32 protein-coding genes (1 of these 32 cut by a window edge) are annotated in these 57,671 nt (G+C 35.8%); 26 read left to right on the forward strand and 6 right to left on the reverse strand.

Annotated elements, in window-relative coordinates:
• Window positions 1-673 precede the first annotated feature (673 nt).
• The 4 genes from TYM08_RS01960 to TYM08_RS01975 all read left to right on the forward strand — a co-directional run bounded on the left by TYM08_RS01960 (window position 674) and on the right by TYM08_RS01975 (window position 10,573).
• Window positions 674-3,853 carry a DUF1588 domain-containing protein gene (locus TYM08_RS01960; RefSeq protein WP_422381296.1) on the forward strand — a complete coding sequence of 1,060 codons (3,180 nt, stop codon included), beginning with the start codon at window positions 674-676 and terminating at the stop codon, window positions 3,851-3,853.
• Between the two features lie 11 nt (window positions 3,854-3,864).
• The gene (locus tag TYM08_RS01965) at window positions 3,865-5,202 is read left to right on the forward strand and encodes a DUF1552 domain-containing protein (protein WP_422381297.1); all 1,338 of its coding nucleotides are present in this window, start codon (window positions 3,865-3,867) and stop codon (window positions 5,200-5,202) included.
• A 795-nt stretch (window positions 5,203-5,997) separates the two neighbouring features.
• Window positions 5,998-8,601: a malectin domain-containing carbohydrate-binding protein gene (locus tag TYM08_RS01970; RefSeq protein ID WP_422381298.1), complete on the forward strand. Its 2,604-nt coding sequence runs from the start codon at window positions 5,998-6,000 to the stop codon at window positions 8,599-8,601.
• 151 nt (window positions 8,602-8,752) lie between these two features.
• Window positions 8,753-10,573, forward strand: coding sequence for a cation:proton antiporter (locus TYM08_RS01975; RefSeq protein WP_422381299.1), 1,821 nt, complete (start codon window positions 8,753-8,755; stop codon window positions 10,571-10,573).
• A 25-nt stretch (window positions 10,574-10,598) separates the two neighbouring features.
• On the opposite strand, the gene TYM08_RS01980 is transcribed toward TYM08_RS01975, so the two are convergent.
• Complete coding sequence (locus tag TYM08_RS01980) at window positions 10,599-11,222, reverse strand: glutathione S-transferase family protein (RefSeq protein WP_422381300.1); 624 nt, start codon at window positions 11,220-11,222, stop codon at window positions 10,599-10,601.
• A gap of 138 nt (window positions 11,223-11,360) precedes the next feature.
• Between TYM08_RS01980 and TYM08_RS01985 the strand changes: the two genes are divergently transcribed.
• The 8 genes from TYM08_RS01985 (at window position 11,361) to TYM08_RS02020 (ending at window position 35,636) form a co-directional block, all read left to right on the forward strand.
• The gene (locus tag TYM08_RS01985) at window positions 11,361-13,664 is read left to right on the forward strand and encodes a CAP domain-containing protein (protein ID WP_422381301.1); all 2,304 of its coding nucleotides are present in this window, start codon (window positions 11,361-11,363) and stop codon (window positions 13,662-13,664) included.
• Window positions 13,665-14,203: 539 nt separating this feature from the next.
• Window positions 14,204-16,813, forward strand: coding sequence for a PKD domain-containing protein (locus tag TYM08_RS01990; protein WP_422381302.1), 2,610 nt, complete (start codon window positions 14,204-14,206; stop codon window positions 16,811-16,813).
• 448 nt (window positions 16,814-17,261) lie between these two features.
• Entirely contained in the window at window positions 17,262-17,891 is a 630-nt protein-coding gene (locus tag TYM08_RS01995; protein ID WP_422381303.1) for a carbohydrate-binding protein, read from the forward strand.
• A 295-nt stretch (window positions 17,892-18,186) separates the two neighbouring features.
• A complete protein-coding gene (locus tag TYM08_RS02000) occupies window positions 18,187-29,637 on the forward strand; it encodes a choice-of-anchor A family protein (RefSeq protein WP_422381304.1) in 11,451 nt (3,816 codons plus the stop codon).
• A 3-nt stretch (window positions 29,638-29,640) separates the two neighbouring features.
• The gene (locus TYM08_RS02005) at window positions 29,641-29,910 is read left to right on the forward strand and encodes a hypothetical protein (protein ID WP_422381305.1); all 270 of its coding nucleotides are present in this window, start codon (window positions 29,641-29,643) and stop codon (window positions 29,908-29,910) included.
• A gap of 948 nt (window positions 29,911-30,858) precedes the next feature.
• On the forward strand, window positions 30,859-32,199 hold the full coding sequence (gene ltrA, locus TYM08_RS02010) for a group II intron reverse transcriptase/maturase (RefSeq protein ID WP_422379593.1): 1,341 nt from the start codon (window positions 30,859-30,861) through the stop codon (window positions 32,197-32,199).
• 496 nt (window positions 32,200-32,695) lie between these two features.
• Window positions 32,696-35,110, forward strand: coding sequence for a PKD domain-containing protein (locus TYM08_RS02015; protein WP_422381306.1), 2,415 nt, complete (start codon window positions 32,696-32,698; stop codon window positions 35,108-35,110).
• Between the two features lie 10 nt (window positions 35,111-35,120).
• Window positions 35,121-35,636 carry a DUF1566 domain-containing protein gene (locus tag TYM08_RS02020; protein ID WP_422381307.1) on the forward strand — a complete coding sequence of 172 codons (516 nt, stop codon included), beginning with the start codon at window positions 35,121-35,123 and terminating at the stop codon, window positions 35,634-35,636.
• Window positions 35,637-36,233: 597 nt separating this feature from the next.
• Here the strand turns inward: TYM08_RS02020 and TYM08_RS02025 are convergent.
• Window positions 36,234-36,536: a hypothetical protein gene (locus TYM08_RS02025; RefSeq protein ID WP_422381308.1), complete on the reverse strand. Its 303-nt coding sequence runs from the start codon at window positions 36,534-36,536 to the stop codon at window positions 36,234-36,236.
• A 266-nt stretch (window positions 36,537-36,802) separates the two neighbouring features.
• On the opposite strand from TYM08_RS02025, the gene TYM08_RS02030 reads away from it, so the two are divergent.
• From TYM08_RS02030 to TYM08_RS02050, 5 genes are all read left to right on the forward strand, one after another.
• Entirely contained in the window at window positions 36,803-37,423 is a 621-nt protein-coding gene (locus tag TYM08_RS02030) for a hypothetical protein (protein WP_422381309.1), read from the forward strand.
• A 20-nt stretch (window positions 37,424-37,443) separates the two neighbouring features.
• On the forward strand, window positions 37,444-37,851 hold the full coding sequence (locus TYM08_RS02035; RefSeq protein ID WP_422381310.1) for a hypothetical protein: 408 nt from the start codon (window positions 37,444-37,446) through the stop codon (window positions 37,849-37,851).
• Window positions 37,852-37,918: 67 nt separating this feature from the next.
• Window positions 37,919-38,947, forward strand: coding sequence for an NAD(P)-dependent alcohol dehydrogenase (locus tag TYM08_RS02040; protein WP_422381311.1), 1,029 nt, complete (start codon window positions 37,919-37,921; stop codon window positions 38,945-38,947).
• Window positions 38,948-39,517: a Crp/Fnr family transcriptional regulator gene (locus tag TYM08_RS02045; RefSeq protein WP_422381312.1), complete on the forward strand. Its 570-nt coding sequence runs from the start codon at window positions 38,948-38,950 to the stop codon at window positions 39,515-39,517. It abuts the gene before it with no gap.
• Between the two features lie 139 nt (window positions 39,518-39,656).
• Window positions 39,657-40,250, forward strand: coding sequence for a hypothetical protein (locus TYM08_RS02050; protein ID WP_422381313.1), 594 nt, complete (start codon window positions 39,657-39,659; stop codon window positions 40,248-40,250).
• A gap of 117 nt (window positions 40,251-40,367) precedes the next feature.
• On the opposite strand, the gene TYM08_RS02055 is transcribed toward TYM08_RS02050, so the two are convergent.
• Window positions 40,368-43,298, reverse strand: coding sequence for a polysaccharide lyase family 7 protein (locus TYM08_RS02055; RefSeq protein ID WP_422381314.1), 2,931 nt, complete (start codon window positions 43,296-43,298; stop codon window positions 40,368-40,370).
• Window positions 43,299-43,722: 424 nt separating this feature from the next.
• A complete protein-coding gene (locus TYM08_RS02060) occupies window positions 43,723-44,691 on the reverse strand; it encodes an IS30 family transposase (RefSeq protein WP_422381315.1) in 969 nt (322 codons plus the stop codon).
• Window positions 44,692-45,298: 607 nt separating this feature from the next.
• On the opposite strand from TYM08_RS02060, the gene TYM08_RS02065 reads away from it, so the two are divergent.
• The 9 genes from TYM08_RS02065 to TYM08_RS02105 all read left to right on the forward strand — a co-directional run bounded on the left by TYM08_RS02065 (window position 45,299) and on the right by TYM08_RS02105 (window position 56,621).
• Window positions 45,299-46,276 (forward strand): GlxA family transcriptional regulator, encoded by a 978-nt coding sequence (locus TYM08_RS02065; RefSeq protein ID WP_422381316.1) that lies wholly within the window; start codon window positions 45,299-45,301, stop codon window positions 46,274-46,276.
• Window positions 46,277-46,436: 160 nt separating this feature from the next.
• On the forward strand, window positions 46,437-47,303 hold the full coding sequence (locus TYM08_RS02070) for an MYG1 family protein (RefSeq protein ID WP_422381317.1): 867 nt from the start codon (window positions 46,437-46,439) through the stop codon (window positions 47,301-47,303).
• A gap of 274 nt (window positions 47,304-47,577) precedes the next feature.
• Complete coding sequence (locus TYM08_RS02075; RefSeq protein ID WP_422381318.1) at window positions 47,578-48,198, forward strand: methylthioribulose 1-phosphate dehydratase; 621 nt, start codon at window positions 47,578-47,580, stop codon at window positions 48,196-48,198.
• Window positions 48,195-48,896, forward strand: a complete 702-nt coding sequence (gene mtnC / locus TYM08_RS02080; protein ID WP_422381319.1) for an acireductone synthase — start codon at window positions 48,195-48,197, stop codon at window positions 48,894-48,896. The genes TYM08_RS02075 and mtnC overlap by 4 nt, the downstream gene beginning before the upstream one ends.
• Before the next feature lie 79 nt (window positions 48,897-48,975).
• Window positions 48,976-50,043 carry a DNA polymerase IV gene (gene dinB, locus TYM08_RS02085; protein ID WP_422381320.1) on the forward strand — a complete coding sequence of 356 codons (1,068 nt, stop codon included), beginning with the start codon at window positions 48,976-48,978 and terminating at the stop codon, window positions 50,041-50,043.
• Window positions 50,044-50,381: 338 nt separating this feature from the next.
• Entirely contained in the window at window positions 50,382-52,040 is a 1,659-nt protein-coding gene (ettA, locus tag TYM08_RS02090; protein ID WP_422381321.1) for an energy-dependent translational throttle protein EttA, read from the forward strand.
• Between the two features lie 165 nt (window positions 52,041-52,205).
• Window positions 52,206-52,844, forward strand: coding sequence for a hypothetical protein (locus tag TYM08_RS02095; protein ID WP_422381322.1), 639 nt, complete (start codon window positions 52,206-52,208; stop codon window positions 52,842-52,844).
• 10 nt (window positions 52,845-52,854) lie between these two features.
• Window positions 52,855-53,571 carry a hypothetical protein gene (locus TYM08_RS02100; protein WP_422381323.1) on the forward strand — a complete coding sequence of 239 codons (717 nt, stop codon included), beginning with the start codon at window positions 52,855-52,857 and terminating at the stop codon, window positions 53,569-53,571.
• A gap of 296 nt (window positions 53,572-53,867) precedes the next feature.
• Window positions 53,868-56,621, forward strand: a complete 2,754-nt coding sequence (locus TYM08_RS02105) for a M16 family metallopeptidase (protein WP_422381324.1) — start codon at window positions 53,868-53,870, stop codon at window positions 56,619-56,621.
• 57 nt (window positions 56,622-56,678) lie between these two features.
• Here the strand turns inward: TYM08_RS02105 and TYM08_RS02110 are convergent, their stop codons facing one another.
• A complete protein-coding gene (locus TYM08_RS02110) occupies window positions 56,679-56,852 on the reverse strand; it encodes a hypothetical protein (protein WP_422381325.1) in 174 nt (57 codons plus the stop codon).
• Between the two features lie 599 nt (window positions 56,853-57,451).
• Window positions 57,452-57,671 carry the 3' end of an NADPH-dependent FMN reductase gene (locus TYM08_RS02115; protein ID WP_422381326.1) on the reverse strand. The gene runs 338 nt beyond the window's last position, so the window shows 220 of its 558 coding nt (coding positions 339-558); its start codon lies off the right edge, out of view; its stop codon occupies window positions 57,452-57,454.

Below are 57,671 nucleotides of genomic sequence, written 5' to 3' on the forward strand. Positions count from 1 at the left end.
AAGTGCTGAATAATAGGAATGTCAATTTATTTTATTATGTTGTATTTAACTTGAATATTAAATTTAAACACTCGGATTCATCTGTTGAACTTATTCAGAATAAAATTGCATATTTTGCGGAATTTAACTGTTGGATGTCCTTTCTAAATTTTGCACCTTAGTGAAATCCTTTGGACGGGGTAGTTCACTGGTTTAATGCCAGCACGTTAAATATTAATGCAATCATAATGCAACACTTGCCATATTTTGTGGATACGAAAAGATAACATTTTATTATCTAATAATGTAAGCGCTACCATTTTAATCTAGATCTACTGATGTTAGGTATTTAATGGTAAGTAAGTGCTTACTTGTTAGGTTTGTAGAAAATGCCAACTTACGCAGGTTTTTGTTTTTAATTATTATTTTGTAATTAGTGATATAGGTGACACTTCTATTGTTGAAACTGTTCAAATTTGGGTATTTGCTCACATGGTGAAATTTAGCGCAGGCTTTTTAAGTCTCATGGTGGGTATAGTCATTTCGCAGGTTGGTATTGAATTTTTACAGTTGTATTGGTGTTATTTTGAATTTGAAAACATAAGTGGAACATTCAAAAACATCAGTATTCGAAGCGAAAATATGATCATCAATCTTTTAATTAAGCATTAAACTTTTAAATTAGGGTGAGAATATGAAACGAATTGCGTTAGGTGTAATGATCGCAACTTTAGTTGGTTGTGGCAGTGATCCAGAATTAAATTCTGAAAATAATCAAAATTCGATAGGCGCCAGTCCACAAATTAGGGACATGGATAATGATGGAATATCTGATGATCAAGATGCTGATATAGATGGTGACGGATACGCTAATGCTCAGGATATGTTTCCTTTAAATTATTTAGAGTCTGCCGATTTGGATTTAGATGGAATTGGCGATAATTCAGACTCAGATATTGATGGCGATGGGTTTGAAAATAACGAAGATGCTTTTCCATTAGACAAAATGGAATGGACTGATTTAGATGGCGACAAAATCGGCGACAACTCAGATTCGGATATTGATGGTGATAATGTTGTAAATGAAAACGATGCATTTCCAGAAAATAAAAATGAATGGTCGGATATTGATTTAGATGGCATTGGAGATAACAGTGATATCGATAAAGATGGTGACGGTGTTAATAATCAAGAAGATGCTTATCCGAATGATCCCACTCAATTTGAAATAAACAAAGAGCAGGACACTGATAATGATGGTATTAAAGATATTAATGATTCCGATATTGATAATGATGGATTTTTAAATGAACAAGATGCTTTTATTTTTGATCCTACAGAGTGGTCAGATTTAGATGGCGATGATGTTGGTGATAATTCAGATAACGACATTGATGGCGATTTTGTTTTAAATGATAACGATGTGTTCCCATTAGATTTTAATGAAAGCAAAGATACCGATATGGATGGTATCGGGAACAACACAGACAGCGATGATGATAACGATGGTTTTTCAGATGATGAAGAAAAAGCCAAAGGCACAGATCCATTAAATGCGTTAGATTTTCCTGATGATAATCAACCTGTTGATAGTTGTGAGATGGCCGTTGGTGTTGGGCAATTAATTTATGAGTCCGGTTCTGGTTTTGGAAGTTGCCAAGGTTGTCACGGTACTATAAATGAAGATGGTACCTCAACAGGTAATTTTGAATTAGCATTAAAGGACAGTCATTTTTTTGGAACAAAAGGTCATACTGGCGTATTAAACGAATATATATTCGATAATATGGCAAAAAATATTGAGAACTGTGACGAAGAATGTTCGGATAATTTAGCAGCGTTTATGTCAGTACAAATTAATCAGCCTTGGTGTCCTATTATTAAAGGTGAAGGTGAAATAGATCCAAATTCATTACCAGAGCCTGATTATATTTTATTACCAGCTCGAATAGAATCGGAAAATTTTTATAAAAGTTTTGATACCACACAAGAAAACCAAGGGGGGTGCGGGCAAGAGCAGCCTGTCGATTTACAAATTTCTGCAGATGAAATTGGTTTGTGTGATATTGGTTGGACCGCTCCTGGTGAATGGTTAACGTATCATATTAATGTTGAACAAGAAGGTATTTATCAATTGTTTGCTAGCATTGCATCAGCAGGCTCGCAACGAACAATGCAAGTGATTGTGTTAGGTGATGAATCTTTTGAGTTTGAAATTGCCACAGGTCCTGCAAACGGTTGGAAAGAATTTTCAGAAGTGGATTTAGGTTTGCAGAAATTACCAGCAGGTCAATATCAAGTAGATGTGAAAATGATAACAGGCGGATTAAATTTTAATTATTTACGATTTGATTTAGTTGAAATTATTGATATCGATAAAGAGATTACCGATGTGGTATTTGAAAAAGTTGGCAAGTTTGAAGTACCAGAAACGTCATGTAATTTATTGGCGGTTTCAGTTGAAACCCAAGTGACACCCAAGCAATTGAAAAATATTATTAATGATGTGTCTGCACCTTTAGAAATTAATAATATTGATGATTTAATAAACGCAATTCCAAACAATACGAAAAATTCAGTTTTGGATCAGTTGTCATTGGATACGTATTTTAATCTGTTTGATGTGGTTGCTAATCAAACTGCTAATAACTTTGATCAATTACATTTAGATTGCAATGAAAGCTCTGTTCAAAAAAGAGATTGTGCAAATGCCTGGTTGGAAAAGAATGCAAAGCAAGCTTGGGGTCGGACCTTACAAGATGGCGAACGAGAATTAATGCTCGCTGAATTGTTTGATGTTGAAACTAATTTTTATAAAGGCATGAAACAAATCGTATTGGCTACATATTTATCTGCAAATACATTGTATCAATGGCAAGAAGTGACATTAGTGGGTACCAGTGAATTATTAAATGGTCGCACAAAAGCGAAGAAATTAGCTTGGCTGCTTTGGAATAGTGTGCCAGATATTGAATTAATTGATGCTGCAGAATCTGGACAGTTAGCCACTGAATCAGGATTAAAGTTACAAGTTCAAAGAATGTTAAATGACGAAAAAGCCAAACGAGGGTTTGGTGCATTTCATCAACAATGGTTGCATTTAATTGGTGATCCAAGTGAGCAATCTGAAGCAGGAAAAATTGAATTAGATTTAATAGCTGGATTGCTTTTAGAAAACCAAGGTTCGTTTTCAGATATATTTACAACCAATCAAGGTTTTGTCAATGATGTTTTGGCGGATGTATATGGAGTGAGTAAAGTACATGCAAGTAATGTTTACGAGCAAGTTACATTGAATGATCGCCGAGGAGTTTTAACTCGTGCAGCGTTATTAGCCGGAACGTCCTTTGGGTCGTCATCGCCTACCAGACGTGGTGAAGCCATTTCAGCATCGATTTTGTGTGTCGCGATTCCCGAACCACCTGTTGAGGTTCAAGATATGTTTGCAGTTTTACCCGAATTAAATGGCCGTTCATTTAGAACCATGATGGAAGAAACCACAGCTGCGCCATCATGCCAAGGTTGTCATGCCAATATGGATCCATTTGGATTTGCATTAGAAAACTACGACGGGATTGGGCATTTTAGATTGGAGCAAGAAAATGGCGCAATGATCAATTCATCAGTGAACACCAGTCCATTAGGTGTGCCATTTAATGATGCGAGCGATTTAAGTAACGCCATAGCCCAATCGCAAGATGCAATGGCTTGTTATGCAGATCACTGGTTCGAATATGCATTTTTAAGACACTCACAATTAGATGGTTGTGTTAGTCAAGATTTAAAGCAACGTTTTATAAACAGCAATGGTGATTTAATTCAGTTAATTTACGACATCATTGAGAATCCAGCATTCCACTACAGAAAATTCTAAGAGGCGCCGCTATGAATATCAAAAAATTATTAACACGTAGACAAATTCTAGCTTCTGTTGGTGGCATGGCCGCAGTAACTGGGTTAATTCCATTTATTCCAAGATTGGAAGCAGCCGAAGGCGATGCTTCTATAAAACGTTATACATATTGGCATGAATACACCATGCCAGAAAACAGTATTGTGAATGCAAACTATCAAGCAAATACAGGTGCATTAAATTTTAAAAATGATTATGCACCTTTAAATGAAATGTCTGACAAATTAATTTTTCTAAGAAAAATGTCACGAAAACAATCAACCATTATTGTGCAAGGACCTCATCCATTTGGCGTCCAAGGCATTACAGGTTGGCAGGGCAGTGTAAAAGAAAAATACAATCCTAATGCAACGTCACTAGATCAGTTTTTAGCAGAAAAATTATCAGGACAAACCCCTTACAGTGATTTGCGAGCAGGGTTTCGTAACTCTGGTGGACAGGGTGACATTGATATTTCTTCATCGGTTGTTAAGGGAAAACCCATCCCTAGATTTCAATCGCCTTTGGCAATGTATAATTCGGTATTTAAACACTTTAATCCTGGGCTGTCAGAAAGCGACATGCCAGCATCTGAATTATTACGTCAGCGTAAAAGTGTATTGGATTTTATGAAAGCAGACATCGCTAAAATTGAAGCAAAGGTGTCTCATTTTGATAAGCAAAGAATCGATGCGCATTTAACGGCTATACGTAAAACCGAACAAACGCTAGAGGCACAATTGGGTGGTACGAGTAATCGAACATGTGACCTTGTTATGTCACCAGGAGAGTTAGCAGAAAAAGAAAATTTAATTTACCCCGTATATTCGCAGTTAATCACTCAAGCACTTTCGTGTGATATGACACGAGTAGCGGGCATGTGTTTTGGTGGCACAACCAGTAATTTAAAATATTCATTTTTAAATTCATATAGCGGTAAAGGTAATTGGCACAGTGCAACTCATGGTAAAGATAATGGCATCGATTATGTGCACGATGTTTTAAAATTTAGAGCTCAATCGGTTGCTAGCTTTTTAAAAATGTTAGATCAAGTTGAGGAGCCTGACGGTAATACGCTTTTAGATAATACGATTTTTGCATGGTTGACCGATGTGGCAAGAGCGCATAATACAACCGATGACATTCACTGTATTTTAGCGGGAGGAAAAGGTCGGTTTAAAAATCATGGGCAAATGGTGAATGTAGGAAATAAAGACACCTACAATCAATTACAAACATCAATTGCACATTTTATGGGGCAAGAAATTACAGTACATGGCGATCCTAATTATGGTGGAACTGGAGTGTTAAGTAATGGATTGTTTGTTTAAGATTTAATTAAAAAGGACGAATATGGGAGTATTCGTCATTTTAAATTTAAACTAATATTTAATCTTGCGAGCTAATTGTTCAGATAATTTTTTCCTGATAAATATTCGAACCAATCATTTGATCGTTGCTTGTATTAAATAGCTAAAAGTGGATTTTTTTAATTTGCGCATAATTGAGCATTCTCTATCTATTTAAACCAATACGGCTCATACTCATTGAGTTATTAATTATTATCTTAATAACAAACACCGTCCTTCGGTTGGAGCGTGTCGACTCTAGGTTTTATGACTTTATATAGGTAACAAATATCATGAGTAAAGGCCAAGACAGTAAAAAAAGCGATAAGAAAAAACCGCTTTTAACAGCAAAAGAAAAAAAAGCAGTAAAAGCAACCAAAAAAAATGATAAGAATATTTTTGGAAGCTAGTGCATGTTCAGGTCATCGTGTTTTACGATGACCTTTTATATTTTTATTTTAATCCTGCCTGAATCCCGCCTTAAACTTTTAATTATTTCTAAAAATGACACACATCAAAGTGATGCGACTTTATAAATAGGACTTTATAAAAAGTTCATTCAATTTCTTTGGATTGTTTGCCCCTGTTCTTCTGTCTCTGTTCTTCCCACAATTCTTGCATTTGCATAATATTAATTACCTCACTATGTGTTAATTCTGGCTTTTAATGCTGACTGCCTCACGATTGCACAATGTATCGTACTCACTTTACATACATTTTGTAAGCGCTTACATATAATCCGCATATTCTTAACATTGATATAAAGTTGGAGCGATTATGTGCGTAATTTTGGAAAAACAGTTAAAAATGACAGTGGCGCTCGCAAAGAGTATTGCATTAATGCTGCTTATAAGTAGCTGTCAGCCTGCGTCTGAACAGGTTTCGAGTGAAGATTTTGCATCAGATAACACGCATACTGAATCAAACACGCTTTCCCAAACTGATACGTCTGAAAACACCGGTGTTGGCACTGATACACAATCGATGACTGATACATCAACGCTTACCGCTATTGATACAGACACACAAACCCAAACCAATAACGCACCGACGGCAAGTCCTAACATTATTAAAGGCATTATTTGGGCGGCAGCCTCAGATATCGAAAACAATGATTTGAAATATTCTTGGGTAGTGAATGGGTTGGAAATAGGAAGTGCGCAATTTTTAGATGTTTCCAGTGTGACTAATATATTTGGTGAACAAACGGTGGTGTTAACTGTTACTGATTCTGGTGGATTGTCAGTGGTAGAGTCAATTGACGTAATGTTTGCAAGTGATAAAACCCAAACTCAAACCCAAACTCAAACTCAAACCCAAACCCAAACCCAAACCCAAACTCAAACTCAAACCCAAACCAATACATCTACATCTACATCAAATGAAACAGACACTCACACTGAAATAAATATTGACCAAGACAATGACGGTGTAGAGGATTTAGTTGATCAATGTCCAAATACTTCTGGTGCAGTGGTTAGTAATGGTTGTTCGCAAGCACAGTTAGACGCATTAACTCCACCATCTGCTGATGATGATATGGATGGCGTGACAAACACAAATGATTGGTGTGACTTTACTGAAATGGATGCGCCAGTTGATGCAAATGGTTGTTCAGATATTCAGTTAGGTGAATCGTTTTACTTTAATCTTGATTGTGCAAACTGTCATGGTGATACAGGATTGGGTGGCGAAGCAAAACAAATTCAAAGCTGTGGAAAAGTTGATTGCACTAATTTATCGGCATTAACCCTATACAACAAAAATGAAATGCCTCGCAGAGCGCCAGGAGATTGTATAAATGATAATCGTTGTGATGAATTAGTTTCAAAATACATGATCGATAAAATAGTGACATTCACCAATGACGATGACAAAGATGGTGTGACTAATAATGATGATCAATGTGATAACACGCGCTCATTTAACCGAGATAAAGTCGAAGCGAATGGTTGTATGGATATTCCAATGAGCAGTGAAAATACGTCAATGTATATTAATGCGGGTGGTAATAGTTTTGTAAGCAATATAAATGAAAGTTTTATTGCCGATGATTATTTTAACAACGGATCAATTTATACAAGTGCATTAGCCATTGATAACACTGTTGATGATGTATTATTTCAAACAGAGCGTTTTGGAAATTTTGATTACGAAATTCCAATGAAAAATGGCAATTATGAAATTGCATTATATTTTGCAGAAGTGTATTTCACCGAAGCAGGAAAACGTGTGTTTGATTTATCTATTGAGGGGGATAAAAAATTAACCAACTTTGATATTTTTAAAGAAGCTAATGCTATTAATAAAGCGGTATACAAAAAATTCGACATCACAATAAGTGACGACTTTTTAAGTATCACTGTTGATGCCATTACCAATAATCCAAAAATAAACGCAATCAAAATTTATGAAAAAGACAATGTCCCGACACCACCTGTATTGCCTCAAAGTGGTAGACCTTTATCATCTGTAGGCATTGGGCCTTATGGTGGGTGTGTGATTCAACCTAATGGCAAGGTGGTCTGTTGGGGTGGTAATTACATGAATCAAAAATTCACAGAAAACGGTACACAAAAAAATTGTTTTGATAATCCAACACAATGGGGAATAGGCGAGTGTGTAGGTCGTGCTGTAGCGCCCACAAATTTAGGCGAAGTGACGGCTATTGCAGGTACGCATACTTCAGCATGCGTTATTTTAAAAAAACCGACAGCTACAAATAAAGCAATCCGTTGTTGGGGGCCAGAAACTAACCCAACTTATCCAGACATTAATAATCCTATTCAACTATCACATGGTGATCGTCAATCTTGTGCATTAACTTCAGCAGGAGAAATAAAGTGTTGGGAAATAAATATAAATAAAGAAGGTTATACCAATCATGTCGCGCCTAATGGTTTTATTGCTAAATCTGTTTCTAGCGGTGGGCGTATGACGTGCGCAATTTCAGCTGAAGATTCAAGTGTGGCCTGTTTTGGTGACGAAACTAAAACACCACCTGCAGGACTAAAAGCCAAGCGAGTGGAAGTCGGTGGTTGGGCAGGAGACACAAGTCCTGTGCATGCTTGTGCGATTGATTTAAACGACAACGTCATTTGTTGGGGTGATGGTGCTGGCGTAAATGTACCATCAGGATTAAAAGCACAATCTATTACCTCAGCTGAAAAATGGAGTTGTGCCGTTAAATTAAATGGTACCGCCCAATGCTGGGGGGCGTTTTCAAATGCACCAAGTGGTAGTGATTATAAAGAAGTATTTGCACAGCGTGATGCGGGGGTGTTAATTAAAACGGACGGCACGGTTGTACAGTTTAAAGATTACGGGACTAATAAACGCATTGATATGCCAGCCAATTTAAAAGTCAAATTGGATGATTAGTGTTGAACAGACTTTAAAAAAACGGCAGATTGAATCTGCTGTTTTTTTTGCCTGCGATTTATATTTAAAAGCAAAAAATAAATAATGCCTTTACTAAACAAACTGTGTAAGACTGAGCTACTTTTCAATTTTGAGTATTTAGGTAGTGTCTATGTTTGATCCAATTGTATTGTTAGTAGGTGTAGGGTTGTTATCCATCACTTGTCAATTTCTGGCTTTCAAAATAAATATTCCAGCAATTTTACCGCTATTGGTTACAGGTATTGTTTTGGGTCCTGTAGCGGGTGTGTTGGATCCTGATTTGTTATTTGGGGATTTATTATTTCCCATTGTTTCATTGGCTGTCGCCATTATTTTATTTGAAGGCGCGCTGACACTCAAAGTAGATGACATAGCAGGTCACGGAAAAATGGTGCGTAATTTATGCACAGTCGGCGCTGGTATCACTTGGGCAGTGGTCACACCTGTTGCACATTTTGCTTTAGACATGTCATGGCAAATGTCATTTTTAATTGGTGCTATTGTGACAGTGACAGGACCCACCGTCATTGTGCCCATGCTGCGCTCAGTTAGACCGAATGCAAACATCGCCAATATTCTACGTTGGGAAGGTATCGTTATTGATCCAGTAGGAGCTTTATTGGCTGTCTTAGTATTTGAATTTATGATCTCCACACAAGACGCTTGGACACATACATTAATTACATTTGGTTTAGTACTTAGCATTGGGTTTGGTGTAGGTGCAGCAATGGGTTATGGCGTAGGTGTCATGCTTCGCAAAAACTGGATGCCACATTATTTACGCAACGTGGCCGTTTTAACGTTAATGCTAGGGGCGTTTGCAGGTTCAAACTTGTTAGCTCATGAGTCGGGATTATTAACCATAACCGTAATGGGTATGTGGTTAGCAAATATGAAAAATGTTGATGTAGATGACATTTTAGAATTTAAAGAAACCCTAAGTGTATTATTAATTTCAGCATTATTTATTATATTAGCCGCACGTCTAGATTTTTCAGCCATTTCTCAACTGGGTTTTGGGGCTGTATTTGTTGTGCTTTCAATCATGTTTATTGCGCGTCCTGTTTCTGTTTTTGTGTCTTCTATTGGTACCGACTTAAAAATAAAAGAACTCGCGCTATTAAGTTGGATTGCACCAAGAGGCATAGTTGCCGCTGCTGTGTCAGCATTGTTTGCCATCAAACTAGAAAGTATAGGGTACGCACAATCAGAATTATTAGTACCAATGGTTTTTTTAGTGATTATAACCACTGTGGTTTTTCAAAGTTTAACTTCAATTTATGTGGCTAAATTATTAAATGTGCAAGCGCCTAAACCAAATGGTTATTTAATTTTTGGTGGTAATAAATTTTCAAGATTATTGGCGTTAGAATTAATTGAAAATGATATTGCTGTTCGAATCGCAGACACAAACTGGGATGCAATTAAAGAGGCCAGAATGGAAAGTATTCCAACGTATTATGGTAATCCAATTTCAGAACACGCACGTCGTACTTTGGATCTTACGAGATTAGGTAAAGTATTGGTATTGTCGCCTTATCGACAATTAAACCCACTGGTGACGTATCATTTTGAACATGAAATGGGTAAAGGTTCGGTGCTGGGTTTAAGTGCAAGCGAACAAGATAACCGGTCCAGCCATAAATTTTCTGATTCGTATTCTAAAAAATTGGGTTTGTTCGCACAGGGTGCATCTTATAGTCGACTAGCAAGTTTAGTAGCCAAAGGCGCTGAAATAAAAACCACAAAATTGTCAGAAGCATTTACCCATGAGCAATACAAACAAACTTATGGAGTAAGAGCGATGCCATTGTGTGCAATTGATCCAAGTGGCAACGTTTATATGTATGCCATTGATCAGGATTTTAAATTAAAAAATGATTGGAAAATTATAAGCTTAGTGAATCCAGAAACTATTCAAGAAAAAATAAAAGAAATTAAACCTCTATAAATAGAGGTTTTTATTTTATGAAAAATTATTTCTCAGTTCGCATCGTATAATACGCTTGAATAATTGGTTCATTTTTCATGCGATTAAAATGTGCAAATAATTTGGGTGTAAGGGATTCAACCAAATCCGTAGGCACGTGATCTAAAGCCCCTTTTGTAAGACTGTTTATTTGCACGAAACATTTAATGTCTGCCACGGTTAATTTACCATCACAAAAATAATCATCATTAGATCGAATCAATAAGCTTTCTAATCCCTTTAATATGGTGCTTAACCAACCTTTAACAAACTGTTCTCTTGCCTGTTTTAATTCGTCGTCTTTTAAGCCAAATGTTTTGACTAAATGATGGCTAATATCTTCAATGGCGCTCATCACTTCTTCGCAATATAACGCTTGTAAATCATTAATTGGATATAAGTGGGTAAGCTTGCCTATGTAACTTAAAATTGGGTTGGTTTGCGTAATTAAGTTGCCGTCTATTTCTAAAACAGGTATGGAGTTAAACGGTGTGGATTGTCGAAATTCGGCAAATTGTGCAAATGAAAGTCGGTGATCGTCAAATTCAATTTTACCGCTGTGAAATGCAATTCGAATGGCTTCGGCGCGTCCGCCATCAAAATCAAAGTAGGATAATTTGTAGTTTGGCATACAGGCTCATTGAGGAATTTAGGAAAGTGATTAATTGTGATCATTGAGCAAAAATCAAGTAGAGGGCAGGTAATAGGGTGATGCCTGTGTCAATTAAAATATGTTAAAGTGAGAAAAAATAACATCCTAGGGGGATATATGCGTAAATTTCGATTGAGTGTAATGGCGGTTTTTACTGTTTGCTTGATGTTGGTTCAACTAAAGCTGTTGGCGTTTGAACTACCTGATCAATTATCTGAAGAAGATAAACAAATCATTTTAGATAAAATTAATGAGTTTAGATCTCAGGTTGCATTGGGTTTGCTTGATGATGCAAATGGCAATCCTGTGCCTACGGCCACTAATATGAATAAATTAGTGTGGGACGACGCGCTTGCTCTTGTGGCAACACAATATGCTGCTCAAAAAATTTGGGGGCATAACAGTAATCGACAATCTGATTTAGGAGACAATTTTGAGTTGGCCAGTTTTAGTCAACTTGGATATGTAGGGGAAAATATTTATGTAGCGAGTTCAACCTCTGTTCCTACGATAAATACGCTTTTAAATGGATTTGACGCATGGGAAAGTGAAGTTGCCGATTGGGTTTATAGTACCTCGACGAATGGCGACTGTGAACCTAACTCCGCTTGTGGACATTTTACGCAGGATGCTTGGGCAAAAACCCGTTATATAGGCTGTGGGTTTATTCGAGCAGATGAAATTCAAAATTTAAATTTTAATTGGCCGTCTACGTATTTAGTTTGTAATTATTTCCCAGGAGGTAACTATATTGGTCAACCAGTTTATTTGTCTGGAGAAATTGCAAGTGCTTGTGAAGCAGATCGTACGCCAAATATAGAAACCGGTTTGTGTGAAGGTGGCTTAGCTTATGATTTTGTCGAACTAGGCAATACTACTGTGACCCAATGTGATGACTCGGTGGGGCGATATATCTGCGATGAAACCTCAACTCTTGATTCTGATAACGACGGTTACAGCGATTATATTGAATTTCAGTTTTCTACGGACAAGAATAATATTTTAGATTTTCCTAAATGTTCGATTGGCCGATTTTACCTAGATGGTGTGTGTGAAGAAGCGCCTGCAGGCAGTTTTGTCGAGATTGAAGGTGCACTTGAAGCCACATTATGTCCAGCAGGTAAATATCAACCCAACCCTGGCATGCAATCGTGTATTTTGACTGAGAAAGGTAAATATTCAGAAGCAGGCGCAGAAGTTTCTATTGCTTGTATGGTGGGTACATATCAACCGATTGAAGGGCAAGGTGCATGTGAGATTGCAAGTGCAGGGAATTACGTTTCAATCCAAGGTGCGATTGAACAAATTGAATGCCCTCCTGGTAGATACCAGCCTTTGACAGGGCAAAATAACTGCTTGATTGCCCCTGCTGGCAGTTTTGTTGATGCATATCAAGCTCAAACTTTTACAGCTTGTCCGGCAGGAACCTATCAGCCAAATGCCGGAAGTACCGATTGTGAGCAAACACCAGCTGGTCAGTTTTCACAAGAAGGCGCGACTGATTCAGAAGTTTGTACTATTGGAACTTATCAGCCCTTAGAAGGGCAGGGGTTATGTTTAAATGCCAGTGTCGGACACTATGTGAGTGAAACTGGATCAATTAACCAAGTCAGTTGTGAAAAGGGATATTACCAAAGCGATATAGGGCAAATTAATTGTAATTTGTCTCCTGCGGGTGCATTTGTAAATATGCAAGGTGCTGACAATTTTACTCAATGTCTGCCTGGTACATATCAGCCGTTAGCGGGTTCTATTGCTTGTATTGATGCGCCAATTAACCACTTTGTAAATCTAGAGGGGGCAATTGAAGCGTCAGTGTGTCCGCAGGGTACCTCACAGCCTTTAACAGGGCAGACAGAGTGTGTTTCGGATACCACTACAGCTACCACTACAAACTCTGAAACAGATACTGAAACACAAACTGAAGTTGAAACTGATTCAGCAACACAAACTGAAGTTGAGACTGATTCAGCAACACAAACTGAAGTTGAGACTGATTCGGCAACACAAACTGAAGTAGAGACTGATTCAGAAACTCAAACTGAAGTAGAGACTGATTCAGCAACACAAACTGAAGTTGAGACTGATTCAGAAACTCAAACTGAAGTTGAAACTGATTCAGCAACACAAACTGAAGTAGAGACTGATTCAGAAACTCAAACTGAAGTTGAGACTGATTCAGCAACACAAACTGAGGTTGAGACTGATTCAGCAACACAAACTGAAGTTGAGACTGATTCAGCAACTCAAACTGAGGTTGAAACTGATTCAGCAACACAAACTGAAGTTGAGGCTGGTCCCCAGAATTCCGAAAATGAAAAACTTGAAGACAGCGCATTTGGCCAGATTACCATGTTTTGGTTGATGTCATTGATGATGTTGCTTGGATTATTTAATAGTCAAAACATCAGAAAGTCTTAGTGTTTTTTTAAAGTTTTAAGGCCTCAGTAATGGGGCTTTTTTATGTCTATATGTTGTAAATTCTACTCTACTTTGAGGTGGATATAATTTTAAACACGCACACATTAAAGTCAGCTGAGATCGGGTTTTAAAAATACAACTGCGATGCAACAGTAATGCAACAGCAATACAACAAATAGCTAAGCGTTTATATCCTAAAAATTGTGATTGAGTTACATTTCTAAGCGTTTTTATACAATTGATTAGGTATAAATAATGTATTATTAATGTCTTGGTGGTGTAATTAATATTATTTTATGTATTTCCCCAAAATTAATTCGGTATTCATTTAAATAGGCAAAGTAATCCATCATTATTCTTAATGACGATTATAAAAATTACAGTGTGAATACTTAATGCCAAAAGTGATCAATTGGGCTTTTATTGTTAAATTTAACGCCGTTAACATTTCAATACTTGAGTCAAGTAAGGGTTAGCGATCATAATACGCCGATCAACTATTAATAACTCAGCAATCCAAAAAGGGGGGCAGTGATTACATGAAAAACCTACTGCCTATTTTTGCAGGTTGCATCATTGTGCTTTCAAGTTGCATTCAACCTACTAATTCCATCAATACTCAAACAGAAACGGATTCTAAAACAGATATTGTAGTAGCTACCAATTTACAGCCTGTGTCATTACATACTTCTGAATTAATTGATGACACCATTTATTTTGATGCTTCTCAATCTTATGATCCTGATGGGCAAATAGTGGAATATCGTTGGTTGGTAAATGATGAGGTTGTCTCAAGAGAAAAAATAGGTTCATATAAGCCCGATCATAGCGGTCTTTTTACTTTGTCTTTAATTGTGGAAGACAATAAAGGGCTCATTGGTGCGTCCAGTGAAATTCAGTACGAGCTTGATTTTATCCCTACAGAAAACACAGCTCCGTATGCCAAAGCTTACATCTCCATTGAAGATTTTACAGTCTCATTTAATGCCTTGGATGTGTCGGACGATTATGACACACCAGATCAATTAAACTACTTATGGACTATTAATGGTGTGACAATGTTAGAAGGCATTAATCCTGTGACTGAAGTTGAGGCGGGGTATCATTATTTTGATTTAACAGTCACTGATCGCAATGGTTTATTTATTAAGACGCAATCTCAAAACTTTTCGATTGGAATGCCTAATCTTGCCCCGACTGCCAAATTAGAAGTTGTCGCTCAACATGATTGGTATGCAGTATTTAAAGCCAGTGAAGCCATGGATTTAAACGGAGAAGAGATTACATTTGAATGGTCTTTTGGAGATGACACCTCTGCTTTTGGTGAGCAAGTTAATCATGAATACGAAGCGGACGGTTCTTATACAGTGATGTTAAGTGTGACAGACGGTGAGTTAGTCTCTCATTACCCGATGCAAATTAACGTTGAAAAAGAAGTCTATGTGCCTGTTGCTAATAATTTAATTAGTAACGGAGATTTTGAATCGGGTATTGCACCCTGGGGTAAATTTGGTGAAATTGAATATTCATTTTCAGATATTGCTCACAGTGGAAACACGTCTTTATATGTTTATGATAGGGCGGCAGCTTGGAGCAGCATCAATTATGAATTTGGCCCACTAACATTGGGTAATGATTATGAATTTAATGTTTGGATGCGCTTAGATGCAGGTGAAAGTACTACTGGCAAGTTAAGTTTATTTTATGTGGATAGTGTTGGGGCACATATTGAAAATGTAGCCACTGCAGAGCTAGTTGCAGGAAAATGGACATTACTTAAAGGTACTTATACTCATTTACCTCAAGGTGAGTTGACGGATATGTTTGTGTATGCCGAAGCCACCAGAACAAGTGCTAATTATTTTGTAGATGATTTATCAATTACAGGTGATGTCGATCCGATATTGCCTATGCCTAGCAATATAGATATCGCCATAGATCACCATACCGCATACCAAGTAATTGATGGATTCGGAGCATTGGGGCCAATGTGGGGCATTGAGCCTTGGAGTGAAAGTCAAACTGAAAAATTATATGGAATGGGTGAGGATCAATTAGGTTTGTCAATTATTCGTACCATGTTGACACCTGATCCCAATACTTGGAAAGATTACGTTAATCTACTAAAAAACGTTCAAAACACGGGGGAGGATGTAAAAATAATGGCCACACCTTGGTCGCCCCCAGCCTACATGAAAGACAACAATAGTTTGATTTATGGAGGGAAATTACTCCCAGAATATTATGATGATTATGCTTACCATTTAAATAACTATGTCTATTATATGCAAGATAACGACATTGAGATTGATGTCATTTCCATTCAAAACGAACCCGATTGGATTCCAGGATATGAATCATGTGAGTGGGATGGCATTACCATTCGTAATTTTATGCGTGACCATGGCGATAAAATAAAAAATGCAAAAGTGCTTATAGGTGAATCGGTTGGATTTAACCGTGACATAACCGATCCTGCATTAGTTGATGCCGGTGCATTAGAAAACATTGATCTAGTTGGTGGGCATTTATATGGAGCCCAAAGTTCAGGCAATTTTGAAGAATACCCTTTAGCCGAAATAACTGGTACAAGAGTGTGGATGACTGAATGGTATACACATGAAGCGGATGGCAACGGAAGTGATATTTGGGGTGATGACTTTCATAAAACAACGTGGGATGAAACATTAGATGACGTATTAGGTGGCATTCATCATTCTATGGAAATTAATTGGAGTGCTTACATTTGGTGGTGGGCCGTGAGGTTTTATTCCTTTATGGGCGATGGCGACCCAATATATGGCACTCAAGAAGGGCAGATACTTAAACGTGGCTGGGCATTTTCTCATTATTCTAAATTTGTTAGACCCGACTCATTAAGAGTTCAAGCAAATACTATGGCGCTTGCGCAAAATTTAGATGTAACTGTCTATCAAAAAGACAAACAACTCATACTGGTGATTCTTAACCGAGAAACAAACCCTGTTGATGGTGTCAAAATTGGTTTCACCCAAAATATAGAATCAGCAGAATTTTATTACACCTCCCAATTTAGAAATCGTGAATTAATGCCTAGTACCGTTGATGGACAAACTGTCACTGTGGATATAGGTGCGCGCAGTATTTCTACCATTATATTAAATCTATAAGTTCAAAATTAATCGCACTTTACTTTAATGTGGGTGCTTTTATTCAAAATAATTCATAAAATGTAATCTTTTGTAAACTCTCATTTGAAGTGTGAAATATTTTAACATGGGTGGTTATGATTAAAATTAGTGCAGAAAAAGCCTAGTATTAGGTGGTTAGACGAAGATAAGGATTAAAAGTATTTAATAAAAAACTGTAATTGAAGTCTCAATTTATGTAAATACTGCATGTTCCCCCTTGAAATATTACATTACATACACTCATAATACATTTAAATAACATTTACTCGATAAAAGGTTAAAAATCAAATAATAGCAATTGATGATAGATCTTCTAATTTAAGCAAAACTAGATCTAACTGTTTAAATTTACCTAAGTCATAATATTGAAATTCATAATTAAAGGCAGTGGTCGATCGCCTTTAATTGAAAAAAGGTTTAAGAAGTAATGAAAAGTCTAATAACAGTTGGTGCAATAGTATGTCTACTATCGATTTTTTCCAGTTGTGACAACGTAAATGAAAACAGTAAAAATACTCACAAAGGCAGTGATGAAATTCAGTATTACTCTGATATAAGCCCGACAGGCAAGTTATCAGGCTTGGCGCCATTATTGAATGAAACAAAACTAATCGGGCTAATTATCGAAGAATTAAAAAAAGGATTTTGCGGGTTTAACGGACAGGTAAAATCTGAACATAAAGGTTACACCGGTGTGGGTTATGCAGACAGCATAAATGAAAGTGGTGCAAGCATCTCTTGGCAAATACACATTCCACAAAGGGGAAATTTTGATTTATTGATTACCTATGCAAGTGGTGCAAAAACAAATAAAGCCACTTTAAATGTTGAAGGACAAACACAAAATATTAATTTCAACATAACAGAAAATGAATGGGAAAATTGGCAGGTTTTAAAAATAAATGTACCAATGGATCAGGGAGTGAACACAATCTCACTACGAGCTACTGCACAAGCAGGTTTGCCAAATATAGATTCAATTAAAATTATAAGCAGAGAGCCTATTAAACCTTCAAATTGTAAAGGTATTGTCTATCCATCTGAAATATCGTTTTAAGTTCAAAGGATGATTGTTTTGAAAAATAAATGGATCTGGTTTTACAATTTACATGACAGTTAATATAGAGACTGGGATATTGATTTATCTTAGCCTTTTAGTTTTATAAATTAGTGAGTAGATTGAGCGTCATATTATTGTCAGAAATGATACAAGCTAATAAAATTCTGTAAATTTATTGACCAAAAAGGTTTAAAAAATTATCAATTCGAGTATTATTCTCGAAAATTGTGCCAATTAGTTCACAAAATTGGCACTTGTATCCATATAAAAATATTCTTTTAAGGAATTTATTATGAATCTTCATTATCAATTAAAAACGCCAACAAAATTATTAGGCTTAATATGCTTTTTGTTTTCTAATTTTCTTTATGCTGACTTTAATGATGCCAGTCAATATAACGTATACATTGAGCAAGATTTTGAGTCAGCCAATACAGAAGTAGAAGGAAAGCTTTACACAGGAAATGATGCAAAGCTTATGAGCTATGCAATTAGTTCTGGAATAACTTTAGCACCAGAACAAAACTCATTGGTTGTTGGAGGTAACTTATCATTTGATCACGGCAAAATTTATCATGGCAGTGCAGTTGCACAAGGTGGTATTGATAATGTGACTTATGAAGTATTAAATGGATTACAAGAAGGCGCTACAGTTACCGGTGCGGTTGTTTTTGACAAGCAAGCTGAAATAGAATTTTATGAATTAAACAATAATTCAACGCAATTATCGCAAGCTGAAATTAACGGTGTATCTGAATTTAAATGGAATGGACTGCATTTAACGGGTACTTGTGAAGAAGAAATTCAAGTTTTTAATATTACAACAGACGACTTAGCCGATGCGACATATATAAATGCATCATGTATTGATCAGGCAAATGCAGTCGTTATTAATATTACAGGTGCTATTGGTGAAATCGATAATATCGGATTACAAGCATTTGCACCATTAGCTAATAAAACATTATGGCACTTTGTTGATGCAATCGAATTATCTATTGGCAGTGTTGGTCTTGAAGGTACGGTATTTGCGCCAAAAGCAAATGTGAATGGCCTTTGGGGTTATTTACATGGCACATTAATCGCGAAAAATTATTTTGGATTTACTCATTTTTACCACACACCATTTACTGCAGATATATCTTCTTTATTATCATCTGAGCCACCAGAAATAACCTCATTTGCAAATTATTATGGCTTTGAAAATTCAGTTTATCAATATGATGTCGATGCGGTAGATCCTGATGTTTATGACGAATTGGCTTATACTTTAGCTCAAAATCCAAATGGCATGTCAATAGATGCTCAAACAGGTGAAATTAGTTGGGTCGCTGACAAGAAGTATGTAGGAAGCGTTGCGCAATTTAATTCACAGTGTTATGTCGTTCCAACGGGTTCAATCGAAGTGTTACTAGATGGTCAAAGCAGCCAGGCCTCATCAAATTATATCGCACCATTATTTTTAGAAGTGAAAGAAGCGATTCACGACGGTGGTGAATATACTTCAGAGCAAGCAATAAGTTGGGATGAACAACATCAGTGCTTAGGCTGTCATATACAATCACAAAGTTTATTAGGTTTAGTCACCAGTCAAGATAAAGCCGATGTACCACAAGAAGGCATCGACTATTTATTAAATGAATTTTTAACTAGTCAGCAAACTGATGGTTCAATTATTCAATCCCACCCGCAATACGCAAAAAATCAAACCGCTTTAGCAATATGGGCAATGTCAAAAGGCATCGACCCAGAAATTACAATTGATGTTCGTGCCAATGCATTAAACTTTATGCAAAGTAAAAAACAAGGCTCAGACGAAATCTATTGGACACAAGATCACCCAACGGGCTGGTTAAGAAATCCAGAAGCAATGACGTCTATCATGGCTTATTCAATTGCATATTATTTAAAAGATATTCAATTAGTAGAAGCCCCAACACAGTTTCAGTTAGATATCGCCGATCAATATTTAGATAACGTAGATGCAATTGTTCGTTATTTTATTTCAGACAGTTATAACGATGAAGTCTATTCATTATTCAGTGCGTACCGTTTGATTGCTATTTCTGAATTATTAGAATTTATACAAGACGAAACGTTAAAATCAGAAGTTGAGCAGGCAAAAACTCATTTAGATCAATTGTTGAGAAGTAGACAACAACAAAATGGTGGTTGGACGTTGAATTTTAATTCAGGAACAAGTGATCCAATGACCTCTGCATGGGTGGGTTTAGCGCTGAATTATTTGAACCCAAGTATTACCGATAAACTCGTGATAGATAATATTAATTATTTATTAGACGCTCAAGAAGCAAACGGAACTTGGGATACTAATAGTGGTTATTTCTCAACGGATCTAGGTACAACAAGTTTGGTTATGTCGTACTTGCCCATTGCATTAGAGCATTTAGGTAATCCAGATGTTCGAGTAAGTGATATTTTATTACGTGCAAATGCTGATGATAATTTAATCATTCAAGCAACCATTAAAAACCGTGGTTTAGCTGATATTACTAGCGATTTCGTCATTCAATTTTTAAATGAAAATGACGACTTAATTGGCGAGTCTCTATTCTCAGGTCTAAATAGTAATCAAGTTAAAGTAGCCACTGCGAAAATTGAAGAATCACAAATTGTCGGCGACATCATAGTTAAAGTGGTAGTGCCTGAGTCCGTTGAAGAATGTACGATTAATAATAATGAAGCACGCGCAGCAACTGTTAATGTATTGGTTCATGACAAAGCACAAAACTCAGACAATCAATGGTTTTCGGTTAATATTTTAGATGTGAACGCAGCACCTGTTATTACAAGTGAACCACCAGCTGAGCAACAAGGTGGGCAATCAATTGAATATCAAGTAACAGTCGAAGATGAAGATATTGGTGACGCCGCTGTTTTTGAATTAACCGATGCCCCTGAAGGCATTTATATTGACAGCAGAACAGGCTTAATTACATCAGATCCAGAAATATTAAAACCGGGAATCTATTCAGTAACTGTATTAGTAACGGATTTAAGAGATGAATCAGTAGAGCAAACCTTTACTTTTGAAGTGTTCGAAAATTTAGCGCCAAGTATTGTTAGTTCAGCCGTAAGTAAAGGCCATGAACAACTAGGTTATATTTATGACGTGCAAGCAACGGATCCAAATAATGATGAATTAGAATTTGGTTTTGAAAATAACGTGCATGATATTGTCATTGATAAAAACTCAGGTCAAATCACATGGAACGAAGCTTCTAAATTTGTTGATGTATTGATTAATCAGAATTTAATGTGTGAGAAAGAATCTGAAATAATTAGTGAATTTAATGTTGTTGAAAAGTGGAGATGGACGCATTCTGATTTACAGCAAAGTGATGTTTACGGACCTCCAATGGTAGCTCAATTTACAGATGATAATGCCGATGGCTTGATAAATGAAGATGATGATACAGATATTATTTTTTATTCTGGCCACCATCCAGAAAATGAAAAAATAAGAATTGTTGATGGTGCCACAGGAGTTGAGCATTTAGTTTTAAATTTACCAATATCAATGTTAAGTAGTCCTGCAGTTGGTGATTTGAATAGAGATGGTATTCCTGAATTTGTTGCAGTTAGTAAGTATCGCGAATCATTAATGCTAATAAGTAATACTGGAGAGATTATCTGGCAAAGTAATATTCCTAATCTCTACACAAGACATACTCCAAGAGACGGAATTAATCTTGCCGATTTAGATCATGATGGTATATCGGAAATTATATTAGGTGACTTGGTATATGATTTTGATGGAAACCTTTTATGGAATGGGGTGAATGATTTTGGTGGTGAATTAGATTATGGAATCGTATCAGTTGTCGAAGATATAGATTTAGATGGTGAGTATGAGATTATTGCAGGGCGTTCAGTTTATAACTCAGATGGCTCATTAAAATGGCATGCATCTTCAATTCCTAGTAGCGGGATAAATGCAGTAGCAAATTTTGATAATGATGACGAAGCTGAAATTGTTTTAGTTGCAAATTCAAAAGTGTATTTATTAGATACTGATGGAACAATTATTTGGGGGCCAATTTCGTTGCCTGGTGGTGGGGTAGGTGGGCCACCAACTATTGCAGATGTTGATGGTGATGGCGTTCCTGAAATAGCGGTGGCAGGTGCAAAAAATTATGTAGTATTTAATAGTCTTGGTGATGTTTTATGGAAACATGACACTATTGACAGTAGCTCATTTAGAACAGGTTCTTCATTCTTTGATTTCGAAGGCGATGGGAAATCTGAAGTGCTGTATGCAGATGAATATAATTTTTATATATTTGAAGGTGCGACAGGTGATGTGATTTATGAGCAAGCTAAAAGAACGGGAACGGTACTTGAATATCCTGTTGTTGCTGATGTTGATAATGATGGACATGCAGAAATCGTGTTGGGAGAAAATTCAAATAGCAAAGCTGGGTTGTTCGTACTGGAAGGTAGCCCTGAATGGTTGCCAACACGAAGAATTTGGAATCAATACTCATATTCAGTGAATAACGTTAATGATGATTTAACTATTCCATCGGAGCCTTCATATCCATGGCTAACCCACAACACCTTCCGCCTAAACACATTCATAGATCGTCCAGCATTGGCTCAAGCCGATTTAATTGTGCATTCAATTAAATATAACGAACAAAATAGCGAAGTAACATTAACGGTTAAAAACAGAGGGTTAACTGACTCAACTGAAACAACGATTAATGTATTTCACGAGCATTTTTGGTTAGGCGATACAGACTTAGGTTTAATTGAAGTCCCTTTAATTACGCCAAATACTGAAATTGAATTAACCTTACCAATTAACGAATTGGATATCAGTGAGGCCATTCGTGCAGAAATAAACACAGATCAATCGGTGGTTGAATGTGACTATACAAACAATACCGCTCGTGCTGCGGTTGTGGATGTAAGAGTGTATGACCTAGCAGGGTTATGGGACAGCCAAAAATTTGCAATCAGTTTTACTAATCACAATGACGCGCCGCAAATTATCAGTGCAACTGTAAGTTCAATTTCAGCTGAATTAGATTACAGTTTTAAAGTAGAAGTGAGTGATCCAGATTTAGGTGACGCATTTAGTTTTGGTTTAATTAATGAAGAAAATGTATTTGAAATAAATAAAAAGACAGGCATTATTTCTGCTGAAAATTTAGTTGAAGGCAGTTATTTATTAGAAATTAAAGTAACCGATTTAGCTGGTGCAAGTGCAACTCAATTTCATACTGTAACAGTCACTCCAGATGGCAATCTGGCTCCTACTATTACTTCGCTGCCAACAGGAAATGTCACAGCTTTTGAAACTTATACATATCAAGTTGAAGCAACAGATCCTGAAGCGCAATTAATAGCTTATGTGTTATCTTCCGCACCAGAAGGAATGACAATTGATCCACAAACTGGTTTGTTGCAATGGTCAACTGACTTTGAGGATGTTGGTGTTCATTATGTCAGAGTCATTGTTTTAGATGAGTTAAATGCATCTACTTCACAAACATTTGATGTTGAAGTTTATGATCCTTATGCAAGTAATGCTGCACCAGTAATCACAAGTGTCCCTGAAGGAGCTGTATTTGCGGGTAAAGAATTTAAGTATCAAGTGATTGCAATTGATGCTGACGGTGATTCGTTAAATTACACCATCGAATCAAATGAACAATCAATGAAAATTGATCAAAATGGTTTGTTCACATGGATTCCAATTGCAACATTAATTGGTGAAGTAGTAGAAGTTACCATCACTGTAGATGATGGGCGAACAGGTGCAACATCGCAAAGATTGAGTTTGCCTGTAAATGAGTCGGCTAATCATGCACCAACTATTTCTTCTGAACCTACATATGCAGTTGAAGTAAATACGTTATACCAATATCAATTAAATATTTCAGATTCAGATGGCGATTCTTGGACATCTACATTGTTAGAGTTTCCAGCAGGAATGGTTATTGAAAATGACTTAATTTATTGGACGCCATCAGATAATCAATCATCACAAATACATGAAATAAAAATTAATGTTGAAGATGAGCGTGGCGCGATTGCACAACAAAGTTATTCAGTTTTTGTCAATAAAGAGTTACCACCAAACTCGGCGCCAGAAGTTTTAAGTGCGCCTACTTCACCTGCATTTGTAGATGTGGAGTATCAATATCAAATGGTTGTATTTGATGCGGATAATGATGAAGTGACTTACTCGTTAGTTGATTCACAAGAAGGTATGTTCATAGATAAAAATGGGTTATTTAGTTGGACACCAACTTTAGATCAAATTGGAACGTTTTCAGTTCAAATTAAAATTCAAGATCAAAGATTTTTTGTAACTCATAACTATATGCTACAAGTAGTAGATGGAATTGTTTCTCAACCAGGTTCAAATGATAATAACTACCCTGAAATACTTTCTACTCCAAGTTATGTGACTGCAAAAGATGAAAATTATATCTATCAAGTAGTTGCAAAAGATGCTGATAACGACGCTTTATTTTATGAGCTCACTTCAAATCCAGATGGCATGACTATAACTGAAGAAGGTTTTATTCAGTGGTCACCTACACAAAAAGATCTTGGAAGTTATTCGGTTGTTGTTTCAGTGAATGATACAAAAGGCATAACAACTCAAAGTTTTGAATTAATTGTCAAAGAAGAATTAGCCCCTTTGAGTGCGCAATTGCATTTTGGGTCGAGTCAGGTCTATCCAGGTGATGAACTTACATTGTTCTTAGTTCACGATGGTGGACGTGGTTCGGTTGTTAAAGAGTTAACCTTTGAAGGTGAAATTGTTAACTTAAGTCCATATGGCCAAGGCAGTATTATTGTTCCTGATATAGGTCAATACGAATTTGCTTTTAATGTAAGTGACATCCAGTCAAATGTAGCGGGATCTAAAACTTTAAATGTCAGTGATCCTAATGACAGCACTGCGCCAGAAATAGAATTAATTTCGCCAGAAATTAGCGCTACGATAAAAAATAAAATTGATGTAGTAGGAAGTGTTTTTGATGTGAACTTACAATCCTATACATTATCCATTTCCTCAAAAGGTAAAGATAATTGGATTGAATTAGCGAAAGGCTATCAAAATAAAGATGCAGAAGTCTTAGGTCAAATTGACGCCACTATTATGCGAAATGGCATGTATGACTTAAAACTAGAGGCGCAAGATTCAGCAGGTTTCATTCGTTATATTATTTATCCAATAACCATTGATGGTGATTTAAAAATTGGTGAGTTTGCAATCACTCAAACAGATTTCGAAATTCCAGTAATGGGTATTCCGGTAAGTTTCTCAAGAACTTACGATAGCCGCCGCCGATTAGAAAATCTTGAGTTGGGTTATGGTTGGTCAGCAAGTTATAACGATATTGAAATTCAAGAAAGCGTAGAACCAACAGATGGTTGGAAATTTTCATCCGAGGGAGCACCTTTCAAATTTGGTGGTTTAGCTGGAGGGGCTGTAATGTCGTTCCCAGCAATCTGTATGCGTTCAGTAAAAGATCAAGAAGTGACAATCACATTACCAAATGGGGATATTGAAACTTTTGTTGCAAAAGCTACAAGAAGGGATGGAGCTTTACAATCTTTTGTTGATGAAGAGTGTTATATCGCAGGTGGGGTGTTTGGTTTCACCATTACATTCGAATCAAAAGATGACTCTAAAGCTACATTAGAAGCATTGGATGCAGTTCAATATTTTTATGATGCAAATACAAATGTTTTATCTTCAGAGCTTGTTTTTCCGGAAGCAGATGATTTAAGTGTCTATAAATTAACAACGCGTAATGGATTTGAATATTTAATTGATCAATACAATGGCATTCAATCGATTACCGATCCAAATGGTAATAAACTGGATTACTCAGACACAGAAATCAGTCACTCAGCGGGTCAAAAAATACAAATCATTCGAGATCAGTTTGATCGTATTACCACTGTTATCGATCCAAAAGGTAATGAGTACACTTATGAGTACGACGCACAAACAGGCGATTTAATTAATGTGATTGACCCAGTTGGCGCTATTACAAATTTTGTATACAGCGACACGGGTAAAAACGACGAGCATTTCTTAACAGATATTATTGATCCGCTTGGTCGTGGTGTAGTGAAAAACATCTACGAAGACGGACGTTTAATCGCACAAGAAGACGCTGATGGAAACCGTACTGATTTTAATCATGACTTAGAAGGTCGTCAGTCGATTATTAAAGATCGTAACGGCAATGTAACGGTTTATCATTACGATGAAAACGGCAATGTATTAACCACTACCGACGCTTATGGTCATATCACTTCGTATACTTATGACGCAGACGATAATGAACTAAGCATGACCAATGCATTAGGGTTTACTACACAAGCGACCTATAACGAAGACGATGACGTATTAACTCAAACCGACGAGTTAGGTAATACAACGACTTATACTTATAACGACAAAGGCGATGAGTTAACCATTGTGGATGCTAAAGGTCATGTTTGGGAAAATACTTATGACAGTGTAGGAAACTTGACAGGCATTAAAGGGCCAGATGGAAATAGCTTTAGCTCTACGTTGGATTGGAACGGTAACTTAAGCACAACCACTGATGCTGCGGGTAATAAAACGTCTTATACCTATAACAGCAAAGGCAGTAAATTATCAGAAACCAATGCATTAGGTCATAAATCTACTTATACATACGACTCGAACGACAATATGTTATCTGGAACGATGACTCGTACTGTAGTTGACCCTGCTGATAGTTCATTAACTATTTTGTTGAAAGAAACCACATCGTATGAATATGACAAGTTAGATCGTTTAATTAAAACAACGTACCCAGATGGTAGACAGTCAGAAAGTGTGTATGACTTGATGGGTAATGAAGTGTTAAATATCGACATGCTTGGTCGCACCACTCAAATGGAATACGACGCGTATAACCAAGTGATCAAAACTATTTATGCAGATGGGTCTTTCACAGAAAAAACTTATGACAAAATGAATAATGTTTTAAGTGAAACTGACGTGAAAGGCAATGTCACTACTTTTGAATACGATAAATTAAATCGATTAGTCAAAACTGTTTATGCAGACAATAGTGAAATGCAAACGGTTTATGATGCAATTGGCAGAGTTGAAAAACAAATTGATGCTTTAGGTAATGAGTCGTCTTTTGAATATGACGAGGCAGGCAGACGTACTAAAACCATCAGTTATTTAGTAAGTGGTAATATTGAACATAGTTATGAATATGACACTAACGGTAATGTGTTAGCTGAAATTGATAACTTAGGTCGCCGTACTGAGTATGAATACGATGAGAATGATCAAAAAGTTAAAACCACATTTAATGATCTGACTTTTATAGAAACACAATACGATGCATTAGGTAGACGAGTTAAAGAAATTGATCAAGCAGGTATTGAAACTGAGTATGGTTATGATGCAATTGGTCGTTTAATTTCAGTGACCGATCATCAAGGTAACATCACTTCATACACCTATGACGAGCAAGGTAATAAATTAAGTCAAAGCGATGCAAAAGGCCAAACAACACTTTGGACGTACGATGATAATGGTCGTGAAATTTCAAGACAGCTACCAATGGGGCAAATTGAAACTTACGCTTATGATTATTATCTGTGTGCCGATAAACAAGCAGTTGAATTAAATCAAGTGGATGCCCTTTGTATGCAAACTACTCATACAGATTTTAATGGTGACGCTCATGTTTATTTCTACGATATTTCAGATCGTTTATTTGAAACTGGGTATGCAGATGGATCGTTCGAGATAAATGAGTTTGATGTAGCAGGTCAAGTCATACAAACCCAAACACAAGAAGGGATTTGGAATTATGAATATGACTTTGCAGGTCGTTTATTAAGTGAAACTCAGCCAAACGGTTCGGTATTACATTACTCTTATGATATTGCAGGTAACAAAACACAGTTTGTTTTAGAAATGGATTCTGTTGAAGTCTCTAAAATTATCTACACATACGATGAGCTTAATAGGTTGTCGACAGTTCGAGAATATATTGTGAATTCAGTTGTGTTAACTGAAGCCAAAATCACAAGTTATGGCTACGATGAAGTAGGTAATCGACATTCAGTTTTATATCCAAATGGTGTGTCACAGGTTTATGTTTATGATGAGTTAAATCGTCTGAAGACTTTAAACACTTTCGATCAAGTTGGTGTGTTGATGGACTCTTTCTCTTATGAAGTTGGAGTAACTGGCCGTCGTGACAAAGTTGTTGAATATAATGGTAGAGAAATTTCTTACCAGTATGATGATCATTACCGTTTAACGAATGAAGATGTGATCGACGCAGTTAATGGAAATTACAGTGCCACATATACTCATGGTTTCACAGGCAATCGTTTAACTAAAAACGATGGCGAAGAGACTGCTTATGTTTATGATGCGAATGATAGAGTTATTAGTGAAGTAAATAGCACGACAACTACAGAATATGTATTTGATGACAATGGCAACACCATCCAAGTGTTAGAAAATGGGCTGGTGACTATTGATTATGAATACAATAGCTTGAATAAATTGGTTAAGGCTGAATTAGAAACTCAAACCATTGAATTTACTTATAACGCATCTGGTATTCGAATTGGTAAAACGGTTACTGATGAGTTTGGTGTTAGTATTGAGATTCAATACATTGTTGACATGAATCAATCTTATGCTCAGGTTGTGGGTGAAGTGGTTGCTGGTGAATTGGCCGTGACTTATCAGTATGGGGATGATTTGATTTCTCAGAATCGTATTGATACTGATATTACTGTGCCTAGTTATTATATTTATGATGGTCTTGGATCTACTCGATCTTTAGTTGATGAATCTGGGATTGTGAGTGATTCATATAATTATGATGCCTTTGGTGAATTATTGAACTCGGTTGGTGTGACTGATAATGCTTATCTTTATACTGGTGAGCAGTTTGATGAAGAATTGGATCAGTATTATTTGCGTGCTAGGTATTATGATCAGGGTGTTGGGCGATTTACTCAGCAGGATGTTTATTTGGGTAACTCGCAAGATCCGATAACATTGCATAAGTATTTGTATGCTAATGCTGATCCTGTTATGTATACGGATCCTAGTGGATACTATGCAATGTCATTGAGTGGTTTTTCAGTGGGGTTTAGTATACAAGGTATTTTGAGGTCAACTATGACAGCAGGATTGATGGTTTCTACTGCTGGTGGAGTTGCATTAGGGATAACCTCATACTTTGAATATGCTTTAGGTTTCCCAGTAACAACACAAAAAGCAGAATATGATATTAACCAAGCTGCAATGAATCTTGCTGTTTCTAAGGTTAATACCAAAGATGGTAAAAATATAGGCCATCATTCAATTCCGGTTTATATGTGTGGTGCTGAAGAAGCTAGCAGGCAACAATTAGTTCCATTGAAACCTCTTGTCCATACTGCATTGCATTCTGCAATGGTTACCTATAACGCAGCTATTAACACTGCTTATAAAAAATATTTTAAAGGCACTAATAAAATATTTAGTTATTCAAATAAAGAGCCTATACAATTATTGGCAGAGACACCTAAAGGCAGGGCTGTCATTGCAAAACATCTAGAGTTATTCTACAGTTTTGGATGGTTCGAATTAGGTGAACCTTATTTTAGAGGTATTTTCGATCAAGAAAAGCAAAAATACATAAGCGGTGTTACTTCGCTACCTAACTGTAAAAGAGGCGGTTAATATATGATTCAACTTCCATATAAAAAGAAATTTGTAGAAATTCCAGATATTAAAACTGATGAAATTTTGGATTATTTGAATTTGGAATATGGTTTAATTGATACAAATCAACAAATAACAGCAAGTGATTTAAATTTTGTTGGTTTGAAAGATATAAATGATTTTGAGATGTTAATTTGGAAAATTCGAAATAAAAATGTTTGTGTAGTTGTAAGGGCATATGAGAATTCATACATTATTGAAATGGATAAATTATCTGAATTTGAATTTTAGATTAGTTTAAAACAAGCTAAGTAAAAACTAACTAAGACAGCCATAGTAAAATCAAGGTCAATCCTAAACAGATTGGCCTTTTTATTGTCTAATACTCCAAATTATTGGTCATTTAAAGCTGAAAATCCCTTCAATTGGAGCTAACGACAACTAACTAAGACAGCCATAGTAAAGAAAATAAGGACAGGCTAGCTCGTTTAGGAAGATTGAGGACAGGCTAACTAATATAATTTGACAAAAAAAATAAATGGGGTCTGGTTTTACAATTTACATGACAGTTAATAAAAAGGCTAAGATATTAATTTATCTTAGCCTTTTTCCTTTGTACCTCATGAATGATGTTTAATAATTGATAGCGCTGGACGCGTAAAATCGCGTAGCTTTTAATTTCAGAACTAATGGGGTCAAAGCGTACGCCGTTACCGGCAATATATCTAGCAGGTTAAAGTCCTGTCCTAGGAATTACTCATTCACCTAGGTAGCACTGAAAAGCAGTGTTCAAGTAATTGGATGCTGTAAGTTTTTCAAAGGCAAAACCGCAGACCGCAACGCAAGTGAATCTGTTTAGCCTCGTTAACTAAATAAGGACGCTGACTCTCTGTTTTGAAGGGGAAAGCTGTCATCTTTCAATCAAAAATATGATTTCTGATCTGTCTTTTTTAGACAGTCACAAACATATTTAATGAGCATGAACGAAAGAGTCCTTCGGGGTTATAAGAGTGGTATGTGGTGGAAGATACATTGTGCAGGACGGGAGATCCAATAAGGTGATTTTTTGCAGAATCAACGGTCATTTATAAGCGAAGAGCGAAATGATGACGGGCTTTATTGGAAGTCAGAGGGGCTAATAGTACCGTTTGAGGGTGAGCGACAACATAACGACACCCAAGGGAAGTGGCTCTACTTTATTCATGTAACCAAAGAGGAAAAGGCTCAGATGATTGCATTATGCTATTAACATCTTCCAGTTTGAAAAAACGAGTCGGTGACCTTCAGAGGAAACTATTTCAAAAAGCCAAACAACAATCCACATTTTGCTTTTATTCAATCTATGACAAGGTTTATCGTTTGGATGTCCTGCAATATGCTTACGAACTTGTTAAGAAAAACAATGGCAAACCTGGTTTAGATCGGGTGACATTTGAAACAATAGAACGAGAAATATCAAAGTGGCGTTACTTAAATATTTTACAATCTAAGCTTAAATTTAATTCCTATCAATCCAGTCCAATTAAACGTGTCGACATACCGAAAGGTAATGGCGAAACTCGTCCGTTGGGTATCCCGAATATTGAAGATCGAATCATCCAAATGGCTGTTAAAATTGTCATTGAACCAATTTTTGAATCGGGCTTCAGTAATAACAGTTACGGATTTCGTCCTAATCGATCGGCTCATCAAGCCATGAACAGTATTACTCAATCGTTAAGATCGGGACATACACAAGTGATTGATGCTGACCTGTCGAAATACTTTGATACCATCGCGCACGTTAAGCTCATGAAGTTAGTATCGCTGAGAGTTTCTGATAAGAAAGTATTAGCGTTATTAAATCAATGGTTAAAGTCGGTGGTGATCAAAGTAGAAAAGAGCGGAAAACAAACGGTTATTGCAGGTGGTAAGAAAAGTAAATTAGGCACACCTCAAGGTGGTGTTATCTCGCCATTATTGGCCAATATCTATCTGGATGTATTGGATAGAATATGGGACAAACACAATTTAGCATTTAAATTAAAAGCGAAAATAGTCCGATACGCTGACGATTTAGTGATTCTTTGTAAAAATGAAACAGATGCATCATATAAAGTGTTAACACAAGTTTTGGGTAAATTAGATTTACAACTTAATGGAGACAAAACTGAAGTGGTAGATTCGCTAAAAGAGAAGTTTAATTTTCTAGGTTTTGAAATTTCAATGGCAAAAAGCAAACAATCAGGAAAAGTATTCCCGATGGTTGAGCCGTCACAGAAATCGATGAAAAAAGTAAGTGAGAAGATTAAATTTTACACTCGAAGAGCGATGAATCCAGTACCGATAAATGAAGTGGTTAGACAATTAAATGCAACAGTCAGAGGCTGGTGCAATTATTTTTATTATGGTTACGGTCATCGAAAAATAAAGAAGATCCGATACTATATGGAAGAAAGTCTGCGACACCAACTAAGGTACAGACACAAGGTGAGAAATAGAGGGGCGAGTTATCATAAATTTCCAAGGCAGTATTTGTACGGTTATTTAGGGTTATATCAGCCACCAGTAAAACCGCGTTGGAAAGTTGTGCATGCTTGAGAAGAAGGATATCGGAAAGCCGTATGCGGGAGAACCGCACGTACGGTTTGATGAGGGGAGGCTGTCATGTTTTTTTAGATGTGGCTGTCTTCTACTCTATTTGACTTCGGACATCACAAACGATGAACAATGTTCTGGTTCTACAATTTACATGTCAGTTAATAAAAAGGCTGAAATATTAATTTATCTTGGCCTTTTTATTTTATATCTCATGAATGATGTTTAATAATTGACAGCGCTGGACGCGTAATTGGGCGTAGCTTTTAATTTCAACATGGATGTTGGAATTAAACTTAAAGAGCAGAGTTTGGTGTATTGATGGATTCATTTGCATACGAAGTAGGTGTGACGGGAAGACGTGACTCTGTGACTGAATACAACTGCAGAGAAATTTCATATCTGCCCTTAACTATATAAAATCCCACCAAAACCTATTACAATCAAACCATATTAAATTCAAACCATATTAAATTCAAACAATAGGCTTAAAACCTCAATGAACACAACCATTTTAAAAGGACTATTCATAGGCACTGTTTTATTATTCTCTTCTTGTGATGAAGCGAATGTTAATGATGTGGCAAACCCTGATACTGATATAGGAACATACGTTACGACAGATGTTATTTCGCAAACCGATACTCAAACTTTAACCCAGTCAAATACCTCAAGCGAAACTCAGACGCAATCCATCACTCAAACAGAGGTAGAAACTGACTCGCAAACTAACACACAAAGTGAAACCATTACAGATACTCATTCTAATACTGAAACAGAAATCGAAAATTTAGCACCCATTATTTCAGCCGGTGAAGATAAAATTGCCTATGAAGATGAGGTGGTGTATTTAACTGGTGAAGCAATGGATTCCGATAGTTTTCAACTCACTCATTTATGGACTCAAGCATTCGGCCCAGAAGTTATAATTGAAAATCCTGACAGTCAGTTTGCTCAATTTACAGTGGGAGAAATTTCTGCCGCCACTTTAATAGGTATTAACTATCAAGTAGTTGATGAATATTTAAATACTTCTACCGATCAAATTATTATTAGAGTTGGGCCTGTAAACGATGCACCAACTGCCACTATTTCTGTACCTGTTGATAATTTTGAAGAAGACAATATTATTTTATCTTCTGAAGTCTCAGATGTAGATAGCTCTAGTTTTACGCATCTTTGGACTCAAGTTTCAGGAACGCCTGCAAATATTTTGAACAGTAGGAATGCTCAAATGACTTTTGTAGTTGATGAATTAGCCGAACAAGAAACGTTATTATTTTCATATACCGTAACAGATAGTCAAGAAGCATCTTATCAGCAAGATGTGTACGTAATTGTACAACCATTTAATGATGCCCCCACTCATCAATTAAATATGGTTAGTTCAGAAATTTTTGAACAAACTAATCATCAAATTGATGCAATAGTAGTTGATGTAGACAGTGAAAATTTCACACACCTTTGGCAGCAGGTTTCTGGAACTACTGCATTATTAACAAATGCTGACACCCAAAATTTAACTATTTATTTTGAAACTCTAACAATACCTGAAACTTTTACGTTTTCTTATCAAGTAACAGATGATCAAGGTGCATCATCTCAATCAGAAATATCTTTTGATTATAACCCAACAAACATTGCGCCAGTTGCTAATGCTGGTGTCGATCAAACAATCATTCACAATGCTGATTTTCCTGTACTGCGTGGAAGTGCAACTGATGAAGATTCAGAAATTGTTACAACTATGTGGACGCAAATAGCAGGCACTCCCATTGAAATTAATTCACCAGAAAATTTAGTCATTACCATTCCAATTTATGATTATTTAGGTACCGAAGAAATTATTTTTGAATTAACTGTTACTGATGATTTTGGAAGTAGCCATAGTGATCAAGTATCATTTTTTATGCAGGTTATTAATGATCCGCCTCATGTAAATGCTGGTAAAGATAAATATGTTCATTCAGAGCAGGATGTTAAACTAATTGGCGATTATATAGATCCCGATTATGGAAATACTGCATTTAATTGGGCACAAACTAATGAATTGGATAATTTAATTGCATTACAAATTGAAAGTGATTATGCAGTTAGCTTTACTGCTCCGGAAGTTGTTTCACAGACTGATTTTTATTTTAGTTATAGTGTCACTACGGATGAAAATATTATTTTTTCAGATCAAATGGTCGTTTCTGTTTATCCACAAGGCGCTGATATTTATTTTGAACGTCAAACATTAAGCGATACAGGTTCAATCAGTTGTTTTAAAGATTTAGATTGTGATGATGCTAATACAGTCAAACAAGATGCACACTTTGGTCGCGATGCCGATTTAAATTTAATTAAAGAGGGCTCTGGTTTTGCTGGATTTGATTTTACAAAATTAGATGAAGATGGATTAGCATTGCCAGTAGATGCATCACAACATACCTGCGTGTTGGACAATCATACAAACTTAATGTGGGAAGTAAAAACAGATGATCATGGACTTCATCATTATGAGAGTACTTATTTTTATTTTGAACCAAACTCAGAATTAAATGATGGAGTAATTGGTCATGAATTAACAGGGCAAACTTGTGAAAACTATACAGGCGGTGTGGTGGTAACTCAGTGTAATACTCAGGTATTTTTATATGAAATAAATCAATCAAATTATTGTGGGTTTAATGATTGGAGAATTCCAACTTACGAAGAGATGATGTCTATTGTAATAATGGGTGAAGGTACAAGATTAGATGAAGAGTTTTTCCCGTATACATTAACAAGAAAAAATCACAGAACATCGACAATTACGGCGCCTGCATTTAATAATTCAATTAGAGCGGTTTATTTTTATGAACTCCCATCTTCATTTACAAATACTAAAGTTGGCCCGTTGCCTTTAATTTTAGTTCGCGAAAATAATTAAGGAAAATACTATGACGATTAAAAAACTTGCAATAATTTTAAATATTTTTCTTGTGGTAAATTTTGCACAAGCGACATGTTATGAACAAATGGAAGACAATACCCCAACTATTCGTTATATTTTTAGTGATGATGGTTGGGTAACAGATAAAAAAACAAATCTAATGTGGATGCGTTGTTCATTAGGTCAAACTTGGGAAAACAATACCTGTACTGGTCAAGAAATTTATACATTTGAAAATTCACTAATCATATCAAATGAAGCAACTTTTGCTGGATTTGACGATTGGCGCTTACCTAATATTAAAGAGCTAATTTCGATTGTTGCTAATAATTGTAATCGTCCAGCAATTAATTTGGATGCGTTTCCAGGAACTACCGACTCAATTATAAATTCATTTTGGAGTGCAACAAAAACAAATGATAACTCTAGCGCTTGGTCGTTAGATTTTGCGGAAGGCACCCCAAGAGTCATTACAGTGAGTGCTTATTATCAAGTTCGTTTGGTTCGAGATTTATCCAATTAGTAATATTATAGAAAAATATATTATTACTGTTTAATAGTTTGGTGGAAATTATGGAATTTGAAATAAAGGAATAATAGGGGGCTGGTTTTCAATTTACATGACAGTTAATAAAAAGGCTGAGATATTAATTTATCTTGGCCTTTTTTGTAGCTTGGGAATGAAGTTTAAAAAATGACAGCGTTGGACGCGTAATCGAGCAAAGAGATTTTTCAAGAAAGGTTTTCTTTCGCGTTGTGTATGGATGCACTAATGCCGTAATTGCAGGATGCTAAAGATCGGTAAGACATAATCATGTAGCTTTATTTTTTTATTGGGTTAATGACTATTAAACATGCCGTTGGAAATATTCGACAGCCAGTTCCTTACGCTGTTCTACCACTTACATCCTGAAGCCACTTGAAGAGTTATGACGCTAAGGTCAATTGTTGAGCTAATGGAAGGCTGATAGGAAAAGGCCATGAAGAACCAGAAATACTGGCATGATTGTCAGCAACAAAATTGTGCCTAAATGGTTTGTCCTGAGCAATTGCTCTTGTATTGTTCTAACTGATCATTACGTCGTTAAGCAAAAAATGATCATTTCTAGTTTGCACAATTTTATTGTTCGGTTTCTACATGTCCAGTAGTACAAGGCCGAGCATATTTTAATGTGTTTGATTGTATTAATGCTTTTTCAGATAAATTATCCAATGTTAAGTCGTATGTATTTTGTTTGCTTGAAAGTTGATCGGGTTCTTGTTGTGTTTGTTCAGATAAAATTATTTGTATCGTAGCAGTATCTGCTGTGTATTCTGATATCAACTCTTCAGTAGTTTGTTCTAATTGCTCAGTATCACACAGAGCTAAACTGCTGCAAATAGATAATAGAGTTAAAAAAGACATTTGGTTAAATTTAAGCATGCTGCACCATTAATGATATTGATTGTTTATAGAGTAAAGAGCGCTCAATACGTTACAGTAAAATATAATCAGTTATTGCATTTTATTTTGATATGTTTGAATTGACGCAATTTTTTTGATTATAATTTATTGGGTTATTAAAAATATCAATTAATTTCTAATGTTAAATTTTCAATGCTTTCATTTTCAATACAATCATTCAATGTTAGTGTTATTTATTTATTCGTTTTATAATCGAGCCATTATTAAACAGTATGGGGCATAATATGAATGTGAAATTCGCAAGGCTTTTAATCGCGTTATCCTTGGTTTGGCAGGCGCCAAATGCAATGTCTTTGGGTTTAGAGTTAAGAGGTGGCGCAGGTTTATTTGTAGACAATCAAGAACGATTAGAAAAAGCAGATCAAGGTGAATTGATCGATGCAGCAGCGGGTGTTGAATTTAATATAGGTGACCAAGCCTACTTAGTTGAATTGGAATTAAACACCACCGAAATGCAAACTGCAGGATATAACGCATATAAAGATCCATCATCAAACAGTCTGCCTACAGAGCATGTTGAATGGAAGAAAATCGACACTCGATCAATGGCTCGATTAAATTTAATGAATATTCGATCGTTAAATAAGCGTCTTTCAGTGTATTACGGAATATCAATACTGGGTGCTGAAGTGACGCATTCTAAAATTGAATATGCATTTGGTAATATGGTTAACATGGACAAAGACAGTTATATAGGTTGGTATTTTGGTTTAAATGCTCAATTAGACTATGAAGTTTTTTCATTAGGTGGGTTGTCAATACATGCCTATGCAAACCCTTTTAATTACTATTATAAGGTTGGATTTAGTAGTGATGTAGGGTTAAAACTTAAATATTCTTTTTAATTTATGGACAAATTTTAAATATGTTTAATGTAAGTTATCAAATACATACAAATATTGAATTAGAATTAATGTTGGAAGGAAAAAAGCCGTTAGCGATGTTTGGTGAAGACATTTCATGTTTACCTAATGAGCAAATCATTCCTGAAGAAAAATTTGCCCCTTATGTTGAAACTGGTCTGTTTGTAAGGGTGGAAGAAATAGTAGAAGGTATATTTAGTGAAGTGTTAAATCGGCCAACAAAAATTAAATATGTATTGTTTGCTGTAAAAGATCAGCAATGGCGAGCAACCATGATGCTTCAATTGCATAAAGAATTTCAAAAAACCAAACAGTGGAATGAAACCTGTGAAGGTTTAGAGGGGTTTTTATTAGGCTACAGCGAGATAGAGCAAGATGAATGGCGACAGCGTCAGGTGAATAAAAATTAAAAAATAATACATTTCTTAATTATCATGTAATATAAAAGCATAATATTAGTCGATAATTGGTGTGTGTATGAAGGCGTTGATTCAATCAAAATATGGTGGTCCAGAAGTTTTAAACATTCAAGAAGTGCCTGTGCCAATTGTAAAACCCGATGAAGTACTTGTTAAAATTCATGCCGCAGCGGTTAATGATTATGATTGGAGTTTAATGCGAGGTAAGCCTTGGTTGTATCGACTAATGTTTGGATTGTTTAAACCAAAATCAAATATTCCAGGAATGGAACTTGCGGGAATAGTTGAATTAATCGGTGAAAATGTCACTAAATATAAAGTAGGTCAAAGCGTATTTGGGGATATATCTGAATATGGATTTGGGGCATTTTCTGAATATGTTGCAATAAACGAAAATGCAATTTTTTTAAAACCTGATTTTTTAAGTTTTACAGAAGCCGCAGGACTTTCTCATGCAGCAATGTTAGCTTGGCAAGGATTGGTGCAATTAGGAGAGCTTGAATCTCTTGCAACGTTCAAAAAAACACAAAATAAAAAAGTGCATATTTTGGTTAACGGCGCAGGTGGTGGAATGGGCATGTATGCTTTAATAATCGCCAAGCATTATAATGCAGAGGTGACAGGCGTTGACGCAACTGAAAAATTACCCGGTTTATTAAAACTGGGTTTTGATTATGTTATCGATTATACCAAACAGGATGTTACTAAAATTTCAAAGAAATTTGATTTAATCATTGATGCAAAAACCAAGCGCTCACCTTTTTCATTTTTAAAAATTCTAGCAAAAAATACGACATTTATTACAGTTGGTGGAGATCTTCCAAGGCTGGTTCAAATATTTTTTGTTTCTAAATACATTAAAAAAATTCATCATAAACAAGTTAAAATATTAGCACTAAAAGCCAATCAAGGGTTGGAGGAGTTTTATGAAATTTTAAAAAACTCAACTATTAAGCCGATCATTGATGGGCCTCATAGCTTTGAAAAAACAAATGAAATGATTCAGTTTTTTGGTGAAGGCAAACATTGTGGAAAAATCATAATCGATATTGCTGGATCAAAACTTCATGAAAAAGGAGGTGCTTAAATGGATCAGTTTGATGAAATTCAATTAACTCAAGAAGAACAATCTGAATTTGAAAAATTACAAACAATTAAATATTACAAAAAAGGCGAAGTATTATTAAATCAAAATCAGCCCTTAGATCGTTACTTTTATGTGATTAATGGTTGTGTCAGAAGTTATCGCTTGATAGATGATCAAGAGGTAACAATGGAGTTTTACACAAAGGGTCAAAGCGTATTACCTGCTGTGATCAATAAAAATATTCGATCATCATGTTATGTGGTGTGTCTAGAAGACAGCGAACTTGGAGTGGTAGATCAAAAAATGGAAGACACTGTTTTTCGTCAGTTTCCTCGATTAAAGCAGGTATGCCTAAGCACCAGTGAAACGTTATTACTTGATCAACAAAGAGAACATTTACGCTGGAAAAGTTCAACTTTAGAACAACGTTATATTCATTTGTTAAAGACTCGCGCAGATTTATTAAACCGAGTACCTCATTATCAAATAGCTCAATATTTGGGTGTAAAACCTGAATCATTGAGTCGATTAAGAAAAAAACTAGACGATAAAGGCGTGTCATATATTTAAGGAAACTCTGATCTAGAAAGATAAATATTTCTAAATCAGAGGTTCCTTAATAAATATTTTTTAGGGATTCTTAACCAAAGTCAATGAAATGGATTAAATAGCATATAAAATCATATTCTTTAACCATTAAGGTGACAATATGAATTTTAAAAGACTTATTTTGCTCATTATAATATTATTTACCTCACCATTTTTAATTGCGCAAGAAAAATCATTTCATGTCAATGCGTCGTTATTCATGCTTGTAAATATTATTGAAGAATCACCAAAGTACGCACATATCGAATTTGCAAAAATACTGAGTGACAAACATATTATCGGCGTTGAGTTTTTAACTTGGGAGTATCGGGCACCTTTAGGTATTCCATATGGAAAACATTATGACGATCCAAATGAAAATTTCCCAGGCGTTGTTAAAGATATCGGTTTAGGTGTGTCCTATCAGTATTTTTATAGCAAAAACTGGTTTAGTAAATTTCATATAACGCCTTTTTATCAACAGTATTTAGATGAATCCAAAAATAAAATTCAAAGTGGATTTCAACTGTTTAGTGTAGCTAGAACTGGGTACCGTTGGGAATTTTATGACAATCAATTATTTATTGAACCTTCAATAGCCATAACCGCTTGGCCAATTAATACGAATATGCCCAGTGATTTTCAGTTGATAGAAGATAACTGGCCAAGTTTTTTCTTATTTGAACCAGGCTTGAATATTGGCTTTAGATTTTAAGTGGGGCTTAAGTTAAAATATAAAGCGAATACTAAGAATTAAAATAAATTTAACCCTCGAAAAAAAGCCCGCAAATATTGCGGGCTTTCAAACTTCAATCTAATCAATCACATTCAATTAATCAGCGTTTGGACCTACATCACTTGGTGTTAATGGTGTGCGAACAATAAAGTTTGGTGTACTTGTTACTTCTTCAACTTCAGCGGAACTTAACGGACCACCAGAAACGGCAGTGGCATTACCAATAGCATAAGCAATATTACCTGACCAAGTATTAGTTTCACTGTTTGAATCATTACCAAATTGAATCCCAAAGCCGCCCATTACAATGTTGTCGATAATTGAAATGTATGTTGGGGAATTTTTGTAATTACTGTCTGCGCGACCAATATATATCCCGCCACCTACAGTATTTACAATCGTATTATTACGAATCACCACATCGGTACCATCTTGATGACTGTCGCCATTTGTACTATCTGACGTGTCGCCATTATCAATAAGTAATGGCAGTCTCCAGGTTGTGCCGGTTAACCCTTCCATATAGTTGTCATGAATTCGATGGCCTGCGCCATAGGTGCGAATACCGCCAGTTTGATAGTTATTGTCTGTCACTAAATCACCGACGCCAACCCCATAAAAACTGTTACCGTATGCTTGGTTATCATGGCCTAAACGAAACGACAATGAACCCATTGCATTCACAAATGTGTTGTATCGAAATGTGTTTCCAGAAGTTTTGATTGTCATGATTTCATTTTCGCCATCGGTATCTTCAAAGTAGTTATATTCCACTACGTTGTTTGTCACAATGTCTTGTGAGTCTGCAATGCCCATTACTAATACTTCACGATCAGAGTCTCCGGCAGGTACGCCATTTACTAAATACGGAACAATGTTACTGAATTTATTGTGATGCACGTGTGTGTTTTTTGTCATCAAACCATTTTCAGATTCGTATTGATATTTGATAAAGCTACCTGTGTTTTTTTGATTGTCAGCGTTCAGCATGACGTTTTTATCACGAAAATCATTGTAGGCAATTTCAATAAATACACTTTCGCCTGTCATGATTAATGAGCTTTGTGGTGTGACGACATCTAAATGATCAAACACGTTTCGTAATACTTTAATATTGGTTGAGTTTACGATTTTGAATAATGTGCTTGCGTCTTCATTTGGACCAAAGATGAACCCTTGGAAAGCCATGTTATTTACGTTAGTTAATGACACACTTTCTAAAGTGATTGAACCAATTGTTGCTGCACGAATTAATACTGGGCTTGTAAAGCTTATTTCTTTTATAGAAATTTCACCGCCTTGGGTAATAATAATTTCATCACCACCTGTTACTGTGCCTGCTGCTAAAAGATCACTCAAGTCATCCGCTGATGAATAGTGTGTTTGACCCGTTACAACGACTGAACCTGTGTTGGATGCTACTGTTGTAGACACTTTATTTTCAACGTCTAAATCACCAATTAAATCGCCGTCATCTACATAGCCTGTACCCGGATCAACTTGTGTGTCGGTTTGAGTGTTGGTGTTTGTTTCGGTTGATGTTTCTGTTTGTGTTGCGGTTTGAGTGGCTGTCTCAGTTTCAATATCTGTAGCTGTCATTGTTCCTGTTTCAGTGATTTCATCACCAAGATACACGCGCTCATAACTTAAGTTTGTAAACGTAAGCTGACTTAATGTGATGCCTGCATCAATATAAAATTGAGCAAAATCGTCTGAGCTTTCTACTTTTTCATTTGTTTGCGCATCCTGTGCTTGCAAGTAATTACCAAACTTTAAATATGAAGCGGAGTCATCTTGAACGGTTGCATCAAATGATTGACCCATAGCTGTTACGGTAACGTGGCCAAAATCATTGATGACTCTAAAGTCAAAATCTTCACCACTTTGAATCACACCAAGCAGTTTTTTCTCTTCGCTGCTGTCTTCACCTAAGATACGAACAAACACATCAAATATACCGTCATTGGCAGTACTGTTTGCTATTACACCAGCGTCTTCATCAAAACCAGATTCACTTGTGTCTGCGATATACAGTTTCATGATTGTCCCGGTATCGCTTGCGTGATGTTGAATCACAATCGTTTTAGAGCCTGGCGACATTTCAACTTTAATGTTTGCTCTGAAGTCTTCGTATACTTCTGTCATTGCTACACGTTGATCGGTATAAATTTTATATTCGTGTCTCCAACCGTTACCATTTGGGGTAATGTGTTGTGCCGCTAACGCATCAAAAACCATGCTGTCGTTTACAACAGGATCAAGGTCGTTATCACCACCTTCTAAATCCCAATAGCTAAAGTCCCAACCTGTTAAACCACCTGTATTAGAGTTTGTCTCTGTATCTGTTGGTGTAGCTGTCTGAGTTTGAGTTTGAGTCTGAGTAGTTATCATTGTTTGTGTTGTGGTGGCAGAATCATTTTTGTCTTCATCAAAATAAATTTCAATTTCAGAAATACTGTTCCAATCTGATTCGCTATTACCATAACCAATAACACGTACTGTAGTGGTGGTTGTATTTTCAATATCAAAATACTCAAAACCAGCGGTTAATCCTGCTGATTGGCCTGAGTAAACGGTTGTCCACGAACCATCTTGTTCTAAAACTACAATATCAAAAATGGTTGCGCGTTCATCGCCTTTTAAAAATATGATATCTAAACCAGCGACTGTTTTTGGTTTTGAAAATGCAAGTTGTAGCCATTGTGGCTCGCCACTAATAGACTCTGCTGACCATCTTGTTGATTCATCGTTGTCATATACGTTTTCTGGCACATTTACATCTTGGCTTGATTTTGCGCTAATAAATACACCGTTCACTTCAATACCATCAGGGTCAATTGAATCAATTACCACTTCAGTATTGGTTTGAGTCTCTGATTCTGTGGAGGTAACACTTTGTGTTTGGGTGTTTACTTGATCAGATGTTACATCTGAGTCGGGTCCATCTTGGGTGGGTGAAGTACAAGCAAACATCGTTTGTGTTAATAAAACTACGACACTTGCTTTACTTAGAAATTTATAATTCATGACAACTCGCTTGGATTAATTGATTGAAATTTCACTATGTGAGCGCAATGTAATAGTTTGTAAAAAGCTATTTATTTATGGGTAATTAATATTACAAAATATTAGCCCCAACCCACAATCATAGAAAAATATCATTAAATATAATCGCCTAATCATAATCAAGTGACACAGTGTTGCATTCTATCAACCTGATCCACAACTTTAAAAATGAACTAATTTTATTTGTTAATTAATCAATTTTTTTAAAACAGGTTTCTAAAAAATAAATAAATATTCACTTAATTAAATAGGATTGATGTTAGATATAACGTTATATGAATGTAATAACCGTTAGCATTAGTTTAGGATGTGAAAAGAAAAATATTAAATTCGATCTATCTTGAATTATAAATTACGCGGATTCAAATCCGAAGTGCATCAAAATCTATGCAGCGAATGCTGCTTGATATTCATGCATTAAATCATATGGCGTTTCATAATTCAGTATTTTTCTTGGCCTTGTATTTATTTTTTTAATCGCACAATCTACCTCTTGCTGCTTAACAGTTTTAAAGTCAGTGAATTTTGGAAAATACTGGCGAATTAATCCATTTGTATTTTCATTCAACCCTCTTTCCCAGGAACTATATGGGTGCGTAAAATAAATTTCTGCGTTAAGTGCTTTACTAATTTCTTCATGTCCAGAAAACTCTTTTCCATTATCTGCTGTAATCGTGTGAACAAGGTCTTTGTAAGGTTCTAGTAGCCTAATTGTTGCCGCTGTTACATCTTTTGTACTTTTGCTTTTTACCTGTGCAGCGACTGTAAATTTTGTTTTACGCTCAACAATAGTAACTAATGCACCACTGTGTCCTTTTCCTATTATGGTATCAATCTCCCAGTCACCCACGCGGGATTTTAAATCAACAATGGATGGCCGATCATCAATACTGATTCGGTTTTTAATATGTCCACGTGTTGATTTTCCATTACGGCGTTTATCATATTTTTTTCCAACTCGACGAAGGTGTGTGTATAAATCACCACCTGCACGCTTATCTTTCCAAATATGAATATAGATGCTTTCGTGGCTGATGAGTGTCGCCTCATCTTTAAGAAGCCAATTTGAGATTTGTTCAGGGCTCCAATCCAATCTAATTTTAGTCTCTATAGTTAAGATCAATTCTTTAGTCATCTTTGTTGGTTTACAAGCATTTTTCCTTCGATTATCAGTCAATATCTGTGCTTGTTTGTACCGATAACCGCGTTCGCCTGTGTTGCGTTTAAGCTCTCGACTAATTGTGGATTGATTGACATTAATAATTTCTGCAATTTTTCTTTGTGAAAAATCACTTTTAATTAATGCGTAGATCTGGCATCTTTGTTCATAGGTTAGCTGTGGGTTTATACTCATAATCACTTCATCTCTTGCCGGAGAAAAAGATTATGAGCTTACCTTCAGCTGACCTCTTTTTCTACCTTGTTAGATGATGCACTTCGGATTTGAATCCGCGTTATATAATTGTTGACCAGTGTTTAAAAATTATGAATATATAATTTTAACGTGACTTAAAAATAACACTGTACTAAATTCAATTGACGATATTAGATGGTAATTACTAGCATCAAAATTTTTAGATATCTGGTAATTGTATTATCATTAATTTTTTTTATTAGTATCATTACTTTTTTGAAAATTTAGGCGAAAAATACCCACAAGATTATTTGTCGTACAGAATTGGTGTAACATTGATGTGCAGTATCAATTAAATAATCGGAATTTTAAGTTTGTGAGTGTTAAATAATATTTTTTTAATGATTGGCAGTAATAACAAGGCGATGTTTTTTTAATAAAACTAATGAAGGCAGTCTTGATGACTGTCTTTTTATTTAGTACAAAATATATTCAATAGGGTGAGTTATGTGCATGAATATACAGTTTAGTGCCTTGATATAAAATTGGATAAAACGGCCAAAAGTAAGGTAATATGGCCGAAATAGTTTGTTTAAGTTGAATGATCATGCAAGCACGTGTCCTTTATTTTTTGGTATACCCAAAAGCGTTAGCCACAGGTATTTGTTTACCTGTTGAGATGTTTCATGCAGTGAACACGTTATCTAAAGTTAAAAGTAAGCAAGATGCGATTCAAGTTAAATTAGTTAGTGTCGATGGAAATGCGGTTGAAGTAACCGGTGGATTAAAACTACATTGTGATTTGTCATTAGATGAAACAAAACAGGCCGATGGTATTTTTATTCCGCCTATGTGGTCAAATCCAAATTCCGTTTTAAATAACAGTCATAAGATGCAAACTTGGATTAAAAACCAAGTAGATGGTGGCGCGCAAGTGGTGGCTACCGGAACAGGTGTCAGTTTGCTAGCTCAAACAGGATTATTAGATGGAAAAGTAGCCACGACACACTGGTATTATTTTGATGCGTTTCAAAAACGTTTCCCAAAAGTAAGGTTACAAAAAAAGCAGTTCATTACACATACAGATAGCTTGTATTGCACAGGTTCGATCAATGCGCAAACGGATTTAGTGCTGTATTTAATCAACCAGTATGTGGGTAAAGAAGCATTGGCATTAGTGGAAAAACATTTTTCCCATGAAATTAATCGAACATATAGTGCTCCTTTTGAAGAAACAACTATTCATCACGATGAGGTGATTATCGAAGTGCAACAATGGTTAAATCAAAATTGGAAGGAACATATCAATCTTGAAACGATGGCAAAATTTTCCAAAATGAGTGTTAGAAATTTTTCAAGGCGGTTTAAACAAGCCACCAGTTTGAGTGCGCAACAATATTTAATAAAACTAAAATTAGACAAAGCCCAAGAGCTACTTAAGCAAACTAATTTGTCCACCGCGCAAATTGCCGATCAAACTGGGTTTGATGATCCAGCTTATTTTTCAAGGCTGTTTAAAAAACAATTTGATTGTTCGCCAGTAGAGTATCGAAAATTAGTGCGAGCAAAAAGTTTTAGATTGTAGAACGGGCCTATTACATTTTAAGCCTTAAGAGTGATGATCTACCCAAATATTAATTCATCGAACACCTGTTGTTGTTTGATGCCTTAGTATAAAATCCGCCCTTTATTTTTCTTGCCGCTTTATCTGTGGTGTTACTCAACTTTTATAATGAACCCTATTCATGAATGATTTAACTGTCGCTACTCATAATGGTAATTTTCACGCAGATGATGTGTTTGCTGTTGCCACCCTTAAACATGTGTATTCTGATTTTAATTTAGTACGTACACGGGATTTAGACGTGATCGCCAAGGCCGATATTGTGTTGGATGTGGGAGGCGTATATGACCAGGACAGTAATCGTTTTGATCATCATCAGCGAGGTGGAGCAGGTGCGCGTGAAAACGGAATTCCTTATTCGTCATTTGGGTTGATCTGGAAAAAATTTGGCTTGCAGATCTGTGAGGGTAATCAGGATGTGTTTGCCTCCATTGATGCTAATTTAGTGTCTACTATTGATGCGATAGATTGTGGACATGTAGAAGGGGTTTCTACGGGTATCAGTTTGAGTCAAAGTATTTCTATGTTTAATCCTACTTGGCAAGAGCAGGCTGATTACGATGGTTGTTTTAACGAGGCTGTTGAATTTGCAACTCGATTATTATCGCGTTTTATTGCAGCGGCAAGTGGTGGGGTAAATGCAAAATCGATTGTGGCCAGCGCCATTGAAAATGCAAAAGATCCTCGAGTGATTGTGTTAGAGCAATACACGCCGTGGAAAACAACCGTGCATACATTATCTAAAGATGCGTTGTATGTGGTGTATCCGTCTCAAGGTCAATGGCGTATTCAAACTGTGCCGGTTGAGCTTGGCTCATTTGAAGATCGTAAATCATTACCTACGCCGTGGGCGGGATTGTCTGATCAAGCATTACAGCAAGTGACGCAATTAGAGGATGCTACGTTTTGTCATAACGGATTATTTATAGCAGGTGCCAAGTCTTTTGAAAGTGTCATGCAAATGGCCGAGATGGCGTTGCAAAGCTAATTGATAGTGGCGCTGATATTTCGGCGCCATTGGTTTTAATTTTATAACCGATTTCTTAACTGCAATCTAAATCGCCTCTATCACTACACCAATAACTACACAAATAACTGCACCAATAACTGCACCAATAACTACTCAAATAACCGCAACAAACACGACAGCTTTAACAGAACGCTCATTGCTCATTATTATTACCTGATTAAATTAACTCCTATTATTTGTCCCGTATAACAATAATGGTAAGATACCCGCCTTTTTATTTTGTATGAATGTTATGAATACTCAACAAGCAATTTCTGAATTAATCGCCCTTGGCAAGTGGATTGGCGCCAAAGGCTGGGTGCCTGCAACCGGCGGTAATTTTTCGATTAGAGCGGACGATTGCTTTGTGGTCACTGCTAGCGGTTTTGATAAAGGTGCGTTAAACAACAAGTGTTTTTTAAACGTTAATTCTGCTGGAGATATTTTAAATGGCAACGGTAAACCCTCTGCAGAAACGGCGCTGCATCTAGCACTGTACGAATTATCCCTAGACACTCATTGTGTATTGCATACGCATTCTGTCGCAGCGACAGTGTTGTCGCGTTATATAAAAGGCGATGTGTTTAGTGTGAGCGGATACGAAATGCAAAAATCCTTAACCGGTTATACCAGCCACCAAGACACACTTAGCATTGCAATATTTGATAACGACCAAGACATGAATCGATTAGCGCAAACGGTGCGAGATTATTTTTCAAATCAATCGCATAAATTACAACACGGTATTTTAATTCGTGGACATGGTTTATATGCATTTGGGCAAAACCCAGCACAAACCAAACAACATTTAGAAGGGTTAGAATTTTTATTTGCCTGCGAACTTGAGCGCATTAAATTGGAAGCTGCATTATGATTAAAGCCATTATTACCGACATAGAAGGCACGATTACCCGCATTTCATTTGTAAAAGAAATTTTGTTTCCTTATGCAAAAAAACAACTGCCTGATTTTATTCGTCAAAATCAAACTCAAAAAGAAGTCGCCATTCAAATAAATGAAACCAAACGCATCATGCAAAATGAAAAAGCTGATTTAGAAATAGATTTAGATTTAGAAGCTGTGATTGCGCAATTATTACAATGGATTGAAGACGATCAAAAAATCACGCCCTTAAAACAACTGCAAGGTTTAGTATGGTTTGAAGGTTACAGTAAAGGTGATTTTACTGGACACATATATAATGATGCGATGGAGTTTTTAAACCAAGTATCAAACGATTATGAGTTATATGTGTATTCATCAGGTTCGGTAAAAGCACAACAATTGTTGTTTCAGTATTCAGACTTTGGTGATATCCGGCCTTTATTTAAAGACTATTTTGATACATTAGTGGGCGGTAAAAAAGAAGTACAATCTTATAATAATATTATTAAACAAATTAATATTGCTGCTGAACAGGTATTATTTTTAAGTGATATTTTACAAGAGTTAGATGCAGCAAAATCAGCAGGTTTGCAAACCTGTCAATTGTTAAGAGATGGGCAAGCAACAAGTGATGAGCATGTTGTAATTAATGATTTTACTGAGTTTGATATTGAAGATTTTAAGTAAAGCAGGGCTTTTTTTTGGTGGCTATCCATTAGGTTGAAACTAGGCTAAAATTCGTATAACTGTATAAATAACCAGTAATATGAAAAAATTCATTCACATTGATATGGACTGTTTTTTTGCGGCTGTCGAGATGCAAAAGCGCCCAGAACTTAAAAACGTGCCCATGGCTATTGGTGGCTCTAAGCTTCGCCGTGGGGTGATTGCTACCTGTAATTATCCTGCAAGGGCGTTTGGAGTACACTCGGCAATGGCAACGGCCAATGCATTACGAGTGTGTCCACAACTTGTATTGGTGCCAGGCAGTATGAAGGAGTACAGCCGCATATCGGCACAAATTATGTCAATTTTGCGCACATTTACTGATCAAGTTGAAGTCGTTTCAGTAGATGAAGCGTTTTTAGATGTCACCGATTGCTCATTACATAATGGCAGCGCCACATTAATAGCCCAAGACATTCGAGCTGAAATATTCAAACAAACAGGACTGACTGCATCTGCTGGCGTGGCACCTGTTCGTTTTATTGCCAAAATTGCAAGTGATGAAAACAAACCAAACGGACAGTGTGTAGTAACACCTGATCAACTAGATGGATTTGTATTAAATTTACCTCTTAAAAAAATACCAGGGGTGGGTAAAGTCACTCAAGAAAAATTAGCCAACATGGGCTTGCATACCTGCGCTGATATTCGCGAAAAAAACCTAAATTTTATGATTGATAAATTTGGCAAGTTTGGCTTAAGCATTTGGCATAAAAGTCATGGCATAGACAATAGAGGTTTAAGTTTTAATCGAGAACGAAAATCAATAGGCGTGGAGCATACCTTAGCAGAAGACATCACAACTTATGAGCAGTGTTGTGACTGTCTTGATAATTTATTGCTACGACTAAACGAAAGAATGGAAAGTAAATCTCAACAAACTATTTGTACGCTTGGGGTGAAATTAAAATTTAACGATTTTAAATCCACAAGTGTTGAACAAAAAGCCAATCAATTATCCACAGGGTTATTTAAACAGTTATTACTGCAAGCATTTTATAGAAAGGCCGAACGAAGCATTCGTTTAGTTGGAATATTTGTCAATTTGCCAAGTGGTGAATTAAACAAACAGCTGGAGTTGAATTTAAAATTGGATTTGTTTACTTGATTTCGTGTGATGGTTTAGGAGATAGTTGAACGCTTTTTTACGACTTTTTAACGACACTGTTTTAATAATTTTATAATGTGAAATAAAGCGAGAGACCTTGGTTAATGCTGATGTATTACCCGGCAACTTACATTCCTTTTAGTGTGTTTGCGCTTTATTCCAAATGTGTCGGTAAACTTTTTGGATACAGTGACTTAAAACTAACCATTAGCTCCTTGTAAACCCACACAAAACCCCATTTCAAAAACTAAACCCCAACACACTAGCTATCTACCTCCCACCCATCTAAAATAACCCCCAAATTTCAATCCAATTCATACAAAAAGAGGGTTCTACACTTGGCTCAATACGTATATACAATGAATCGCGTCGGTAAAGTTGTACCGCCTAAGCGCGAAATCTTAAAAGATATATCTCTTTCGTTTTTTCATGGTGCTAAAATTGGTGTTTTGGGCTTAAACGGTTCAGGTAAATCGACACTTCTAAAAATTATGGCTGGCCTAGACACCGAAATTAACGGTGAAGCGCGCCCACAGCCGGGTCTTAAAATCGGATACTTACCGCAAGAGCCTGATTTAGACGACAACAAGACAGTTAAAGAAATTGTCGAAGAAGCATTAGAAGCGATCACGACAGCTCAAACTGACTTAGAAGCCGTGTATGCAGCTTACGCTGAACCCGATGCTGATTTTGATAAACTGGCTAAACGCCAAGGCGAATTAGAAGCGTTTATTGAAACGGCCGATGCACACAATATTGAACGTAAAATGGAAATCGCAGCGGACGCATTACGTCTTCCGCCTTGGGATCAAAAAGTAGGTGTACTATCTGGTGGTGAACGCCGTCGTGTTGCATTATGTCGTTTGCTGTTAGCTGCGCCTGAAATGTTGTTATTAGATGAGCCAACCAACCATTTGGATGCTGAATCCGTTGCATGGCTAGAGCGATTCTTACATGACTTTACGGGTACCGTAGTCGCCATTACCCATGATCGATATTTCTTAGATAACGTAGCCGGTTGGATTTTAGAGCTGGATCGTGGCCATGGTATTCCTCATGAAGGTAACTACTCGGGTTTCTTAGAAGCAAAAGAAGCGCGCTTACAAAACGAGTCGAAAACACAGTCTAAGCAAGACAAAGCTATCAAAGCTGAGCTTGAATGGGTTCGTCAAGGCGCAAAAGGCAGACAGTCAAAATCCAAAGCACGTTTGAAGCAATTTGAAGCAATGAATTCTGGGTCTTTCCAAGAGCGTAACGAAACCAACGAAATTTACATTCCACCTGGACCAAGATTGGGTGACAAAGTCATCAGCGTTGAAGGGTTATCTAAATCTTTTGACGGCCGATTATTGTATGAAAATTTAAACTTCACATTGCCACCAGGCGCAATTATGGGTGTCATCGGTGGTAACGGTGCGGGTAAATCAACATTATTTAAAATGTTGTTAGACCAAGAAAAACCAGACAGCGGCACCATCGATATCGGTGAAACGGTTAAATTGGCATGTGTTGGTCAAATGCGTGAATTAAACGATGATGCAACTGTATTTGATGAAATTTCAGACGGTGCAGAATTTATTCGTGTTGGCGCATATGAAACATCAAGTCGTTCATACATCAGCCGATTTAACTTTAAAGGCAGCGATCAACAGAAGTTTGTTAAACAACTTTCTGGTGGTGAGCGTAACCGTTTATTCTTAGCAAAATTATTAAAAGAAGGCGGCAACGTACTATTACTGGATGAGCCAACCAATGACTTAGACGTAGAAACATTACGTGCACTAGAGGAAGCAGTATTAGCTTTCCCAGGTGCTGCCATTGTTATCTCGCATGACCGTTGGTTCTTAGACAGAGTGTGTACGCATACTTTAGCATTTGAAGATGACGGCAATGTGTGTTTCTTCGAAGGCAGCTTCAGTGAATATCAAGAAGATTTGATCAAACGTGTTGGTGATACTGGACCGAAACGTGTGAAGCATAAAACGATTAAACGATAAATAAATGGGTCAATCGTAGTTTTTGCGTCACACAATCATATCTTGAATGTGTGACGCAGCAAATTGCGAACCATCCTATTAATGCTAAAATGCGTTGCTTAATACAAACGCATAAAACAAAATCCTCATTGATTCATCACTGGGGATTTTTTTAAGAGAAAAAATATGACCGATAGCGCAGCTGCGACAATAAAATCCTCACTTATAAAAATGGCATTGGGCACGACGTTAAGTGCGTTTTTTATATTGCTTGCTTTGATGATGCTATTTAGTAAACAGATGGATTTTTTTATCACTACCATTGTAGTGTTAATCGGATTAGTCGGAATATTATTTGCGGTGTTTGCATTCAGTCAATTTGCAAAAGTCACACTTAGTTTTGCTAAAAATGAAAAAAAACACGTCACCAATGCATTAACACAAGCAAAAGACATGCTTGATAATAGTAAGACACTCAAAGAAGAGCAGGTTTATTACCGTAGTTTAATCGATTCAATGCCGATGCAAGCTTGGGTGTTAAATGCGCAGTATCAATACGCAGTCATTAATCGATTGCATCAACAAGCATTAAACCTTGCAGAAAAAGAAATTCTAGGGCAGTTTGAAGATGAACAATCCTACGAATTAACTAAGCAATGCTTAGAGACAATGCAGCAAGTGCATTCAAAAGAATTTGACGAAACTCAACGTAAAACCTTTGAAACAATACGATATCCTATTGAAGGAAAGGGGCAAACAAAAAATGCTGTGGTGTGTTTTCGTTATTTAATAACAGATGATTCTGCCAAAATTCAAAAACATTAAAGAGAAAAATATGAAATTATTAACTGTATTGATATTAAGTGTTACTTTTATAATTGGTTGTTCAAAAAATAAAGAGCCAGAAGCAATAGATGTAAAAGAAAATAATGCTGTGTTAGGTTTTTGGGTGTCAGATGATTATTCTTATATTCTAAAAATAAATAATGATAACACCGAATTTACATTTTTAAGTAAAGCGGCAGCAGAAAATGCTCAGGCTAATATTTGTTCTAATGTGTCGTTAACTCAAGACAGTGTGATTTTAAATTGCCAAATCACTCAAAATAAAGACTTTGGTATGAAATTAAATGAAAACGATCAATTAATTTCAACGGATAAAAACAAACCAGGTAGTTTAAAACGCATTCCAAATTTAGAGGTTAAAGACATAAGCGCAACTTGGAAAGACAAAGAAAGTAACGGAATAAGAACCACTATTTATGTCACTCATCAACGAGAAGCCGATTTTGATTTAGAAACTTTTGACATTTATGAAAAAACAAAAGCCTATAACTATTATTTTGATAAAGAATACAAAATAACGTTTACCGAGGGATTTATTTTAACTGAGCAAACTACAAGTGGCCCAAGAATTACTTATATTGTTGAATATACAAATGATTGGTATCGCGCGGTAGATCAAACTGGTTATTCTTGGTTTGCTGTTCGATACGAAGGGGATATGAATAAAGAGTTGCAAGAGCAGGGTTATACTTTGTTGAATAAATAAATATTGCCCCTCTGGAATTTAATTTTTCAGGGGGTATTTTATTGATGCTTTAATAGACTCTATTTTTATCTGCTTAAAAAATATTCACACCAAATCGCTTAGCCTCATATATCATACTACCTGCTTCAAATCACCCACATCAAAACTCTCGCTCAAAAAATACATATATCATTAAATGACTAATAGTATTATGACATTCAAAATGGTGTCGGTATAATTTGATACATCATTTATTTAGGGTTGATAAAATAATCACTCCAAATAAATGCAAAATCAACTTCAAAATAGGAATAAAAATGAAGTACTTTCTAATATTTACACTCATATTCATGACATTTATGTCCCATGCATACGAAATCAACGATCCAAGTCTCGCCCACGGTCAATTCGAAAACGGTTTTAATTATGTGATTAAACCCAATGTTGATGAGGGGGATGATAAAGTCTACTTTGCTCTGATCGTAAATACTGGCAGCTACAACGAAGAGGATGATCAGCGTGGTTACGCTCATGTTTTAGAGCATGCCATGTTTCGCTCACAAACTGCAGTGGATGATCCGTTTACGTTTTTTGCTGAAAAAGGCGGTAGCGTCAATGCATTAACATTATTTCATGAAACGGTTTATATGCCTAGTGTGCGTCAAGGGGATGAACAATATGCACTGGATTTTTTGAGTGATATTGCCACCAATTTAAATATCGATGATGTTGGTTTGAAGTTAGACCAGGAGATTGTGTTAAATGAATTTAATACATCCGGTAATCCACATGTTGATGTCTCCCCTTATTTAAATGAATTTTATTTTGGGCGACAAAATCGCTATCTAAAAAGGCTGCCTATTGGCACTAAAAAATCGTTACTTGAAATAAATGTTGAAGCGGTGTCGCGTTTTTATAATGATTGGTATCATCCTCAAAACATGACGTTGTTGGTGGTTGGTGATATTAATTCAGAAGAAATGGTTAAACAAATAAATAAATCATTTTCGGGCATAGAAAAAACTGGAAAATTAAAAAAAGAAAAACCAATCGTAAAGCCAAGGAACACAACTTATAACAGTGCAATTAATGTCGATGAAGTGTTTGTGTCGCAAGAATATATTTTCAATAGTAGTTCGGATCGTAAAATTAAAGAGTTTGAATTAATACAATATAATTTATTGACGATGTTAATAAAGGATGATCTTGATGCATTAATTAAAAATTATGACTTGCCATTTAATGAGTCATACGTTAAGTATATTGAGTTTGGGTATGGAGAGTTGCTTTCTTTAACAATTGAGTTAAGTGAAGTGGATGCTACCGATCAACTTGAAAATACTGTTTCGTTTTTGGAAAAGTATAAACTTAAATTGATAAATGACGGTTTCTCACAGGAAAAAATAAATGAATTTAAAACGATATTTTTAAATGATATTGAGGTTGAATTAAAATCACCCTTTGTCAAAAAATCTAATTTTTTGTACAGTGTATATTTAAATGCATTGATGAATGAGGAACGAATTGATTCTATAGAAGATTCATTGGTGATTATTGATACTTACTTGAACACCATTACACCAGAAATACTTAAAAGTAATATGAAAGCTTTGTTTGGTAGCTCCACTTCAACCCAAGTTGTATTTGACTCAGGTGCAAAAATAAGACAGCCAACAATTGAAAAATGGCAAGAGCAAGCAAAAACAGAATTCCAAGAACATGGATTGAAGTTAACTAAAAAAGAAGAAATAAAAACAGATGTTTATTCACTTCCTACCAAAGTTAAATCAGATTTGTCAATTAACAATATTCAATCAGCGTTTTTAGATCATCCTATAAAGTCTTGGACATTAAAAAATGGTATTACTGTGAATTATATTTACCAGCCCAATGATGCTAATCAAACGTATATGTTATTTACAACTCATGTTCGTGAAGTAGATTTAGAGCCAAATTTAAGAATTCCTTTAGTAAATTATAGTTATATTCAAATAGTAACGGGGTTAAAAGGATTAAGTTTTGATGAAATGTCTCAGCAATTTTCAAAAAACAAAATGGGATTATCTAGTCTTCATGGGTTGCCTAGTTTTTATGGTTTAGCAGAGCATGACCAATTGAATGTGCTAGGGGATTACATGCATAGAATGCTAGCAGAACCAATAATCGATCAACCGAAAACAATTGAAGTGATTGATAGTTTGAAGGAGAACTTTACATCATCACAACAAAGCTTTAGTTGGTTAAGTGAAAAAAATCGTGTGACGCATTTGTTTGGCTCGTCGCCCTACTATTCAGCCATTACGGTTGATGATGCACAAAAACAATTAACAGTTGAAAATATTGAAAAACTTCGAAAAGTATTGGTATCAAAAGAAGCGAAGCCTACGTTTTTAATAACCGGTGAGTTAAGTGAGCAAGATGCAATTGAATTAAGTGAAAAATACTTTGCTAATATTCAAACAAATGAAGATAAAAATTTATTAAAAAAATCTCCAATTGAAAATATCCCTTTACCAAAACCAGGGCGTTTTAATATCGGGTTTAATGAAATTCAGTACGACAATATTATTATGTATTTTGCAAGTAAAGCATTAGTTAAGTCGGATAAGAATATTGATCAAATGAAACTATTTAATTATTTATTTGGTACTTATATATTTGACGAAATGCGTGAAAAACGTGGGTTAATATATAGTCCTTCAACTACTTATTCCTTTAAAGATCGATTTATGCCATTTGGCTTTTTCTATGTGAATTTCCAAGCGGATGTTTTAAATGAAGATGAGTTCTATGGCATGTTCGATGAAGTGTTGGATGAATTTTTCAATAAAGAGATTACATTAGAAGAATTAGATAATGCAAAATCAGCACTGAAAGTAGAAGTGCAAGCTGAAATTACGCTGCCTACTATATTAAATGTATTTTTAAATGACTATCAAGATGACTTTAGCTTTGATCGGTATTATGAAAATAAAGGGGTAGACGGGTTAACATTGGATGAGGTGAATGCGTTTAAACAAATTATAAAAAACGATTATGTGAGAACCACCTTAACGACTTACCCTAGATAAAGGTTGTACATAATTAAAAAACCGATTCAATTGAATCGGTTTTTTTATATGTGTTATTTAATAAGAATATTTAAATTTCAAACCAGCATCAAAACTATAACCGAATTCTTGATAATAATTAAGTGGCCGAGCAGTAGCATTGATTGATAAATTTTTAATCGACAAAAGTTTGAAGTCTAATTGTGTACTTACTCCCCAAAACACTTTCCAATATTCTTTGGATTCATGCATCGTTGTCATCCCAAATTATTGAATATAATGGTATTCGTAAATTGGAACGGTAATAACAGAAGGTCCATAAAACAATGAAAGTCATTTAGTTAATTCTTTATTATGTAATGCGTTAATTTTGAATAAATGCTTTGCGTAAATATATGCCCCTCGCTTTCATAATAAGCAGGTACAACATAATCGGGGTCAAAATATGGGAAGTAATCAGGTGGCTCAGGTATGAAATTTACTTCAAACTCAATTAAAAATGATTGTTCTTTTAATTCAAATCCTCTACCAGCTAAAAAGATGAGTAAGTGATTCTTATTTTTCAGAATTAATGTTTAAATCTTGAGTTTTTATCAGGCTTGGGCCCTCCACGAATTTCAAAGGTGGAGGAATAAGAGTGATGGATACTCATTAACCCAGTGAATATTAGGGTTAAATTAACCAAGCTGTGTTTCATGTTATTTTGCTTAGGATACTTATCAGAATTTTTTTATTACAGTATTTGAGTGTTAAGCAATGAGATTAAATTTTTCCATTCTTGCTTAAAAAACGTGAACTATTCAATTCACGCCAAAATATGATAATTTAAGGGTTGTTCTTAATTTATACTTTTAAATTGTAGTGAGTGTATTTAAAAGGACACGTAATTGTGTTGCTAGCGTTTCGTCACTAAGTTGTTTTTTTTCAGAATCGAATTTTTGTGAAAACAGATCAACGGACATACTTCCTTTTACAATACCTTGGAAGTGTGGGGCAGATGTTACTGCAATATTCAACACATTACGTGCTCCGCCTTTACCTGGTGAGGTCGCTAGCATTAGCATGGGTTTA

The sequence above is a fragment of the Marinicellulosiphila megalodicopiae genome (assembly GCF_045862395.1).
GTDB classification, from domain to species: Bacteria; Pseudomonadota; Gammaproteobacteria; order Pseudomonadales; family Natronospirillaceae; genus Marinicellulosiphila; species Marinicellulosiphila megalodicopiae.

Coding starts and splice junctions, on each gene's coding strand:
- TYM08_RS01960 (WP_422381296.1), top strand. CDS start 674: ATGAAACGAATTGCGTTAGGTGTAATGATCGCAACTTTAGTTGGTTGT.
- TYM08_RS01965 (WP_422381297.1), top strand. CDS start 3,865: ATGAATATCAAAAAATTATTAACACGTAGACAAATTCTAGCTTCTGTT.
- TYM08_RS01970 (WP_422381298.1), top strand. CDS start 5,998: ATGTGCGTAATTTTGGAAAAACAGTTAAAAATGACAGTGGCGCTCGCA.
- TYM08_RS01975 (WP_422381299.1), top strand. CDS start 8,753: ATGTTTGATCCAATTGTATTGTTAGTAGGTGTAGGGTTGTTATCCATC.
- TYM08_RS01980 (WP_422381300.1), bottom strand. CDS start 11,222: ATGCCAAACTACAAATTATCCTACTTTGATTTTGATGGCGGACGCGCC.
- TYM08_RS01985 (WP_422381301.1), top strand. CDS start 11,361: ATGCGTAAATTTCGATTGAGTGTAATGGCGGTTTTTACTGTTTGCTTG.
- TYM08_RS01990 (WP_422381302.1), top strand. CDS start 14,204: ATGAAAAACCTACTGCCTATTTTTGCAGGTTGCATCATTGTGCTTTCA.
- TYM08_RS01995 (WP_422381303.1), top strand. CDS start 17,262: ATGAAAAGTCTAATAACAGTTGGTGCAATAGTATGTCTACTATCGATT.
- TYM08_RS02000 (WP_422381304.1), top strand. CDS start 18,187: ATGAATCTTCATTATCAATTAAAAACGCCAACAAAATTATTAGGCTTA.
- TYM08_RS02005 (WP_422381305.1), top strand. CDS start 29,641: ATGATTCAACTTCCATATAAAAAGAAATTTGTAGAAATTCCAGATATT.
- ltrA (WP_422379593.1), top strand. CDS start 30,859: ATGCTATTAACATCTTCCAGTTTGAAAAAACGAGTCGGTGACCTTCAG.
- TYM08_RS02015 (WP_422381306.1), top strand. CDS start 32,696: ATGAACACAACCATTTTAAAAGGACTATTCATAGGCACTGTTTTATTA.
- TYM08_RS02020 (WP_422381307.1), top strand. CDS start 35,121: ATGACGATTAAAAAACTTGCAATAATTTTAAATATTTTTCTTGTGGTA.
- TYM08_RS02025 (WP_422381308.1), bottom strand. CDS start 36,536: ATGCTTAAATTTAACCAAATGTCTTTTTTAACTCTATTATCTATTTGC.
- TYM08_RS02030 (WP_422381309.1), top strand. CDS start 36,803: ATGAATGTGAAATTCGCAAGGCTTTTAATCGCGTTATCCTTGGTTTGG.
- TYM08_RS02035 (WP_422381310.1), top strand. CDS start 37,444: ATGTTTAATGTAAGTTATCAAATACATACAAATATTGAATTAGAATTA.
- TYM08_RS02040 (WP_422381311.1), top strand. CDS start 37,919: ATGAAGGCGTTGATTCAATCAAAATATGGTGGTCCAGAAGTTTTAAAC.
- TYM08_RS02045 (WP_422381312.1), top strand. CDS start 38,948: ATGGATCAGTTTGATGAAATTCAATTAACTCAAGAAGAACAATCTGAA.
- TYM08_RS02050 (WP_422381313.1), top strand. CDS start 39,657: ATGAATTTTAAAAGACTTATTTTGCTCATTATAATATTATTTACCTCA.
- TYM08_RS02055 (WP_422381314.1), bottom strand. CDS start 43,298: ATGAATTATAAATTTCTAAGTAAAGCAAGTGTCGTAGTTTTATTAACA.
- TYM08_RS02060 (WP_422381315.1), bottom strand. CDS start 44,691: ATGAGTATAAACCCACAGCTAACCTATGAACAAAGATGCCAGATCTAC.
- TYM08_RS02065 (WP_422381316.1), top strand. CDS start 45,299: ATGCAAGCACGTGTCCTTTATTTTTTGGTATACCCAAAAGCGTTAGCC.
- TYM08_RS02070 (WP_422381317.1), top strand. CDS start 46,437: ATGAATGATTTAACTGTCGCTACTCATAATGGTAATTTTCACGCAGAT.
- TYM08_RS02075 (WP_422381318.1), top strand. CDS start 47,578: ATGAATACTCAACAAGCAATTTCTGAATTAATCGCCCTTGGCAAGTGG.
- mtnC (WP_422381319.1), top strand. CDS start 48,195: ATGATTAAAGCCATTATTACCGACATAGAAGGCACGATTACCCGCATT.
- dinB (WP_422381320.1), top strand. CDS start 48,976: ATGAAAAAATTCATTCACATTGATATGGACTGTTTTTTTGCGGCTGTC.
- TYM08_RS02095 (WP_422381322.1), top strand. CDS start 52,206: ATGACCGATAGCGCAGCTGCGACAATAAAATCCTCACTTATAAAAATG.
- TYM08_RS02100 (WP_422381323.1), top strand. CDS start 52,855: ATGAAATTATTAACTGTATTGATATTAAGTGTTACTTTTATAATTGGT.
- TYM08_RS02105 (WP_422381324.1), top strand. CDS start 53,868: ATGAAGTACTTTCTAATATTTACACTCATATTCATGACATTTATGTCC.
- TYM08_RS02110 (WP_422381325.1), bottom strand. CDS start 56,852: ATGCATGAATCCAAAGAATATTGGAAAGTGTTTTGGGGAGTAAGTACA.